Below are 57,671 nucleotides of genomic sequence, written 5' to 3'. Positions count from 1 at the left end.
CTTTAAAGCTTGGTTGCAATTGATATTGGTGAAGTTGGCTTATTTCACGAGTTAGATTCCCCAATGAATCATAATTTTGAATTAGCTTAGTGTATGAAAGCGATTTTTTGCTTTTCCAAGCGTCTAAACCACCTGCAAATGCAATTGCCTTGTTAACAATCAGATCTGCTTCAGAGTTTGTGAGACTTAGGGACGATTCAGACCCTACTCTATCATTTTCAACTTGAGAACCTGACTTTTCTTGCTCTTTACAAGAGCTAATCACAAATATGAGGAGCATACAAAAGGTGAACTTTATTTTCATAATTATTGGTCTGCTTCGTTTTTGTGAAAATCGTATAATTCTAGAAGGGTATGTATGGTGTAATCTTGTTTTAATCGATCTGCTAGGTCTGGATAACCACGTTCTATGATTTCCAAAATTCTAGCCAACGGTTCTCGATGCAATAAATCATAATATTTTAAGACATCGGCCGTATAGTCTCGAACGCCTTGATCGGGCAAATTATCTGCCTCCTTGACCAATTCTTTGACTTTGGTTACGATTTCTTTGAACTCGATATTATTAAAAAAAATTGGTTTCATGATCCTTTATTGACTCGCACAGTTATGAACGCAATTGTCTAATTTAACACCATCGGTTCCATAACAAAATTCACAGTCTGGACCGCATTCACCATGTCCCGCTTTTTGCATTCCATGAAATGCTTCGGCAAAATGTTTACCTCCTTCTTGTTTGCCTATATTTGAAAGACAATATTGTACACGTGTATCATGTTGGTCAGATTGCAAAAGCCCTTCTATTACAAGTTTATCTAAATGGTACCGCAAATTTTCTTCGGATGTGTTTAAAAAAGGTAACATTTGCATTAGTGTTACTTTAGAACCTATACCTTCACCATCCATCCAATATAAGACCTGTAGGATTTCATCCTTCCAAAACATAAGTTGAATGGGGGTGTTTTCAATGCCTTGAGTTTTCATAATTCATATCATTAAACATTTCATCGCCTTTAAGAACTAATACCTCCTCTTCCAATGAGATACCTTGAAGTGTGATGCGTTCTAAAGTGTATAGAATTTCTGGAATTTTACGCTCAACGGCTTCGGTCAAATATTCTCCTCCTTGCTCTGGACCAGGTTCTACATCTATTAAATATACGTCTTTTGGCCAAATTTTGAAAAATTCTCCTATAATTAATAAATTTTCAACCGAAATCACACCAGTGGCAGCATCTCCAATACAGGCTTGTATTTGAGTGCTGGTAGGCAATCCACCATTCCATTGAAAAATAGTTATATCACCAATCTCACGATTAGGGCGCTCAATCGCTACTAAAAAAATAACTCTATCAAATGAAATTTTTAAGGTTTGAAAGTATTGCACAATAGCTATTGGGCCCCAATTCATTTCTTCAATTTCAACTGAATCAGGCCAATTGACGCTTTGTATCTCTGGAAGTAAGATAGGTGCCACTGAATGATTACGGAGCATATGATAACCTACAGTCCCTATTAATGTGCGTTTATTCAATTCCACAAGCACAGGTTGTTACTTCTCGAGTTACCATATGGTCGCTATCTTTTGCCATAATATGCGTTGTGCATGGCATACAAGGATCAAAACTACGAATGGCTCTTAATATATCTATGCCCTTATAATCTTCTGGTTTATCAAATTTTTCAAGTACTGGTGTGTTTAAAACGGCTTCTTCATAAGGGCCCGGTTCGCCCCAAGGTGTTCTTGGTGCAGCATTTAGTGTTGAAGGGGTAATGATTTGATAATTTTTAATAAGCCCTTTTTCTATTAGCAAATGATGGGTTAAGAACCCTCTACCTGCACCCCAAGCTCCAAATCCCATGTAGGATCCTGTTTTTGGGATTTCAAATTTTGTGCTGACTTTGTTTTGACCATTTTTCAACAGATCCATGGCCAATAACCAATTATCCATAGCTACCATCGCCGAATAAGGAATACAATAGGCTCTTGCACGATTTCGTTCGAAGGCGTTCCAATGTTCAGGAATATGCCATTCCAAAGTTTTTCCAGGAAGTGTATGTTTAGGCACATGTATTTTCATACTGTGCCCTGTGTTTTCCAAAAATTTACTGTCTGGTGCTACTTTGGCTTTTGCTGTGAGATACATCCGTGTATAGGCTCCTGCTTCCATAGGCATTCTGTCCCAAGTTGGGCTTGTATCCCAACTATAACGGTCTCTCCAACTTTGTTTGCCTGGTTTTGGAATGGTTTCTTTATTCCATGGGTGATTGGGACTTAATGGCGTTCCTAATGGATCTTCTTTAAACTCATGTCCATCCCATTTTTCATAGAATGAATGTTCTACAAACTCTTCAATCCCTGCATTTAATTGTGTTAGTTTTGTAGTTACCACTTTACCATCTACCAAAACCCCTGGTGTTGACCAACGTGCCTCACCCCATTTGTCACAATTTTCAAAAGTCGCATCATAAGCATCTGGCCTATCCCACACACCTGTATCCATCATGGTTGCTGGACGCACACCACATTTGGCATATTCAGGATTGCTTTCTAAAAAGAAATCGAAAACATCATCCCAAATTCCTGTTGTTTTTTGTCCGTAATCAAAGAACTTGATCAATCGACTATAGACTTCATTTAAGGTTGAAATTGTAATCGTTACCGACAAGCCTCCAGGCACTACCGATTGTGGATGTGGATACTTACCGCCAATTAACACATAGGCTTCGCGCGCCACACGGGTCATACTTAATGCTTCAAGATATAATTTTCCCTTTAGGGGATTTAGATCTTTCATGATATCTAAAATGGTATCATAACCATGAACAGCTTTATTTTTTGCTTTGGTATGTGCGGCTTTTTCAATTAATTCTGGATTGGTTTCTTGCACTAATTCTTCAGAATAATCTGGACCTGCCAATAAAAATAAGTGTAAAGGGTGATCATAAAGATATTCGATCGCCAATAAAATATTACGCATCACTATACCTAGAGGTGGCGGTTTAATACCTAATGCCATTTCAATGGCTAATGCTGAACAGGTGGCATGAACACCACCACATACCCCACAAGCACGGCTACTTATATAGGCAGCATCTCTTGGATCTCTTCCTTTTAAAATAACTTCATAACCTCTAAAAAGCGTTGCCATAGAATTGGTGGACAGCACCTTTTTCTTCTTTAAATCTACAACGCTATGAAATGCCAATGCCCCAGCAACGCGCGTTACAGGATCGTAATCAACACTTCGGATAAAGCCATTCTTTTCCATAAGGCTTTTTAGCTTGTCTTGCTCTATGCCTAGATCTACTACTTTATGTTCATAGGGGTCATTAACGCCTTCTTTTAAGTAGGCATTCCCTCTTTCGTCAAATGCTATCGGTAAGTTTTTAAAACACATAAGCAGTTATTTATCTTTTATAATTTTAAATCAATTTTGATTTAGACTAGTTTCAACACTTTAGCGATGGCCACTAAATGACCATCTACAGAAGTTAGTCCTCCATGTAATTTAAGCAAAGCTCCGTTAATAATCGTTACTTTTTCTCCTAATGGATCAGTATCTGAAGCAATTTTTTGAAGTCCTCTGGCCAATTGCTCTAAATGCGTTCCCGCTCTTCTCAAGGCCACTATAATTAATATCAGGTATATGACCAGTACAAGTACTAACAATGCCACTATAATTAATGTTGCTATAAACAGAAAAGAAGTATCCATAGTTCTATTATTTTAATTTTTCGGCTCTGTTGGCCAATGTTGTTTTCAGGGTTTCGGAACGCTCATTAATTGATCCTGCAACACCTAATATTCCTGATGCCACACCAATAGTATCGTCTAGCGCTTTTATATATTCTGTATGGCCTGCAATACCAAATCCTGCCGTTTTCATTTCTAGGAAATACCGTTCAATAGAACGTGCTGCTTTCCATGTACGATGTAACAAATGAATTAAAAATGGCAATACCAATACGGTTACGATTAGGAGAATGAGCCATAATATATTTACTGTTCCTTCCATCTTATTGATCTTGTTTTAATGCCCCATTAATAGACTGCTCTAATTCATTATCAACCACTGTTAGTCCATTTGCAATATTGGTGAGTGTTTCGTTTAGTTGTGTTACTTGTGTAGGCAAATGCCCTGTTTCTGTTTCAATAGCACGCAATCCTAATCGGAGTTTCGCCAAATAACTTTTGCCATTCCCACCAATACTAGTAAGGGTATCAATGATGGCATTTAAATATTTTACAAGTACAAATACCAATAACAAAACAGCTAATATGGTTATGATCATTAATAGTACAGCCATGATATACTAGTTTTTATTGGGTTTTAAAATACATGCAGGACAGCCTGGGCAACCTTCAATATGTTGTGTAATAGCTTTTGAGCCACCCACGATGGCAACAGCCGTTTCTAAAATAGAAGACACTACCTTATTGGTCGTGGTCAAAAACAAAGGAATGTGAATGGTATTGTTTGCAACAAGTTTACCATGTGTCCAAATATCGGCGGCTACACCATCAATTTTGAACGCTGTAGTTTTTACCAGATGTAACAACAAGGCTACCACACCAATAACCACCAAACCAAGTACTAACGAAATAATCCATAATGTAATTCCTGTGCTCATTTTAATTCTATTTTGTTAATTTACCTCTTCTAGAGCCTTGGCCACTAGAGTTGCATGTTCTTTGATGGCAGTGGCTTCTGATTGAATGGACACTGCCACATTGTTTGTTTTTTCAAGCTCCCAAATACTGTTTGTATTTTCTCGAATCTCTTTAACAACAGTTAATGCAACGCCTGCCAATCGCAAGATTCGCTTGGCCGCCAATAGCACCAAAATTAAGAGTACTGCGGCGATGACTACTATAAGTCCAACTATTGCTAGACCAATTAACCATTCGTTATATAACTCAGTATTTTCCATCTCCTTTATTTATTAGATCCAGGTTTGGGACTTTCGCTAAATTGCATTTTTTCATAAACATAATGCACCACTTTTTTTAAAGGGCTTGGCTCTTCAACATGCCCCCATCCTGATGGCACATGACCGTTCTCATTCCATCGATGTGTTCTATTGAGAAAAGTCATAGACATGGCCCTTAAATTTCTGATCACCGATCCAGTTGCTCTAGACACATTAGAGGAAACCACCGTTCCTGGTGGTGTTTTATAAAATGGTGCAAAGGCATCTGGAAAGCCTGGCATGGTACAACCTATACATGGTGCACCCACATTCATACAGCCTCCAACATTATTGATCGCTCCTCGTTTATTGATATTACATTGCACGACTGGTCCCCAACATCCAACTTCAACCAAGCATTCTTTGTCACCATGCTCTTCGGCGAACAAGCCTTCTTCATAAAATCCAGCTCTGGTACAACCTCTGTGAACCGTTTCATCAAATAGCCATTGTGGTCTTCCTAATTCATCAAATTCTGGTAAAGGTGCAAGACCGTTTAAAAATAAAAGCACGCCTGCTATGGTCTCCGTAATGTTATCTCCTTGTGGAGCACAACCAGGAATATTTACAACGGGTAACCCCAAAGTGCTTCTATAATCCTCTCCTAAAAGATCCATCACACTGGCAGAATTTGTTGGGTTGTTTGCGGCTGCAGGGACGCCTCCCCAAGTAGCGCAAGTACCCACTGCAATTACGGCAGCGGCATGTTCAGACATGCGTGTCACCCAACTTGATGACGGAATAGGTTGTGGATCACCGTTTTCATCTTCATCAGCACCCAATCCTGACCAATAACCACCCGTTAATGCAGCTAATCCTTCGTCCATGATAGAGCCTTCACAGAGTACAACAAACGGTGCGCCTAATTCACCTTTAGCTGCAAGTCGAAATGGTTTAATAAATTCTTCGCCTGCATTAACAGCTAATACTGGATGGTGTAGCACTACTTTTGCAGCACCCGGGATGGTTCCGCTTATTAGGTTTTCTACAGAAGGACTTGTAGCACCAACGGCAGCAATGGAACAACCATCGCAACTTCCACCCGCAATCCAAAAGGCGTGAACTTCATCAAATACATTTGGCAACAAACCGTTAAACTCCATTTGTAAAAATAATTAATAATTTCACATAAATTTAAGAGATATATTATTAATTTGATAATATTCTAGCCATTTATAAATAGAAAATGTTTTCTAAAATGCCACTTACTACGATCCTTTACACGAACGAATACTTTTTTTAAATTAATACTGAATACCACAACTCGTTTTAAAAAACTAAAAAGTATCTTTAAATTATAAATTCATTGTTAATCACAATGAGAACTACTCAACACCAAATAATGCACAAGACATATAAAATAACTTTAAAAGGTCAAGTACAAGGTGTGGGGTTTCGACCCTTTGTGTTTAGTTTAGCCTTAAAACATGGGTTATTTGGTGAAGTGTATAACAATGCCGTTGGTGTTATCGTTCATTTAAACGCTTCCTCAAAACAGCTTCATGATTTTATCAATGAGTTACTCCTAAATCCTCCAATATCTTCTATTATCAAATCACATCAAATTGAAGTGATTGAGTTTAAAGTATTTTTAAACTTCAACATTATTACATCCAAAAAAGACACGCAACTCAATATCCCTTTAACGCCTGATTTTGCTACTTGTGCGGCATGTAAAACAGACCTTTTAAACGCAGAAAACAGAAGAATTCATTACCCTTTTACCACCTGTGTTAATTGTGGACCACGATATGCCATTACCACAAAATTTCCTTTTGAACGAGAACACACGTCGCTTTCAAACTTCAGCATGTGCAGTAATTGTCAATCTGAATATGAAAACCCAAAAAATAGGCGTTTTCATTCTCAAACCAATAGTTGTCCTGATTGTGGAGTACAGTTAACTTTAGTTGATACTTCTGGAAATCCTTATGAAAGTAGTCAACAACAACTCTTACAAAAGGTTTCCGATTTACTTAATAGAGGACATATTGTCGCCATCAAAAACACCAATGGCTATGTGTTGTGCTGTGATGCCAATCATGAAAAAGCAATTAAATCCTTAAGACATAAAAAAAAGCGACCAACAAAACCGTTTGCACTTTTATATCCGGATTTGAAGTGTATTAAATCACAATTCAACGTAACTGAACAAGAAGAAAACGCATTGACATCTTCAGTAGCTCCTATTGTTATTTTGCCAATTCAAAATGAAATTAACAATTTAAAAACAGAACTTGTCGCGCCAAATTTAAAGCATTTGGGAGTTATGCTACCGTCTTCTGCATTGTTGTGTTTATTAATGGACACTTATAAAAAACCAATCATTGCAACCAGTGGAAACACGCATGGTTCGGCCATTCATTTTGCTAATGATGAAGCAGCACGGGAGCTTAAGTCAATTGCTGATTATTTTTTGCATCATAATTTAGACATTCAATTTCCTCAAGACGATTCGGTACTAAAATTTTCAAGTGAGCAACAGATTATTATAAGGCGCTCTAGAGGCTTGGCTCCAAATTATTTAGATATCGAAATAAAGGATGCAGAGCCTATTCTAGCCATGGGAGCACATTTAAAAAGCACCTTTGCTTATGTTCCTAATCACTATATTTATGTAAGTCAGTACTTCGGTAATTTAGATAATTACGAGGTGTTAACCAGATTTCAATCAACAATTACTAAATATATTGATCTGTTTGATTGCATTCCCAAAACCCTATTAATTGACGCTCACCCACAGTACCAAAGTAGTCTGATAGGCAAAGAATTGTCTGAAAAATGGAATACAAAATTAACTCAAATTCAACATCATAAAGCGCACTTCGCAAGTGTATTAGGCGAGCATGATTTATTTGAAGCAGACGAAGCTGTTTTAGGGGTCATTTGGGATGGCACAGGTTTGGGTGATGACAGTAATATTTGGGGAGGCGAGTTTTTCAGCTATCATAACCATCAGATGAATCGCTTGACCCATTTCGACTATTTTGATTGGATTGCGGGCGATAAAATGGCAGAAGAGCCCCGACTTTCCTTATTAAGTCTTACTTCAGAGCTTCATAAACAGTCAATCCAACATAAGTTTTCAGACACAGAATGGACTATTTATAACAAACTATTGCAAAATAACACACTTAAAACCTCTTCAGTTGGCAGATTATTTGATGCTATGGCATCTTTATTAAACTTAATAGACCTATCAACTTATGAAGGTGAAGCCGCAATGCTACTAGAACAATGTGCATTGGATTATAAAGAAAAAAACTATATCGATTTTTTAGAATGTAACTCCTATAATAAAGTGCCTTCAAAAACAATAATTCAACAAGCCTTTAATGCTCTTCAAAATGGTACTACTAAAGAAAGAATAGCAGCGAGTTTTATACATACCATGGCGGCGGCAATTATTTGTATTGTAAATAAAAACCAGATCAAGGCAATAGCGTGTAGTGGTGGTGTATTTCAAAATGCTTTTTTATTAAGTCGCTTGAAAGCATTAACAAAAAACACAAGCCTGATGTTAAAATTTAATCGTAAATTGTCTCCTAATGATGAAAATATATCCTTTGGACAATTGATGTATTATACGCATATTAAAGTTTAGATATTATGAAATACATGTCAGAATACCGTGATCCGGTACTCGCAAAAAAATATTTAGACGAAATTAAAAATATCGTCTCCAGACCTTGGTCTATTATGGAGGTCTGTGGTGGCCAAACTCATAGTTTGGTAAAAAATGGCATTATTGAAATGCTACCCAAAGAAATCACCATGATTCACGGTCCCGGTTGTCCTGTTTGTGTAACCCCATTGCATCTCATCGACAAAGCCGTTTATTTAGCAATGGAGAAAGGCGTGATTTTATGCTCCTTTGGTGATATGTTACGAGTACCCGGCTCTAAAATGAGTTTATTAGAAGCAAAAGCAAAAGGCGCCGATGTACGTATTTTATATTCGCCTCTTGAAGCTGTAAAAATTGCCGAAGATGATCCCGATAAAGAGGTTGTGTTTTTTGCCGTTGGTTTTGAAACCACGGCTCCCGCAAATGCGCTTTCTGTAGTTCAAGCGCATAGTAAAGGCTTAAAAAATTACTCTATTTTAGCCTCACATGTCTTAGTACCACCAGCAATGAAAGCGGTTATTGATGATGAAGAAAGCAAAATTGATGGCTTTTTAGCGGCTGGTCATGTCTGTACAATTATGGGAAATTCTGAATACTATCCATTATCAGAACATTATAAAGTACCCATCGTTGTGACAGGATTTGAACCTTTAGATATTTTACAAGGTATTTTAATGGTTGTTCGGCAGCTCGAAGTAAGTCATTCAAAAGTTGAAAACCAGTATTCTCGTATCGTAAAAGAAGACGGTAATATTGAAGCGCAACAGATAATATTAGAAGTGTTTGAAGTACAAAACCAAATGTGGCGAGGCATTGGTGAAATTCCTGAAAGCGGTTTTAAAGTAAAAGAAAAATATGCAGCGTTTGATGCTACCAAAAAATACAATGTCACCATCGAAGAAGTACAGGAAAATGCAGAATGTATTTCGGGACAAATCATGAAAGGCATTAAAAAACCTTATGAGTGTCAACACTTTGGTAAAAAATGCAAACCAACCAATCCATTAGGTGCTCCAATGGTAAGTAGTGAAGGCGCTTGTGCTGCCTATTATCACTTTTCAGGCCTTGTAGAGGCTTGAAGAAAATCCCTATAAAGTGGGACTTTATTAATAATACCATATGATAGAAGCCAATAAACTTAAGATGCAATTAAAGTGCCCAATGCCCAAGTTAGATTTTGATGTCATTACATTGGGACATGGTAGCGGCGGGGTCCTAACCAATAAATTATTAGACAGTGGTGTATTTAAAATTTTAAGCAATCCCCTTTTAGATGAACGCCACGATGGCGCATTAATTAATTTAGAAGGAAAAACGGCTTTTTCTACCGATAGCTTTTTGGTCTCACCCATTTTTTTTCCTGGCGGGAATATCGGTGAATTAGCGGTGAACGGAACCGTTAACGATTTGGCCATGTGTGGTGCCATTCCGAAATATTTATCCTTAAGTTTTATTATTGAAGAAGGCTTGACCATGACCGAATTTTGGGAAATTTTGCTTTCTATTAAATGCGCATGTGAAAAGGCAGGTGTGACAGTGGTTACTGGCGATACTAAAGTGGTTGAAAAAGGTAAAGGTGATAAAATTTTTATTAACACTTCTGGCATTGGAAGTATTCACCCAAAAGCAAATATTAGTAGTAAGCGTATTAAAATAGGTGACAAAATTATTATCAGCGGCAATATTGCGTCACATGGGATGGCGATTATGTCGGTGAGAGAAGGGCTTCAATTTGAATCAGAAATATTAAGTGATACCACTAACTTAAACCACACCATTAGTGCTTTATTGGATACATTTGGTGACGGCATTCATTTATTAACTGACCCTACGCGTGGTGGCATAGCTACGGTGTTCAAGGAAATAGCACAACATAACGGGGTAGGTATAGATATTTTTCAATCAGAATTACCCATAGACAATCAAGTCTCCAATGCTTGTGAATTATTGGGATTAGACCCAATATATGTTGCCAATGAAGGTCTATTTATAAGTTTTGTAGATGAATCAATTGCAGATGACTTCTTAAAAACACTTCGAAATGACGACAACGGAACTCAAGCTAATATCATAGGTACAGTGGTGGAAACCCACCCAAAACAAGTGATTATGGAAAGTGTTATTGGAGGTAAACGTGTAGTTAATATGCTTCCTGGGGAACAACTACCGAGAATTTGTTAATACTATTGGTTTAAAAAGTAGTCAGGATGACAGGATTTAAATAATCCAACAAACCCTTATTGCAAATAAAGCTTTGCTTTATTTAAAAAAAAAAGCCTTAATTCTTTTAAGAAAGCAAGCTTTCTACAAGAACTAAAGCTTTTATTTAGTCGGGATGACAGGATTTGAACCTGCGACCACACGGCCCCCAGCCGTGTACGCTAACCGGACTGCGCCACATCCCGAATATTAATTCTTTACGAAGGAACCTTAAATTCCTCTTTTTTGTCTTTAATTTCAATCAGAACAACTTCTGATCGAGATTCCACATCACAAGTAGAGCCTACATAATACAGCCTCTTCGAATTACTTAAACATGATCTGCCATAATTCCATGCGACCATCCCGCCAAGAGCGGGATACGCTAACCGGACTGCGCCACATCCCGATCGTAATCTTCAATAAATTTTGTCTCTGTAGCCCAATCAGGAATCGAACCTGAATCTAAAGTTTAGGAAACTTTTGTTCTATCCGTTGAACTATAGAGCTTAAAACAAAAAAAGTCCAACATTCCTGCTGGACTCTTATTCGCTCCTCTTCTTGGGCTCGAACCAAGGACCCTCTGATTAACAGTCAGATGCTCTAACCAACTGAGCTAAAGAGGAAGGTTATCGCTTTTGCGAGTGCAAATATATGGTATTTTTTATTTTCTCCAAACCTTTTTTTTTAAATTATTTACTTAAAAATAGCTTTAAAAATGTCGTTCCCATTTGCAAAAAGTACTAATCCTATTAATATGAAGAATCCAACCATTTGAGCACGCTCCAAGAACTTTTCACTCGGCTTACGTCCAGAAATCATTTCATAAAATAAGAACATCACATGACCTCCATCTAAAGCCGGAATTGGTAACAGATTTAGAACCCCTAACATAATTGATAAAAAGGCTGTAATTCCCCAGAAAAACTCCCAACTCCATGAATCTGGAAACACATTATAGATAGCATAAAATCCTCCAACGCCCTGATAAGCGCCAGTACTTGGAGTAAAGATCAATTTTAATTGCTCTCCATACTTTTTAAACTGTTTTACAAATTTATTAGTTCCAACACCAAAACTTTCTACAAAACCATATTCTTTTTTTACTAAATCAACATAACCTAGTTGATCAAACAATTCTAAACTCCCTCCTCTAATAATACCCAACTTGGCGTCCTTATCAACTTTCAAGTTTACATTGACAGTTTGACCATCACGCAATACTTTAGCTGTAACTTCCTGATCTTTATATTCGCTCAAAGCATCAGGAAATTCATCAAAATATTTAAGTTCTTTAGAATTAATACCAACAATAACATCGCCTTTTTTAATGCCAGAATTAACATTTGGCATAGTGTCAACCACACGATCAACATAAAATGGTGTTCGTAAACTTAAAAGTGGAGCGCCATTTGAATTGGTCAATTTACCAGCGAAATCTTGAGGAAAATCAATCTTAATCTCTTGGCCGTTTCTTTCTATCACAGCGTTTTTCGCAGTTATGAAACTATAACTAAGGTCTGTTAAGTTTTCATACTTTTCGCCATTAACCGAAATAATATTGTCTCCTGTTTGTATTCCAGCGTCCTTAATCGCATTATTTTCAATTAAATAACCATCTTGTATACTATTAGTAGCTACTGTGGTATCCCCATAAAAGCCAGAAACAAAAATATAAATCACCCATGCCAAAATAAAATTTACAGTAACACCACCAAGCATAATTATTAGACGTTGCCAGCTAGGTTTAGAGCGAAATTCCCATGGTTGCGGTGGTTGTGCCATTTGTTCTTTATCCATACTCTCGTCTATCATTCCAGAGATTTTCACGTAACCTCCTAAAGGCAGCCAGCCAATTCCATAAACCGTTTCTCCTATTTTCTTTTTGAATAGTGAATATTTAATATCAAAAAATAAATAAAATTTTTCTACTCTGGTTTTAAAAAGTTTTGCTGGAATAAAATGGCCCAACTCATGTAGGATAATTAAAACTGAAAGGCTCAATAAAAATTGAGATATTTTTATAACAAATTCCATGTATATCTAGTCAAAAAAATTATAGGGCACAAAAGTAATGTTTTACCGCCATTTAGAAAACTATCTAGGTTCTATTCACTAATTTTTTAACAACGATTTATTAATTATGCCCTGATTGGTTTTAAATTGGGCAAATATCAAGCCTGTAGAAAACGAAGAAACGTCTATTTGAGAAGTCCATGAACTTTTGTAGAGTAACTGCCCCAGGATATTAAATAAACTAACCTCTTCAACCTCTAAGTTATCGGGTTTATATAACATGAAGAATTGATTTGATGGATTAGGATAAATCGTAATGCTTGTGTCGAATTCGGAACCGTTTAAACTTAATGTTACCGAATTGTTTTTTGAAATTATATCAGCTTCGGGGTCGAACTCTAAAGAAGCAATTGTGAAATTTACAGTATTAGAAAACGCCTGATTATTTGAAGTGTTATCGAGTATTATATCCAATTCTTCTCCCATTGTACCATGTACTTTAATAGGAAGTGCCACTTCAAAGAATGACACTGAAGCATCGCTTTGTGATTGAGAAACTAAAGTGTTTAATTGATTTCCTGATTGATTCCAGACAATGTTATATCTTGGATACCCTTGATTGTAAAGCCAATCATTAAAAAATTCGGTCAAGTTTTGGCCACTTGTGGTTTCCATTATTCCTATAAAATCTGCCGTTTTTGCATAATCATACGCATGATTGGGGTCACTTAAATAGTTTTTAAGCCCTTGGTAAAAATCGGTATCACCAATTTTCTTACGTAACATGTGCAAAACCATAGCACCTTTGTCATAACTCATTTCACGATCAAAAATTCTATAAACATTAGTCGTATCAGTATCTGTTAAATATACAGAACCGTTGGGTTGAGATGTAATTGAAGTAATGCGCTGTTGCTTCCATGTTTTAAAATCACCACTAATTACTAAATGCTCGCGGGCAAGACCAGAGAGGTAAGTGGCAAAACCTTCGTTTAACCAGATGTCTTTCCAGCTTCCGCAGGTAATTTTATTACCAAACCATTGATGCGCCAATTCGTGCGCAATTAAATTTTCACCAAAACTGCCCATAAATGAAACTGTTGTATGTTCCATACCTCCTCCCCAACCAAACTGGGCATGGCCATACTTTTCATTGGCAAATGGATATTCTTCAAATAAATTAGTAAATAAATTCATTATATCAACCGTAACAGGTGTACTCGCTTGTGCAGAAGCTAAATTTTCGGGATATACATAATTTACGATGTCGAAAGGATTACCATTGTTTGGAACATTATGAGTATACACCTCATAATTAGTTACTGCAATGGCAATGAGATATGCCGGGATAGGGTACTTGTGTTTAAAACGGGTTGTTTTATTCATTCCATTTATCACTTGACTTTGTTCCAAACCATTAGATACGGCAATATATTCTTCGTTTGAAGGATTAAATTGAGGTGCCGTGATAAATACATCAATAGAATCTATTTTGTCAATCAAATCTTGTTTACAAGGCCACCAGCCTTTAGCGCCATAAGGTTCCGATAGCGTCCAAAGTACAGGGTCACCGTTATGGGTATTAACTTCAAAAGAGCCAAATCCAGAACTGACAGGATTTCCTGAATAACTTATGGTCAAAGAGTCCAAAACACCTTGACTTTGGTTTGCTGGGAGTGTTATAACAAGTTCGTCATTGTTGTTTTGAGTATAAGTTAGTGGAACTCCACGCTGCAATACCTGTGATACGGTCATATTATCAGCCAAGTCAAAAGTAATTTCATTCATATTTTCTTTTGCCTCAAAATAGGTGGTAACATTCCCAGAAATTGTAGCTTGAGAAGGATCAACATTAAACTCCAAACGATGGTATTTTACATCATAATTGCCGGTGTTCATATTAGCCCTATAAAGCATCCTTTTTAGTGCCGATTTGGCTTCAGCTTCTCGAATACTCTTCATACTTTTTTCAAAATCTTGACCAATCAAGATTAAGGGCATTATAAAAAGAAAAAGGAATAGATAGTATTTCATTTTGGGCAAATTTTCTTCAATAGCAACTTAAAAATACCATTTTTATTAGTAATGTGTTGTATTTTTGCATTCAAATCTTCGGTTAAGATAAATTACAATTAGCATGTTATCCTTTTTTAAAGACTACAAATACTTTGGAATTGCACTCTTAATTCTTTCGATCATCATTATTTCCATTTTCTACAATATTTTGAAAGTTGATAAGGCGCTTCCTATTTATCAACCTGCCAACGTAAATTATGAATTGGTTGACAGTTCATTGATCGACAAGCGAAAATACCATACCATTTCTGATTTTAATCTCATTAACCAAAATGGTGAAATTATCACTGAAAAGAATTATGAAAATAAGATTTATGTGGCCGATTTCTTTTTCACAACCTGTCAAACTATTTGCCCGATCATGACCAACCATATGTATCAGATTCAAAATCAAACTCTAAATGATGATGAAGTTTTGTTATTATCATATACCGTCACTCCAGAAATTGATTCAGTACCCGTTCTAAAAAAATATGCCAAAGACAAAGGTGTTATTGACAAAAAGTGGAATTTGGTTACGGGTGATAAAAAGCAAATTTATGACCTCGCAAGAAAAAGTTATTTAGCCGTTAAGACAAGTGGTGCTGGTGATGCTTACGACATGATCCATACCGAAAATTTTATGCTGATTGACAAAAAACGTCAAATAAGGGGTTATTATGATGGCACCAAAACTGAAGACATTGAACGGTTATTGGAAGATATCAAAACCCTGAAAAAAGAATATCAATAGTTTTTTAGCTACAATTTTTTTACCCTGAAATTTTACTTTATTTTTGCTTCTTTAAAATCAATCTAAATAAGCTTGCAAACAACTTTAGCACAATTAAAACGAGGTGAAAGAGCCATTATTGTTGATGTTTCGTCAATATATGTGCCTTTAAAACTCCTAGAAATGGGATGTTTGCCTGGTAATTTTGTGGAGTTGTTACAGGTGGCTCCTTTTGCAGATCCAATGTATTTAAATATTAATGGCGCTCATTTGGCCATTAGAAAAGAGACTGCACTTCATATTATAATTGAAAAAACCAATGGGTAAGCAAATCAAGGTCGCTTTAATTGGAAACCCCAATACTGGTAAAACTTCTGTTTTTAATGCCTTAACTGGATTAAATCAAAAGGTTGGAAATTATCCAGGTATCACAGTTGAAAAAAAAGAAGGTGTTTGCAAACTGCCCCGTGGTGTAAAAGCACATATCTTAGATCTACCCGGCACTTATAGTTTAAATGCTTCATCGCTTGATGAAAATGTGGTCATTGAATTGCTTTTAAACAAGAATGATAAAGATTTCCCTGATGTTGCTATTGTTATTAGCGACGTTGAAAACCTTAAACGTAATCTTTTACTTTTTACCCAAATCAAAGATTTGGAAATCCCATGTATTCTGGTAATTAACATGGCCGACAGAATGAATTACAAGGGAATTACATTAGACATCCCCTATTTAGAAGAGCGATTAGAAACAAAAATTGCGCTCACCAGTACCAGAAAAAATAAGGGAATTGAGGAATTGAAGGAGCTTATTGCTAACTATAAAGAACTATCGGTTAAACCTTGTTTAAATGCATCAGAAATTGACAAACCTTACTTCGACAATCTTCAAAAAGCATTTCCAAATCAATTATTATATAAATTGTGGTTGGTCATCACTCAAGATGTAAACTTTGGTAAAACAGATAGAAATGAAATTGAAGCTGTAGCTAATTTTAAAACAAAATCTAAAGCAGACCTTAAGCGATTACAACAAAAAGAAACTATAAAACGCTATCAATTTATAAATGACACCCTAAAAAAAGGGCAATCCATAGACCTTGCCAATGCCAAAGATTTAAGGATTAAATTAGACAGAATTTTAACCCACAAAGTTTGGGGTTATGCTATTTTCTTTGTCATTTTATTGACCATTTTTCAAGCGATTTACGATTGGTCAAGCGTGCCAATGGATTTTATTGACAGCATTTTTGCCTCACTAAGTGAATGGGTAAAAAATTCAATGCCACAAGGTACATTTACAAGTCTTTTAGCCGAAGGAATTATTCCGGGATTAGGTGGAATCGTTATTTTCATCCCTCAAATTGCATTTTTATTTCTCTTTATTTCCGTACTTGAAGAAAGCGGTTATATGAGTAGGGTAGTGTTTTTGATGGATCGTGTGATGAGGCGTTTTGGTTTGAGCGGAAAAAGTGTTGTCCCTCTTATCTCTGGAACAGCCTGTGCGATTCCAGCCATTATGGCAACACGTAATATTGAAAGTTGGAAAGAACGTTTAATTACTATTTTAGTTACGCCCTTTACGACATGTTCGGCTAGACTTCCTGTATATTTAATCATTATCTCATTGGTTATTCCTGAAGGACGCATAATTGGATTGGGTTATCAAGCCCTTACACTCATGCTGTTATACTTGATTGGTTTTGGAGCCGCTATTTGTTCAGCATATATTTTAAATAAAGTACTTAAGATTAGAAGCAAAACCTTTTTTGTTGTTGAAATGCCTAATTACAAATTACCGCTATTTAAAAATGTGGCGCTCACTGTAATCGAAAAGACTAAATCGTTTGTATTTGGAGCCGGTAAAATTATTTTAGCCATTTCTATTATATTATGGTTTTTAGCATCATTTGGTCCTGGTGAAGACTTTAATAATGCTGAAGACATTGTAAAAACTGAATTTCAGCATCAAAATTTAAGCGATGAAGAATTACAGCAAAAAATAGCTTCTCATAAACTTGAACATTCTTTTATTGGATTAACTGGTCGTGCCATAGAACCTGTAATCAGTCCGTTAGGCTATGACTGGAAAATTGGTATCGCCATAGTGAGTTCATTTGCAGCAAGAGAAGTATTTGTTGGAACCCTCGCTACTATTTATAGTGTTGGAAGCGATCAAGAAGAAACCATAAAAAATAGAATGGCTGGTGAAATCAATCCTATTTTAGGAGGGCCATTATTTAATTTTGCTTCTGGTATTTCGTTAATGTTGTTTTATGCATTTGCCATGCAATGTATGAGTACACTTGCCATTGTTAAACGTGAAACCAATAGCTGGAAATGGCCTATTCTACAATTAACTATAATGAGTACCTTTGCATATATTGTAGCTTTAATTGCTTTTCAACTTTTAAAATAACAGAACACAGTATCTATGAATCCTTTTCTTCAAAACGTATTTGCCATAACCGCATTAATTCTAGCGCTTGGATTCATTGTGACTAAATTTATTTGGAATCCAAACAAAAAGAAAAATAAAAGTTGTGGTAATGACAACTGTGGGTGTCATTAATAATTACTTCTTATTATAGGTTTTAAACCATGCTAAAGTATGTGCCACTTTGCTGATTAAATTGCTGGGTTTGCTCGCAATGTTATGATAAGATCCAGGGATTTCTACCAAAACTGTTTCAATTTTTCTCAATTTCAATGCATGATATAATTGTTTAGCCTCGCTAGGTGGAGTTCTTAAATCGTTCATTCCAACCATAACCATAGTTGGTGTTTCAATATTCCCTACGAGAGAAATTGGTGAGAACTTCCAATAAGTTTCAAAATTTTCCCAAGGCTGACCAGGATATCGAGAATCAGCATAACCATAATAGTTATCGGCAACCAAGGTTTTGCTTATCCAATTCATCACAGGTTTAACTACAACAGCAGCTTTAAAACGGTTTGATTTACCAATCATCCAGGCGGTCATAATTCCTCCAGCACTTCCGCCAGTGACAAATAACCTATTGTTATCAGCAATCCCCTTTTCAACTAAATAATCAACACCATCCATGACATCATTATAATCTTGACCTGGATAATTATTGAACAATAAGTTTCCAAATTCTTCACCATAACTGGTACTCCCTCTCGGATTTGGATAAAACACAATATAACCTTCGGCAGCGTACAATTGGATCTCTGCCGTGAACCTGTCTCCATAATTTAAAATAGGTCCGCCATGATTTTCAACTAAAAGCGGATAAGATTTAGACGCGTCATAAAAAGGAGGTTTTACAATCCAGCCTTGAATATCCCTACCATCAAAAGAAGATTTATACCAAACTTCTTCGGTCTCTCCTAATTCTCGGTATTTTAGAACATCTTCATTTAATCGTGTTATTAGTTGGGACTGATTCTGCTTTGGAGGCAAAATCGCCAAATCTGAAGGATATTCTGGACGTGATTGTGTAAAAACTATTGTTCCATTATTAGAAACAGAAAACGATCCTGAAGCATATGGTCTTCCAATAGTGGTTCCTCCTACATCATTGGTAAGTTTATTGACAGTTCCATTTAAGTTGATGTGAGCAATTTTTGTGTTTCCTTTGTCATCATATAAAAAATAGAGGCCTTTCCCTGCAGCATCCCAAGTGATATCAGAAACATCACGATCTAAACTTGAAGAAATTACTTTGCGATTGCTACCATCAACATTCATAGTATATAACTTGGTAACTTGATAAGCTTGAACTTGATCAGGATATGATAAAAATGCAATCGTTTTACCATCGGGTGATACCTTTGGCTCATAATCTGGCCCAGATTGGGTAGTAAGAACACTAATTTCTTTTGAAATTATATTTACTTTATATATTTCACTATTTCTGAATTCATATTCCCAATTTTCATTTCTATTAGAAGAAAAATAAATCCCGTCACCGTTAGATGAAAATGATAAACTCCCGCTGTGGTTGAAACGACCAGATGTAAGTTGCCTAGGTGTTCCACCCTCGGCAGGAATGATAAAAATATGTGTAAATCCAGGCTCAATATAACCACTCCCGTCAGCTTCGTGTTTCAATCTATCTGTTATTCTAGCAGGTTCACTCCATTTAGCGCCTTCGGGCTTCTCAGGAAGTTTAACAATGACTGGCGCCTTTTCTGAAACAAACATAGTAAACGCTAAATAATGACCATTAGGTGACCAAGTCAACGCGCTTGGTGATTTTTCCAATTGTGATATTCTTGCGATTTGCCCCGTAGAAACCCAGTACATATAAATTTCTGAACCTTCATCGGTTGTACTTACAAAAGCAATTCTATCGCCATTTGGTGACCAACTAGCTTGTGATTCATTGACTTCTCTCGAAGTTAATTTTCGATGAGAAGAGCCATCTGCATTTATAATCCAAAGATTACCTTTTGAGTTATCTTTCATAATATCAAAACCCATACGACGGTAAACCACTTGGGTACCATCAGGAGAAATTTGTGGGTCTGATGCCCACTCTAATTGAAAAACATCTAAAGGTTGAAATGCTATTTTTTCATTTTGAGACCAAAGCATTTGTGTAGAAACACAAATTAATAGAACAGAGATAAATCGAATCATTGTCATGTTTTGAAATTAAAAGGTGAATTTACTAATTAATAAAATCTCTTCCTAAATTAAATTTTTTAGTTATATTTGAAAAATATTTAAGTAAGCTTAAAAATTAATTAAAGCAATTAAAAATGTCAGTAGCGATTGAAAACTTTGTAAAAGCCATTTACAAGAATGATAAACATGATATTAATGACACTAAACCCGGTAACATAGCTAAAAAACTGGGCATTTCAAATGCAGCAGCCACAGATATGGCTAAAAAATTAGCGACAAAGGATTTGTTATACTATGAAAAATATCAGGCCTTACAACTTACCGATAAGGGTACAAAAATGGCTCTCAATGTGGTAAGGAAACACCGCCTTTGGGAATCATTTTTATACAAACTGTTTGACATGTCCTTACATGAAATACATCGTGAGGCAGAGTCATTAGAACACGAAACGTCTGATTTTTTGGCAGATAAAATAAGTGAGTATTTAGGAAATCCAAAATTTGACCCACATGGTGATCCAATTCCAAATGCCCAAGGAGAAATTACCACCACAAACACAGCAATTCCGCTTTCAAATACACAAGAAAACAAATTGTATATCATAGCAAGATTAATGAGTGATGATAAAGAATTCTTTGATTTTTGTGCTCAAAACGGATTAAAGTTTGGCAACCAAATTTTGGTGTCCAAGCAATTCGCTAAAAATAAAATGACTCAAATTACAATAAACAATAACACTATTTTATTAAATGAAGATTTCACAAAAATTATTTATGTCGATGAAATTAACTAACACACTTAAAACATTATTCATACTTGCACTAGCAGTAAATTTAACAGTCAATGCCCAAGAAAGCACTCCTCTAGAACCTTTAATTACCGACCGGCCAGACGCCACTGAATCTCCAAGTGTTATGCCTAAAGGATTTATCCAAGTTGAAACTGGCGCTTTTTATGAAACTTATGAAGAAAATGGACTTAAATCTGAAAACTACACCTATAATACAACACTTGTTCGCATTGGAATATTAAACAACCTCGAACTTCGCGTTGGGTGGGATTTTGTTGAAGGCATTACCAAATTAAATGGCAACAAACTAGATAATGTTACCAGTGGTTTTAATCCGCTTTTATTGGGAGTCAAAACTAGTATCGCTTCTGAACAAGGATGTTTTCCTGAAATAGGACTTCTAGGACACTTGTATTTGCCATTTACGGCCAGCACAGATTATAGACCAGAAACTACTGGCGCCGATTTTCGATTTGCTTTTGCACATACATTGAGCGAAAACTCTAGCCTATCATATAATATTGGAGCTGCCTGGGGCGACGATTCACCAGAAATCGCTTATGTGTATACCATTGCTTTCGGACAAAGCATAACCAACAAGCTTGGAGCCTATGCAGAGCTATATGGTGATTTACCTGAAGATAATTCATCCAATCATTATTGGGATGCTGGGCTTACTTATTTAGTCTCCAACAATATTCAGCTCGATGCCACTGTGGGATCGAGTATTACCAAGGGACAAGACTTGCTTATAAGTGCTGGTTTAAGCTTTAGAATTCCAACAAAAACTAATTAATATCATGAAAAATTACCTCATAATAATCTGTATAACCACTATGCTTTTTAGTTGTAAAAATGCTTCTAAAAGTGAAAATGGCAAACTAAATATAGTTACAACAACTTCAATGATTACCGATTTGGTAACTAATATTGGTGGAGACCTCATAAACATTCAAGGACTTATGGGTAGTGGTGTTGATCCGCACCTATATAAAGCAAGCGAAGGTGATGTATCTAAACTGGCTAACGCCGATATTATTTTTTACAATGGTTTACATTTAGAAGGTAAATTGGTAGAAGTATTTGAAAAAATGGAACATCAAAACATTCATACAGTAGCTGTTTCTGATGCTCTAGATAAAAACACGCTTATTGGATCTGAATATTTTGCTTCAAATTATGATCCACATATTTGGTTTAATGTTGACTATTGGGTTTTGGCAGGAGAATATGTTACCGAAATTCTAAAAGAGGCTTTACCCGAACATACTCAAACTCTTGAAACTAATTGGAAGAGTTATCAAAGTGAGTTATATAATTTAAAGGAAGACCTTTTTAAAATTGTTGAAACACTTCCAAAAGATCAACGCATATTGGTTACCGCACATGATGCTTTTAATTACTTCGGAAAAGCCTTCGATTTTGAAGTAGTTGGTTTACAAGGTTTATCTACGGCCACAGAAGCCGGTGTTCAAGATGTACAAAGGCTTGCTGCTTTCATTATTGAAAAACAAGTAAAAGCCATTTTCATTGAAAGCTCTGTGCCAAGACGCACAATCGAAGCTTTACAAGCAGCTGTAAACTCAAAAGGCCATCAAGTAGAAATTGGCGGCACTTTGTATTCAGATGCGCTTGGAAATCCGGGAACTGTTGAAGGCGAATATATTGGCATGTTTAGATATAATGTAAACACCATTGTTAATGCATTGAAATAATGAGCGAAATTGCAGTAAAAGTTGATGATTTAACGGTAGCGTATAATTACAAACCCGTACTTTGGGATATCGATCTTGAAATCCCTGAAGGTGTGCTTATGGCCATTGTTGGTCCAAATGGCGCAGGAAAATCAACCCTTATAAAATCAATACTGGGGATTTTAAACCCCATTGCCGGAAGTATAAGCATCTACGGTAAATCATATGACAAACAGCGCTCATTAGTAGCTTATGTGCCACAAAAAGGAAGTGTAGATTGGGATTTTCCAACCACAGCTTTAGACGTAGTGATGATGGGAACCTATGGAAGTTTAGGGTGGATTAAACGACCAGGCCAAAAAGAAAAAAAAGCAGCCCTCGAAGCTTTAGAAAAAGTGGGCATGTTACCTTTCAAAAACCGCCAAATTAGTCAATTGTCTGGCGGGCAGCAACAGCGAATTTTTTTGGCTAGAGCATTAGTGCAAGATGCCTCTATTTATTTTATGGATGAACCTTTTCAAGGTGTTGATGCCACCACAGAGATTGCTATAATCAATATTTTAAAAGAATTACGCAAAGCAAAAAAAACGGTAGTTGTGGTGCATCATGATCTTCAAACGGTTCCAGAATATTTTGATTGGGTAACTTTTCTAAATGTGAAGAAAATCGCAACTGGTCCTGTTAAAGATATTTTTAATGACGATAATTTAACCAAAACCTACGGAATTAATTATAAAGTGAGCGTTCAGAAATAATGGATTTACAAGAGTATTTTTCTTTAGTTTTTTCAGATTACACCTTACGTACAATCACGCTTGGAACTGCGATATTAGGTGCGGTAACCGGTATGTTAGGTAGCTTTGCAGTTTTAAGAAAGCAAAGTCTGCTAGGTGATGCTATTTCTCATGCAGCCTTACCAGGTATAGCCATTGCATTTTTAATTACTGGGGCAAAAGAAAGCAATATTTTATTACTTGGCGCCTTAATTAGTGGTTTGATAGGAACGTTCTGGATTAGAGGAATAATTACCAAAACACACTTAAAATCTGACACTGCCTTAGGGTTAATTTTGTCTATTTTTTTCGGTTTTGGAATGCTTCTTTTAACATTTATTCAAAAACAACCCAATGCCAATCAGGCTGGGTTAGATAAATACCTATTTGGTCAGGCAGCTACATTGGTTGAAAGTGATGTATGGCTTATGACCATAGTCACCAGTATTTGTTTGGTTATCATGCTTTTGTTTTGGAAAGAATTTAAACTCCTTCTATTTGACGCAGACTACACTAAAACATTAGGTTTTAACACCAAGTTCATAGATATATTAATTACCAGCTTTATTGTATTAGCAATTGTTTTGGGATTACAAACCGTTGGTGTTGTATTGATGAGTGCTATGTTATTAGCACCAGCAGCAGCAGCTCGGCAATGGACAAACAAATTAAGTGTTATGGTGTTTTTAGCTGCATTATTTGGTGCCTTTTCTGGTGTTTTTGGAACAGCCATTAGTGCGAGTCAAAATAATTTATCTACCGGACCAGTTATTGTTTTGGTCGCAGGCGTATTTGTAATCGTGTCATTTATATTTTCACCAAGCCGCGGACTTTTGTTCAGACAAATTCGTGTGATTAAAAATAGACGTGATTTACAATTACATAAAACACTTTCATTTATGTACAGAATAGCCGAAACACATGACAATATCTCTCATCCACATACCATTAAAATCTTAAATAATTTTCAAGGTTTCACAAGAGGAACACTTCAAAAATTAGTGGATAAAAATTATGTCACCATTGATGGAACAATGTGGAGTTTAACTGAAGAAGGGTTTAAAACAGCAGCCAATTTATATAACCAATTGACCAAGAAAAATGAGTAACGCTCAAATAGAAATACAACTAATTGCAAGTTTGGTGGCAATTGCTTGCGCTATTCCCGGCACATTTTTGGTATTGCGCAAAATGGCCATGATTAGTGACGCCATAAGTCATTCTATTTTACCGGGAATTGTTATTGGGTTTTTTATAACACAAGATCTCAATTCACCACTCTTAATATTTTTAGCAGCATTAACTGGAATTATTACAGTAATTTTAGTTGAACAAATACAAAAAACAGGTCTTGTAAAAGAAGATACAGCTATAGGATTGGTCTTTCCTGCCTTATTTAGCATTGGTGTGATTTTAATTGCAAAAAATGCAAACGATGTTCATTTAGATGTAGACGCCGTATTGCTGGGAGAATTGGCATTCGCTCCATTTGACAGAATGTTTCTTTTTGGAGCCGATGTAGGACCAAAATCACTTTGGATTATTGGTGCAATTTTAATCATCACCTTGGTGCTCTTGTTTATGTTTTTCAAAGAACTAAAATTAAGCACTTTCGACAGCGGCCTAGCAGCTTCATTAGGATTTTCTCCAGTTGTAATTCATTATGGTTTAATGACAGTTTCATCGGTCACAACTGTTGGCGCTTTTGATGCTGTGGGTGCCATTTTAGTTGTAGCTTTAATGATTGCTCCTGCGGCAGCTGCATATTTACTAACAACAGACTTAAAAAAAATGCTCCTATTAGCTATTCTTTTTGGGATTTTTAGTGCCATTTCGGGTTATTGGGTGGCCCATTGGTTAGATGCATCCATTGCTGGATCTATGACCTCAATGCTGGGCTTACTGTTTTTAGTAGTGTATTTATTCGCCCCTAACAAAGGCCTAATTGCCGTAATTTATAGGGAAAAACAACAGCGTATAGAAGTCTCATTACTATCCTTTTTGTTGCATTTAAAGAATCATGTTGAATTAGAAGAGCGCCATGTTAATCACCTCAATGAACATATTAACTGGCAAAACTTACGATCTAAAACCGTTTTAGATCTGGCCTTAAAAAATAATATGATAGAAATCAATAATAAAATTGTTTCACTAACCGAAAAAGGCGATGTATTTACATCGCAAGCCATTGATTATATTATCACTAATGAGGATGCTCAAATTGAAGATATGAAAGCAGATTTCTTTTTGTTTAGAGGCTAATTAAATGAAGGTAAGTTTCTAAAATTAATTTAGTTAATTTTGGTAAAACCTATTCATTAAGCATGAAATATCTCATAATTGGTTGTTATGCCGTTTTATTTTGGTCCTGTGGTAGCTCAATAAAAATTGTTGAAAAACCTATTATTTTTGATCAAGCACGCACACAATTAACCCTAGAATATCTTTCAAGCCGATATGGATTAGAGCAAACATCTCCTACTATTACACCAACCATGATTGTTTTGCACTGGACGTTTATCCCCACATTCGAAAAATCTTATGAAGCCTTTTATAATTCCACATTACCCAATTGGCGACCTGAAATAAAAACTGTTAGTGGTCTTAATGTTTCTACGCATTTTCTTGTAGATACTGATGGTACCATTTATCGTTTAATGCCTGAAACAACAATGGCGCGCCATGTCATTGGCTTAAACCATACGGCCATAGGCATAGAAAATGTTGGTGGAACAGAAAATACCCCTTTAACTACAGATCAAATTAAGGCAAACATTAAATTAGTAAAATATTTAGCAAGTAAATATCCTATAGAATTCCTTATTGGTCATTACGAATACACCTATTTTGAAAATCATCCTTTATGGCTTGAAAAAGATATAGCTTATAGAACTCTAAAAGATGATCCAGGAGAAAATTTTCTCAATGCTGTTAAACAAGGTACGCGCCATTTAAAATTAAAATCTGCACCAAATGAAACTAATAATTAACATGAAATTTTATTATACGGTCGTCTTTGCGTTTCTACTTTTACCCGTATCTGCGCAAGTAAACGATATAACCTCTAATTTATATGAAACCTATGCAATGTTTAAAGAGACGAGCTTAAATGAACGTCGTATTAAACATAACGACATCCAACCTTTAATAGACCAGCTTAAAAAGGATTCAAAATACACCGTTAAGACGGTAGGTAATTCTATCAAAGGTAAAAGTATTAGTTTAATTAGCATAGGATCTGGCAAAACCAATGTATTGCTATGGTCGCAAATGCACGGTGATGAACCTACAGCAACTCAAAGTATTTTTGATATTTTCAATTTTTTAGATAGCAATCAATTTACTCAAGAAAAAAATAAATTATTGAGCGAAGTTACCCTTCATTTTATGCCCATGCTCAATCCTGATGGTGCAGAACTATTTACCAGACGAAACGCGCTAGGCATCGACATTAACCGAGACGCGTTACGATTACAGTCTCCTGAAGGTAAAATTTTAAAGCGTATTAGAGATAGTCTTCAAGCCGATTTTGGATTCAATTTACACGATCAAAGCACCTACTACAATGCAGAACGCACCGAAAAACCTGCAACCATTTCCTATTTAGCCCCAGCTTATAATTATGAAAAAGACATCAATGTAGTGAGAGGTAATGCCATGAAGGTGATTGTTTTTATGAATAGTATTATTCAAAAATATGCCCCTGGACAAGTAGGGCGTTATAATGATGATTTTGAACCTAGAGCATTTGGTGATAACATTCAAAAGTGGGGCACGAGTACTATTTTAATTGAATCTGGAGGCTATAAAAATGATGTTGAAAAACAAGAAATTAGAAAGTTAAATTATGTCTCTATATTATCAGCTTGCTTTACTATTGCTGATGGCTCATTTAAGGCAATCTCAATTGAAGACTATGAAAAAATTCCTCAAAACGATCGAAAATTATTTGATTTCAAAATACATGCGATCACGCATACACTGTTAGATAATCCTTACATTTTAGATTTAGGAATAAACTTCGAAGAAATTGATGACCAAAACCACCGTAACTTTTATAATGTCGGCCGAATTGTGGATCTAGGTGATTTATCAACCTATTATGGTTATGAAACTTTAGATGCTACAGACTATCACATTGTTGAAGGCAAAACCTATTCTAATCTTATTGAATCATTAGATGCTTTAAAACAAATGGATATCTACCAGCTTCTAAAATCAGGTTATACCTATGTAAGGGTTAAACAACTCCCGAAAGATAAAAGAGCAGTTACTATTCCTATAAATATTATAAGCGCAACATATAAAACACCTCAACTGAATATACAATTAGGTGTGAATCCATCATTTCTAATCCAAAAAGAGGGCGTAAATGTTTATGCTGTTATCAATGGGTTTCTTATTGATTTGGCTACGAAAAAAAGTCAGTTCAAAAATGCGCTAATATTAAAATAAGTAGATTAATAATGGTCTCGTAGCCATTCAAAAATGGATTGCATTCTTGCTTTAACTTCCGAAGTAGGCTTTGTATAGTGATTGTTCATAAAGCTGAAAATTAGCAGTTCTCCTGAATTAGTTAGCAAATAACCACTTAATGAATAATTATTTCCCACGGTACCAGATTTAGCATAAATATAAGGTCTAGCTTCTCCGGTATACCAGTTTTTTAAGGTCCCCGAAACCCCTCCAGAAGGGAAAAAATTGAATAATCGCTCCGTCGGTATTTCAGTATATAATTTTGAAAGCACCTGTACAAATGAAGCCGGTGTAAATAAGTTATAACGACTTAAGCCAGATCCATCCACCCAACGTGGTTTATGTTTTAAATCTTTTAAATGGTGATTAATAATGGAGTCACGTACTCTATCTACATCTAAAGTATCTGAAATCATTGAAGATGATAAAACCAACATTTGTTCAGCTAAAAAATTGTCACTTAAGTGCATCATTCGTTTATACAAACTATCTGATGGGACACTGTAAGCAATTTGGTCTAGTATTCTGGATGTCTTATGTATTAGTTTTATTTTGTTAGGTATTAGATCCTTCCACAATTCATCTATTAACATAGAATCCATAACCATAGGAATCTCTATTTTGTTTTTAGTCCCACTTTTATAATAAAACACGTTGGTATTGTAATCCCTTTGTGTGTTGGATTGTGTTAGATACGTTCGAGATCGCAATACGTCTGGTATGACTACTAAATTATTATCATGAGCAATTGTTACAACATTACCATACATTGGAAAACTGCTTCGTTCTGGGCTAAAATACCTGTCATAATCTTCCCATGCCCAACCCGGGCCAAATTTCTCATTTTTAAAATTATTAATGAGCAATTGTGCCTCTTTATAATTGTTGATGAATTTTAAGGCCGTACTATCATTAAAGTAAGGATGTAAAAAGGTTGGATCCCCCGTTCCTCTCATTACAATTGTATCTTCAGCCACCGCGTAAGTAAAAGCAGGTATGTATTCTGGTAAAAACTGTAATGCCGTAAACAAAGTAAAAATCTTTGTGTTACTTGCAGGTGTAAAATAACGATCGCCATTATAATTAAATACAGTGTCTTTAGTACGTGGATTATATACCATAAAACCCGTAAACTGATGGTCATAAAAATTAGCCTTCAATGATTTTGAAAGTGATTTTGAGATTTGGGCTGATTTACAACTAAACAACACAAAAATAGTTATAGAAAAAAGACCTAGACGAAATGCTTTGATGTATCCTTTCATATAATACCCTTAATATTTTCTATTATATTCATTAATTCGTGTAATGCAACAATTTAACAATTATTGTCCTATAAATTGCCTTTGTAAAAGTAAATTACGATTCCATTATTAGTCACAATCTCACAAAAAAGAGAATTAATTCTCAATTTCAAGGCACTTAACAAGAAGTGTTTAGTATCATTTTTAAATATTTTTCCTACATTTACTAGTCTATCAACCAAAACTTTTTAATTATGCAAAAAAAAACTACGCTTTCTTTGCTTGTTTTTTTTACTTCAGCTTGTTTCATATTATTTGCACAGAACACCACAGTAAGTGGTAAGGTTACTGATGCTTCTAATGTTCCAATGCTTGGGGTAAACATTCTAGTAAAGGGCACAACCAACGGTACAACTACCAATTTTGATGGTGATTATACCATCAACGCTTCAATCGGAGACGTTCTAATTTTTTCGTATGTAGGATTTAAAACTACCGAAAGAACCATTTCTGGAGCTGTCTTAAACCTTACATTAGAAGAAGACTCAAATTCTTTAAATGAGGTTGTAATTACAGCTTTTGGCATTAAGCGAGAGACCCGCGAATTAGGGTATTCTGTGACTCAAGTCAAAACTGATGATGTGGACCTCACAGGTCAAACTAATCCGCTTGCTGCTATTCAAGGTCGAGTAGCTGGAGTCCAAATTAGTCAAACTTCTGGTTCATCTGGAGGAGGAATTGACATCTTAATTAGGGGTATAACATCGGTGAACCCTAACAGGAGCAATCAACCGCTAATTATTATAGATGGTTTAGCATTAGATAACGACACCTTTTCAGGGAGTGTATTACCTAGTGCGGGATCTAATTCTCCAAGTAGTGCTGAGCAGTTTTCTTTTACTAACAGAGCTTCGGATATCAATCCAGAAGATATTGAAAGTTTTAACGTATTAAAAGGAGCGGCTGCAACAGCATTGTATGGGGTTAGAGCTTCTAATGGTGCTATTATTATTACTACAAAAAAAGGGAAAGTAGGAAAACCTAAAATTAATATCACAACCTCTATTACTTCTCGAAATATTAATACCACTCCTGAACTACAGAAAAAATATCGTGAAGGTTTTAATGGTGCTCCTCGTACTTTATATACTCCAGAAACAGACACTGGATTTACAAGACTTGGAGGTACATCATTTTATTCATGGGGTCCTGAATATAGTTTAGACAGCTATACATTAGGCAATGGCACTGTAGTAGACCTTTCAAATGACAGATTTTATGATCCATACGATTTGTTTAGAACAGGTGTAAATACACAAGTAGATTTTAATCTTAGCGGTGCAAGTGATAAAATGGATTATTACTTCTCTATTGGTAATGACAGTGAAAAGGGTGTTTTACCAAATACTGATTACGATAAAACAACCTTAAGGTTTAAAGCTGGATATAAGGTAACTGATAATTTTAATATCAATTCTTCTATTAGTTATACTAATGCCGGTGGAAAACGAGGAAATGGAGGAGACAAATCGGTGTTTAGTTCTTTATCCTATTTCTCAGGAACCTTTCCAATAAATGATTATTTAAATCCAGATGGCACACAGCGTAATTATTCATTTGGAATTATTGATAACCCTCGGTACTTGCTAGAAACAAGTCCATTAACTGACGATGTAAATCGATGGGTTGGGAATGTAACTTTAAATTGGGCACCTAAAGATTGGGTAAACGTAACCTATGCAGCACAAGTTGACAATTATTCTGATCTTAGAAATAGATTTGTAGCCCCAGACTTGGATACTGCGGCAGCTGTAGGTGGATTTATTGTAAACCAAAATGTTAACTTTTTGGGTCTTGAATCAAACTTACTAGTAACTTTTGAAAAAGATTGGTCTGAAGATTTTGGAACCTCATTAACTCTGGGTAATCAAATTTCAGACTCTAAACGAGATTACTCTCTCATTCGAGGTGAAACTTTAAATGTGCCTGGCATTAATGATATTGCGAATACTATAAATATTTATGCCGATAAAAACATCACTCAATTACGTAACGTTGGGGTCTTTGGTGAATTAAAGTTAGACTATAAAAACAAATTATTTATGACCATAACAGGTAGAAACGACTGGTCTTCTACCTTACCAAAAGCAAATAGGTCATTCTTTTACCCTTCTGTGAGTTTAGCATATGATTTTCATGATTTGATCGATAAAGACAGTGAGTTTTTTAATTTTGGAAAGTTAAGAGCCTCTTGGGCTGAAGTAGGTAAAGGCCCTCTGTTTGGTCAAGTTGGTCATTATTTTGTGTCAGATAGTAATTTTCCTTTTGGAGGTGCTGGAGGCTATAGAGCCGATATTACTTTAGGTGATCCTTTAATTGTCCCAGAAAAAAACAAATCGTTTGAATTAGGAGCCGATCTTCGTTTTTTCAAAAATAAATTGCGAATTGATTATGCCTATTACAAAACACGAATTAAGAACCAAATTTTTACAGTAGGTACAGCTTATTCAACCGGATTAGCAGGTATTGTAAGAAATGCTGGAGATTTTGAAACCTTTGGTCATGAACTAATGGTTTCAGTCGATATTTTAAATACTGAAGATTTCAAATGGGAGACCATCTTCAACTGGTCTACAAATGAAGGAAAAGTGCTGTCATTACCTGAAGATATTGATGCATTAATTTTTGCCGATTCTGGTTTTGCTGGAGTCACTTCAGAAATTAGAGATGGAGATAACATGGGTGACTTATACGGCTATACGTGGCGCTATGAGAATGGACAACTATATATTGGATCTGATGGTTTACCAAGAGTAAATCTCGATGAACGTGTAAAAGTTGGAAATGCTTTTCCAGACTTTATTTCCTCCATGAATAATATGTTTAAATATAAAAACATTCACTTTAATTTTCTACTCGAGTGGAAAAAAGGTGGCGATCTCTATGATGCAGGACGCCGAAATTCATTAAGAAACGGGATTTTAAAAGTAACCGAATTTAGAGATGAAACTATTGTTTTTGACGGAGTAATGGATGATGGGAATGGTGGTTTTGTCACCAATACGCAAGAAGGCCTTATAGATCAAAATTATTACAGAAGTTCAACGCGATATAACAGAGCTTCTGAAATTCTTGTACAAGATGCTTCTTGGGTGAAACTACGCAATATTGGACTTTCCTATAATGTTACAGGTGATATTCTTAAAAATTTGCATTTGGACAATTTAAGTGTTTCTCTAAGCGCTCATAATATATTGATATGGACACCTTATGATGGGTATGACCCAGAAGGGAACCAATATAGTGCTGGAAGTAATGTTTACGGATTTACAGGACTAGGAACACCTTTGAGTGAGAGTTATTCTTTTGGAGTTAAATTAGGATTTTAAAAAAATGAAGATGAAAAATATATTAAAAACAACAGTTATAACATTACTTTTCATGTGTTCAATCTCATGTAGTGATGAGTACTTTGACGTTAACACACCTTCCGGGACAGCACAAGAAGAACAGCTTAGAATTAGCGACCTTATGGCGCCAGTAATTTTTAGAACAATTCAAGGGCAATATTCAGCAGAATTGACTTTTGGAAATTATAGCCAAAACTTTGTAGGACAAGGTGGAACTGCAGCCGGTGAAACTTCGGCCGCTGGTTTATGGAACAATATTTATTTATATATACTTCCAAACATAAAAGTTATTAAAGCAAAAGCGGCAGCCGCTGGTGCAACACATTATGCAGCTGTAGCCGATATTTTAACCGCGATAAATATTGGTATTGCAGCTGATACTTGGGATAATATCCCCTATTCTGAAGCTGCACTCGGTGAAGGAAATTTGTTCCCTGCTTTTGATTCTCAACAATCAGTTTACACATCAATATTTACTTTATTAGATAGCGCTATTGCAGCCTTGCAAGCTGAAGATAATTCTGATATTTCATTGGGAAGTGAGGACTTAATTTATGGGGGTAATACAGACCGTTGGTTAAGAGCCGCATATACTGTAAAAGCTCGTTATCAATTGCATTTGGTTAATAAAGGCGTTGTTACGGCTAATGAAGTTTTAACAACCATTGCCAATGGCTTTAGCTCCAATGCCGATGATTTTCAAATGTCTTACGATGATAGAACTATCAACCCATGGTATGCGCAAGAAATTGTGGCACGAAGTACAGGGAACTTTCATAACGACCTAGCTAGCCAACTCATTAGCTCTATGAATGGGGATTATTACCCTTTTCAGAGTGGTCTTTTAAATATAGACCCTAGGTTGCCTCGTTTTGGGACCAATAATGGTGCTACAGAATGGAAAGGCTTTGTGAGTGGTGGCGGAGGTGATAGTCCAGATGGGACACCTGGTAATACCTTTTTTGTTGAAGGTGGCTATTACACTAGTATCGACTCTCCCATCATGATTATCAGCTATGCCGAAGCCATGTTTATTAAAGCTGAAGCAGCATTTTTAGCTAATGGCGGTACAACGACTAGTGTTGGCTCTACCACAACAGCATATGAAGCTTATATGCAAGGCATTGCAGCTAGTATGGCTAAATATGGCGTAGATGGATCTGATTATATGGCGGACGGAGCAATTGCCGTAGGAGCTGGCGGATTAATGCTTAACCATATTATGAAAGAAAAGTACATCCATAACTTCTTAAACCCAGAGTCATTTGTTGACTTCAGACGCTATAATTTTTCTGATGATGTCTTTATAGGGCTTACAATTCGAGAAGAAGCAGATTCGAGTGGTGAATATGCAGGACAATGGTTTAGAAGAGCAAGTTACCCGTCTACAGAGTTAAATAGAAATAGGGCTAATGTTGAAGCGAATCAACAAACCCCGGTAACTCCTGTTTGGTGGGAAACACCATAAAAATAGAAATCTGTTTAGGGGTAGAATTACAGTATAGTAAATTGTAGTTCTGCCCTTTAACAGTTTCTAATATCTAAACGACCTCATTTTGAAATTCTAATAAGGCCTTTTTTAAAGCTTCTAAATCTTCTTCAGTATGGTTTGTTGTTACTACAATCCTATTCATTACCACATCATAATTAGGGTATTTAAAGTTTGTTATTAGGATGTTTTTACTTTTTAAATAATCAAATATTCCAGCATGATTGCAGTAAATTACAGGGTATGATTGATTATATTTAAATAAATCACTCAGCTTTAAATCTTCAAACAAAAAGTCTAAATTCTGTTTTAATTGTTCTTGTTGTTGTTTTATAATCTCTTGAGAATGAAAGAAGGCATACAAATACATAGGACTCATCCCCGATGATGAAATAAAGACATCATCCTTTTTTATCGCATCAATAACGATTTTATCGCCAGCAATGAGCCCGCCAGCGCAGCCCATGGCTTTAGTAAGAGATGAAATCATTATTTTATGCTTTATTTTGGGATGAGACAGCTGATTAAAAATGCCAAAGCCATTATTGCCAAAAACCCCAAAGCTATGAGACTCATCAATGAGTAAAATTATGCTCTTAGTTGAAGAAATTGCCTCTAAAAAATCAAACGACGTGATTGTAACTTCATTGGATAATATAGCGTCAACACTAATTACTACCGTTTCTTTTTTTGAATTTTGTAAGTCTGGATGAAGCATCCCATCTAAAAATAAAGCCACACTATTATTTTTAAGAATTGCTGGATGCGTCTTTGGATAATGATAAAAAGTTACCTCAAATTTATCTAAATAATCTAACATAAGCTTTCCAGCCAAAGTCCCTGATGACACAGTAACACACTCATCTGAACCTATAAGATGGCTCAATAAATCCTCTGCCTTATCATAAATTGCTAACTTAACATTTGAGTTTCTTGAACTACCATAAGCAGATCCCCATTTCTTAATTCCTTTAAAAAGACTGTCTTGAAATTGCGGATGTGTGGCCAAACCTAAATATGAAGTGCCTCCAAAATAAAGGTAATCTTTTTGATTAATTGTAATTACTCTGTCGGGAAATTGCTCAACAACCATTTTATTTATGCCTTTAAAACAACACCTGAACCATTTAACTGGCTGTAACTAACGACGCCTTGATCAATAGTTACTCCAGTTGCGATATCATTTGACAATAGCAAGGCTCCGTCCATATCTACATAATCTAACAAAGGTAAAACATGTGCAATAGCCGAAATTCCAACAGATGATTCTGTCATGCAACCTACCATAGTTTTCATCCCTAATTTCTTCGCGCTATTAAGCATTCGTTTTGCTGAAGTTAAACCTCCACATTTTACCAATTTAACATTAACGCCATGAAAATATTGATGACATTTTTCAACATCACTTTCTACTTGACAACTTTCATCTGCAATAATGGGCAATACTGACTCTTGAAAGACTTTTTTGTGGCCTTCCCAATCATCGGCTTTTAAAGGTTGTTCTATAAACTCGACGCCCAATTTTTTTAACTCTATGGCATTTTTAATGGTCTCGTCCGGGGTCCAACCACAATTGGCATCCACCCTAAATATGGCATTTGAATGTTTGCGTAATTCTTTGACAATTTCTATATCTTGATGAGAGCCCAATTTGATCTTATAAATTGGCCAAGGGGTCTCTTTCATCTTATAAATCATTTTGTCAATAGTATCTATTCCTATGGTATAATTTGTAAGCGGATTTCTTTTTATATCTAAATCCCAAAGCTGATATAACTTTTTACCTTGTTGACGCGCGTAGAGATCATTATATGCCAAATCTAAAGCGCACAAGGCAAACATATTATGTTCTAAAAGCGGGTACATGGTTGCCCAAAATGCTTCAGGTTTTAGGTGTGATGATTCTATGATGGTCTTCTCAAGACGCATGATATCTTCAATCATATCAGAAACTTTTATTTTGTAATACGGATTTGAAGTTGCTTCTCCAAAACCAGAATACCCATTCTGTCTTAACTCCACAATTAATGACGGCTGCTCATTATGGGATTCTCTTGAAATTGTAAAGGTGTGTTTTAGTTTTAACGTAAATTCTTTTAAAATTAGCTGCATAGTTTAGTTAATGTGCGTTAAAATGGCTGATTCAATTTAAAATGCTCCAATTTATAAGTAATAACTTACTAAGTTAATAAATTTTAATAGCAGATGACATAAACTCTCAAGTAATTCATCTGGCACATTGTACGCACAAAAAACTTTCAGGGCGGATTAAAATCCGGCCTAAAGGTATTGGATGCTTACATTTTAAACAGATACCAAATTCAGGTTCATCAAGCCTTGAAAGTGCGCGCTGTAAATTGGCCAATTTAATTTCAGCTTGGCGTAAGGAAGCCTCATTTATGCTTCTATTATTGATGGCATCCATTCTGCTTACTCGCCCAATGGCATCATTAGGTGAAATAGGTTGCGTTAATTCCTTATAATCTGAAATTGATTTTTCAGTTTTTAAAATTTCGCTTAATAAGGTTGATTTAATGATGGACTTATCCATATTTAAAAATTACGTTCTTTTTGTAATTGTTCATAGGCTTCTTGAACTTGACGGAATTTTTCTTCAGCCCCTTTTTGGTGCTCCGCACCCAAATGGATTACTTTATCTGGATGATACTTTTTGGCCATTTTTCTATAAGCAGCTTTAATTTCGTCATTCGAGGCATCTTTGGTAATTTCAAGTATTTTATATGCGTTATCTGTTCCGTTATAGAACATCGCTTTAATGCTTTCAAAGTCAAGTTGGCTTATTCCTAAATAATTTGAAATGGTATGAATTGAAGTTACTTCAGTTTCTACAACCATTCCATCGGCTTTGGCAATTCCAAATAAAAAATGAATCAATTGTAAGCGAGACGCCTGGTTCATCATTTGCCTAATCTGCAAACAAACATCGCGTAGAGGAATCTCTTGTTTACTTATGTTTTTAAACAATTTAAATGCATTATTTGCCCGTTCTTTACCATACATGCCTACAAATTGTTGACGCACAAAATCTAACTCTCGTTGATCTTGCTTACCATCTGCTTTTATAACTACCGAAGCTAAAACCAATAAACTCACCTCAAAATCTCCCGATTGTGTTTGACCTCTACTGTAAGTGCGTTGATATGCTCTTCGTTCGTCATTAGACATAGCATCAACCATACTGCCTAAAGCTACTCCAATGATGGCACCAATAGGCCCACCAAACGACCATCCCAAAGCTCCGCCAATCCATTTTGAAAATCCCATTTATTCTATTTTTTTAGGTTGCAAAGATACTATAGTTAGTTGGGTTTTTCCTGCGTTTGTTACATTGAAATGGTTTGTTGTGTAGCTACTTGATGTGAAGTTATGCTTGTTTTCAAATTAAAAATAGTTAAGGCTTGTAATATATAACTGTTAACAGCGACTGCTTACTGAAGACTATTTTATATCTTTGCAGTCAAATTATTAATCTTATAAATTTTAAAATACATGTATCCAGCAGAATTAGTAAAACCAATGCGTGAAGATTTAACCAAAGTTGGTTTTGAAGAATTATATACTGCCGAAGCTGTTGATGCTGCTTTAGCAAAAGAAGGAACGACCTTGGTTGTTGTCAATTCAGTTTGTGGTTGTGCTGCTGCTAATGCGCGACCAGGTGCTAGAATGAGCTTACAAAATGTTAAACGTCCAGATCACATTGTTACTGTGTTTGCAGGCGTTGATAGAGAGGCTGTTGACCGTGCAAGGCAACATATGATTCCTTTCCCACCAAGCTCACCTAGTATGGCCTTGTTTAAAAATGGCGAGTTAGTACATATGTTGGAGCGTCATCATATTGAAGGTCGTCCAGCAGAATTGATAGCCGAAAATTTAGTTGATGCTTATAACGAATACTGCTAATTACTAGCATAAAAAATGAATACAAAACCACGATTATTGTCGTGGTTTTTTTGTGCATCCTTTTCATTAATTTACTTTTGCTTTATGAGAAAGTTATTGGCTTATCCTTTGACCGTTCTATATTTAATTTGTTTTGGATTGATTTTATTGATATTTCATCCTATTCAATGGCTATGTCTAAAATTATTTGGTTATCAAGCTCATAAAATTAGTGTTGATGTACTACAATGGTGTTTAGTACGCTGTTTACATATTTTAGGAACACGTTTCACCTTTTCGAACCCACATCAAATTTCCACCAACCAACCACTTATTATAGTTGCCAACCACCAGAGCATGTATGATATCTCCCCAATCATGTGGTTTATGAGAAAACATCATGTTAAGTTTATCAGTAAAAAGGAACTAGGCAAAGGTATTCCTAGTGTGTCTTTTAACTTAAGGCATGGCGGTTCGGTTTTAATTGACAGAAAAAACCCAAGACAGGCCTTACCGGCCATTATGCAATTTGGAGAATATATAGAACGCACAAAGCGAGCTGCCGTTATTTTTCCTGAAGGCACCCGAAGTAAAGATGGCTACCCTAAAAAATTTCAAACTAAAGGATTAGAAATCCTCATAAAAAAAGTGCCATCTGCGGTAATAGTTCCTATAAGCATAAATAATTCCTGGAAAATGCTGCGTTATGGTAAATTCCCCATGGGAATTGGCAATCATATTATTTTTACAGTTCATAAGCCTATTAAAATTGCTACCTTTACAAACAAAGAAGCGCTGATTCCCTTAATTGAAAGCACTATTACGGAAGCCATTCGCCCATAAATCTTATAATTATGTCCTTAAAAAATGTAAGATTGGAAGTCATGCAGTTTTTGGAAAAAGACGTTGACTCCCTTATAGAAAAGTACCTCATCCCTGTAGAAAATATTTGGCAACCTACTGATTTTTTGCCCAATTCAGAAAGTAATTCCTTCTTTGATGAAGTCGAAGAAATTCGTGAACTCGCTAAAGAATTACCCTATGATTTTTGGGTTGTGTTGGTTGGAGATATGATTACTGAAGAAGCCTTACCAACCTATGAATCTTGGCTCATGGATGTTGAAGGAGTTGGTCAAGTAGAACGAAACCCTTGGTCAAAATGGGTTAGGCATTGGACCTCTGAAGAAAATAGACATGGCGACGTGTTGAATAAATATTTGTACCTCTCTGGACGGGTAAATATGCGAGAAATTGAAAAAACAACACAATACCTTATTGCAGATGGCTTTGATATAGGAACCGATAGAGATCCCTACAAAAATTTCGTGTACACTAGTTTTCAAGAGTTAGCTACTTATATTTCCCATAATCGCGTGGCGAAATTCGCTAAAGAGAAAAGCAATAAGCAATTGAGCAAAATGTGCAAAATTATTTCAGGTGATGAAATGCGGCACCATCATGCCTATTCAGAATTTGTAGAACGTATTTTTGCAGTCGATCCGAACCAAATGATGTTGGCATTTCAATATATGATGAAACAAAAAATCACAATGCCGGCCCACTTTTTAAGGGAATCTGGTGATAAAATAAGTTCAGCATTTGAAGAGTTTTCTAACACGGCGCAACGTATAGGTGTTTATACGTCAAAAGACTATATAGATATTTTAGAAAAATTAATTGCCCGTTGGGATATAGCCAATATCACTAACTTAAATGAAGAAGCAGAAAAAGCTCGTGATTACTTAATGAAACTCCCGTCGCGAATGCTGCGTTTGGCCGATAGAATGACCATTCCTCAAAATTCATTTCAGTTTAAGTGGGTTGAACCTGCAGTTATAAAATAAAGTCAATTTTTTTAAGCAGTAATTTTGAATTCCGAACAGTTAATTTCAATCACAAAAACATTTGTAAAAGTACAACTTAAAGGTGCTGAAGGCGGCCATGATTGGTTTCATACCTTAAGAGTTTACAATAATGCAATATTGATCTCCAAAACTGAAAATGTTGATTTATTAGTAGTGCAACTTGGAGCATTATTGCATGATATAGCCGATAGCAAATTTCATAATGGAGATGAGACAATTGGTCCAAAATTAGCTCGCGAATTTCTATTTAAGCATAACGTAGATTCTTTAGTGATTGAACATGTTGTAAATATTATCAAACACATTTCTTTTAAAGGCGGCAATGAAAAACAGAGTTTTAAGTCAGCCGAACTGGACGTAGTACAAGATGCCGACCGTTTGGATGCCATTGGAGCAATAGGTATTGCACGTTGCTTTAATTATGGTGGCTTTAAAAACAGAGCCTTGTTTGACCCAAGTATCAAACCCAATTTAAATATGACTAAAGCGGAATATAAAAACTCTACTGCACCAACAATTAATCATTTCTACGAAAAATTGCTGCTATTAAAAGATAGAATGAATACTAAAACCGGAAAACAGATTGCAGAAAAACGCCATCAGTTTATGCTGCTTTATCTCGAACAATTTTATGCCGAATGGGACGGTATTAAATAAGCCTTATTGAACAATTTGTTTCAGCTTGTTTCTATATGCAGAGGCGCTACTACCAGTAACCTCATGAAACTGCTTATTAAAGTGCGAAAAATTATTGAATCCACATTCAAAGCATATATCGGTTATTGACATTTGACTTTCAGATAATAATTTAGTGGCGTGCACTACACGATATTCATTAACTAATTTGGTAAAAGTTTTACCAGTTGCCTTTTTAAAATACCTGCAAAAGGCAGGCACAGTCATACTTACTTTGTCTGCTATTTCGTCTAAACTAATATGAGTTTTAAAGTTATTGTTAATGTGTTTGTAAATCATATCAATTTTTGAACTGTCCTGAAGTTTTGTTTCAAAAGCATAGCCATCGGCATTTAGTAAACTATAATCTTGGGCTATTGACAAATCATTCAAAATGTCTAAAAGTTTAATCACACGCTCAACTCCTTCAAAATTAATCAGACTTTCAATTTTAGGGCCAACAATTTTTTTTGTTTCTGGCTTATAAAGTATACCCTTTTTACCCCTTTCAAACAATTGCGCTATGTTTTGTAATTCAGGTGTTTTAAAAAAACTTTCCCCTAAAAAATCTGGTTTGAATTGTATTAAAGTTTCAGTTCCATTACTCGTTAATCGATCAGTAAACCCATTATGAGGTAAGTTAGAACCTAATAGAATTAGCTGACTATTATTAAAGTAGGACAAATGATTTCCTATATGTCGCTTTCCTTGTCCCTTATTAACATAAACTAATTCAATCTCTGGATGAAAATGCCAGAATGCCTTTTTTTGTTTTCTGTTTTTAGTGTGCTGCTTAATTAATATAGAGCTCCCAAAATTCGGACTTATTTTTTCTAACGTAGGTTTTATATTGGACATCTTATGGAGTTTACTACAAAGTTACTTGAATGAGACCTAAGAAACCTATGCAAATTTATCAATTTACTATACTATTTTACCACCTATGCTATTGATCTTCTTTTAAGTGGTTAATTATGTACATAAATTAGCCAAACTAGATGTTTTTCACCTGAATGTTCAGCCATACATTTGTACCGTAACAATTAAATATCTCAAATCATGAAAAAAGAAATTAAAAAAGGAATATTATTAGTGACCATTATGGGAACTATGTTGAGCTACGCTTCAAAACCTTCTGCTTTTGAAGTAAATAATGAGATTAAAAAAACAATGGTAGTTATAAACTACGTTAAAGAAGGTCAAGTTCTAGTCATTAAAGACTACTTTGGTGTTGTACTGTACAAAGAATATATTGAAAAAACAGGTGCCTATACAAAAGGATTCGATTTAACAGCCTTACCAGATGGGAACTACTTTTTCGAACTTGATAAAGATCTAGAAATTCAAGTGATCCCATTCAACGTTAAAGCTAATAAAGTGGAATTTCATAAAGAGAATGAATCAAAATTCTTTAAGCCTACTATTAGAATTAATGACAACAAAATTCTGTTTTCAAGACTTTCTTTAGATTATAAGCCTCTTGAGCTTAAAATTTATTATGATAATGATATGAGTTCTAGCAACCCTGAATTGATTTATACTGATAAGTTTAAAGACACTAAAATAATTGAAAGGATTTATGCGCTGGATAAAGAAAAAAAAGGAACCTACAGAATTGTAGTAGAAACTGAAGGGCATGAATTCAGTAAAACGATGACACTTTAAGATAGTTTTTTATATAATGTTAGTGTAATTTTAGTTAGTGTAAGAGAAGGCGTAAAGCCTTCTCTTTTTTTATTAGAATAATTTTAGTTGTCCGTCCTTACAAGGCTCATGCAATGTTGTATTTAACTTTGGCATCGCTTTGCCTTTAAAATATTTCTGTCTGGCAAGTTTAACGAGATTGTTAATCTGTTTTGCTATTTCGCCATCTCCCCGCATTCGAATTCCAAATCTACTGTCATTCAAACTACCTCCATGGCAACTTTCAATTTGATGCAACACTTTATCTGCTCTATCTGGCATGGTTTTTTTAATCCAATCGCTAAAAATTTCACCTATGGCACCGTTTAGCCTCACTATAGTGTGGGCGATACTCAAAGCTCCAGCTTCAGACACAGCTTTAGCCATGGGCAAAATTTCATGACTATTAATTGAAGGTATTATTGGTGCTAACATGACGTTTACGGGAATTCCATGTTCAGTCAAAACACGAATAGTTTCTAAACGTTTTTTAATGGATGCGGTTCTCGGCTCCAATATTCGCCGGGTTTCTTCAGATAATGTCGTGATTGATACATTAACGCCTACTAATTGATGCTGCGCAAGTTCCTTTAAAATATCCAAATCTCGTAATATCAAAGCATTTTTGGTGATGATACCAACAGGATGTTTATACTTCAAAAACACTTCTAAACATTGTCTAGTAATTTTAAATTGTTGTTCAGCAGGTTGATAACAATCTGTATTTCCCGACATCACAATAGTGTTGGCCTTCCAACTTTTTTTCTTTAATAGTGCTTCTAATAATTTAGGAGCATCTTTTTTCACTAAAATTCGTCGTTCAAAATCGAGTCCCGCACTATAACCCCAAAATTCATGACTGTTACGTGCATAGCAATAAACACAACCATGTTCACAACCTTGGTACATATTCATAGAATACATCATGCCAACATCAGGGCTTTCCACCTTATTGACAATAGTTTTAGGGAAAACCTCCAGATAAAGCGTCTTGTTTTTATCGAAGTCCTCATCTTCCTTTTGACAATATTCGAGAAAATCATCACGCAATTCATGGCTCAATTGAAAAAATCGATTAGGAACATTTAGTTGCGCCCCACGACCCTTTATGATGGTTTTTGAATTCATAACACTAAAGATTTGGAAAGTTGTCTTCTAAATTACGCATTAATTAAAGTCTTAATTGTTAAATAAAATACAGGTTATCAACATCCCTAAAAGTTTTGAAGCCAGTAATAAATTTTGTTTGATTTTTTGTAATTTGATGCCTTAAACAATCATCAAAATGAAAAGACGCCAATTTATAAAGAATACTGCAGCCGCATCTGCGGCATTTTCAATTGTACCTAGCTATGTTTTAGGAGGAAACCATATCCCTCCAAGTGACACACTTTACGTAGCTTCAATTGGTGTTGGAGGTAGAGGCGGTGGAGTGGTACGAGAACTAGATGCAACAAAAAAGGTGAAGTTCGTGGCATTTTGCGATGTTGACGACCGTTCAGCCAAAGGCACCTATCAAGCATTTCCAAAAGTTACTCGCTATAAAGATTACAGAAAACTCTATGACAACCATATTAATGATATAGATGCATTTTCTGTTGGGACACCCGATCATACACATGCCATTATTTCGTTGCCATTTATGAGAGCAAAAAAACATGCTTATGTTGAAAAACCCTTGACACATAATATCTATGAAGCACGATTAATGGCAAAAGTTGCTGCCGAAAACAGCATTGTAACCCAAATGGGAAATCAAGGTAGTTCATCAGACGGCATACGAAAAGCACAAGAATGGATTGAAGCAGGTTTGATTGGACAAGTGAGTAAAGTGGATTGTTGGACTAACAGACCCGTATGGCCTCAAGGATTAAGAAACATCACCGAAGGTGAGCCTGTCCCTAAAGAATTAGATTGGGATTTATGGTTAGGTCCTGCTCAAGAACGCCCATACCATTCGGCCTATTTACCATTCAAATGGCGTGGTTGGTGGGATTTTGGTACTGGAGGTTTAGGAGATATGGGATGCCACATCATGGAAACCCCCTTTAAGACTTTAAATCTTGGTTCTCCCTATGAGGCAGAAGCAAGTTGTACTACGGTTTGGGCTGGAGATTTTGTTGAAGCCAATTACAATACGGCATGCCCGCCATCATCTATTGTTCGACTCAAGTTTAAAAACGAAGCTCATGGCGAAGTTGGTCTAAATTGGTATGACGGTGGAATTATGCCCGATTTACCAGACGAATTGAAAGATGGTGAAATGATTGGCGATTGGAGCGGCGGAAGCGTATTCTATGGCTCGAAAGGGATTCTTGTTACTGATTGCTACAGTGGTAATCCTAGATTATTACCATCAGAACGAATGAAAGAATTTATAGAGCCAGAAGCCAGGATTCCAAGAATAAAAGATGGTCATGCCAATAATTGGGTTGAAGGTTGTTTAAACGGAACTCCTACTTCGTCACCATTTAGTTACGCTGGTCCATTAACTGAATCTGTTTTGATGGGTAATCTCGCCATAAAGGCTTTCCAATATAAAGTATTACAAGATGGTAAAACAGCTAATGATTGGGCACCATTTGACTATCCTGGTAGACGTAAATTATTTTGGGACGGACCAAATATGCGCGTAACCAATTACGAAAAAGCTAATGATTGGGTAACGCGAGAGTATCGTAAAGGATGGGAAGTTAAATAATTATTCCCCCGGAAAGTTAGCCTTTCGTTTTTCAAGAAAAGCTGAAGTTCCTTCCTTAAAATCGTCTGTACCGAAGCATTTTCCAAATTGTTCGACCTCAACATTATATCCATTAACGCCTTCTTCATAGTTGGCGTTTATGGCTTTTATAGCAGCTTTAATAGCCACAGATGAATTGCGCATGATTTTGTTTGCAATACTTTCTGCCAACGGCAATAATTCTTCCTGTGTGGTAACATGATTTACTAGTCCGTAATTTAATGCCGTATTAGCATCAATCATTCCAGCGGTCATAATGAGTTCCATAGCACGTCCTTTTCCAACTAATTGTGGTAAGCGTTGTGTGCCTCCATAACCTGGTATCACCCCAAGAGAAACTTCTGGAAGCCCCATTTTAGCATTATCACTAGCAATCCTAAAATGGCAAGCCATTGCTAGCTCCAAACCACCACCTAGTGCAAAACCATTAACTGCGGCAATTACAGGAGTCGATAAATTTTCGATAAAATTAAATAGCAATTCTTGACCTAAAGCGGCAAGTTTCTGTCCATTATTAACATCAAAATGTGCAAATTCACTAATATCGGCACCAGCAACGAATGCCTTCTCCCCACTTCCGGTAATGATAATAGCCTTAACATTTTTGTCATAATCTGCGGCTTCTAGCGCGTCATGCAGTTCACTAATAGTCGCTTTGTTTAGCGCATTGAGTTTAGTTGGTCTGTTGATTGTGATAGTTGTTAGACCATTATTGGTTTGTGATAGGATGTTTTCGAAATTCATGCTTAAAAATTGAAACTCCCGTTATAGCGGGATAGCGATTATTATTTAGGAAAAATAACGGTAAACGTTGTGCCTAATCCTCTTTCGGATGTAAAGGTAATACTTCCATCATAAGTTTCCACAATATTTTTAACCATAGCCAAGCCAAGCCCCATACCACTTGACTTCGTTGTAAATTTAGGTTCAAAAACCTTGGCCTTATTTTCGTCTGAAATACCTACACCATTATCAGCAATGGTTATTTTAACATTCCCATTCTCTGATGTTACACTAACTACAATTCTGGGATTTTCAGCTTCATTTGGAATGGCTTGAATACCATTTTTCACCAAATTGGTAACCACTCTAATCAGCTGCGTACGGTCAAATTTTGCAATAACCTCTTCCTCTTCGGCTATAAAAGTGATATAATCTTCATTAAAAATATCTAAAGCTAGTTTTACAATTTTAACCACATTTAAGGTTTCATTCTGCTGCGCAGGCATTTTAGCGAAATTGGAAAAGGCTGAAGCAATAGAACTCATGGTATCAATCTGCTGAATAAGTGTTTTACTGTATTCATCTACCTTTTGAATAATATTTGGATCTGTTGGGTCAAATTTTCGCTGAAAACTTTGAACACTTAATCGCATTGGTGTTAATGGGTTTTTAATCTCGTGTGCTACTTGTTTCGCCATCTCACGCCATGCTTGCTCGCGTTCGCTTGTTGCTAGTTTTACGGCGCTTTCCTCAAGTTCATCAATCATACTGTTGTATGAATTTACTAAAGTTGAAATCTCCTCCGTTGATGACTTAATGTGAATTTTTTCATTTCGCTTTTCTAGTCGTGTTTCTTTTATTTTATCGCTAATCGTTTTTAATGTTTTGGTGATATATTTAGATAAAAGCAACCCGAGAATCACCGCGAGTATGAGCATAAAAAAATAGGCGTAACCCAATCGTTCTAAAAATTCATTTAATTCTTTGTTTAAAAAATCGTCATTTTCTAAATAAGGTAAATTCAAAATGGCCAAAGGCTTGAATCTTTCATCTGTTATGTAGGTATACGAAGACAAGAACGTCTCTCCATTTTCGGTATTTTTCACTACGTGCCTGCGTTCAACGTTGTTAGATAACGCATTTAAAACTTCGGCGTCAATACATTTGGCAATGGTGTCGTTAGAAATTGTGGCTCTCGAGGTTTTTAAAAGACTGCCTTCTAAATCGTACAGATTTATTTGAAGCTCATGAATTGCAGCAATTTCATAAATTTTTTCCTTAAAAATTAATGGAATGTTTTCGGTTTTAACCTCGTAGGTGTTTTGACGTCCTCGCAAAACAAAGTCGATGTGCTCATGTATTGCGGCTTCTTTACGATCTAATCGATCTGCATGATAATCTTGAGCTTCTTCATTATATTGATGTATCGTGACTATTGCAATCAATACAGACGCAATGAGCACCAATAATAACATGGCAATAAATATGCGAACTCTTAACGATAATTTTCCGAATACCATTTATTAAATTGTAGATTTCTAAATATAACAATAATCAAACCAAACTCACTTAATTTTATAAGGTTTAGTGTTTGGCTTCAAGCATTAGGATTGTTTTCTCTGAAACGCTTATAAAGCCTAAATCCAAGCATTAAAAGAATTCCTAAAACAAAAATTCCAATAACACCAAAAATCCAATTAAGTGCATTTTTAAGAATAACCAAGAACACTATTGCAAATAAAATAAAGGTTGCACCCTCATTCCATAAACGCATAAAATTGGAAGATTTTTTAACCTCATCGCGTTGCAATTGTTTATAAAAATGATGAGTTTTTAAATGATATACTATTAGAAGAACTACAAATGCCAACTTAACATGCATCCAAGGTTGCTCAAGCCAATACGGCTGTAAAATCAATAACCAAATTGCGAAAATCGTGGCCAAAATTGCAGATGGCCAAGTGATGATGTTCCAAAGTCGTTTTGCCATGATTTTTAACTGTTCTCCTAAAATTTCTTTTTCAGGCGAAGGTTTTGCAAATGCTTCTATTTGATAAACAAACAATCTAGGAATGTAAAAAAGCCCAGCAAACCATGTTATCACAAAAATGAGATGCAGGGCTTTTATATAGTTGTAGTATTCCATTATTTAATGTGACTTAATAACTACTTTTCTTCAACAAATAAATAGTTTAAACTTTTCTCATTAAAGGCCTTATTGAAGGCGCTTATTTCGTCACTTACTAATTTGTTGAACGCCTCTAATTGCACATTAATTTGTTGCGTTAATTCATTTTTAACCGCTATATCCTGATCTGTTGGTGCGAAATCACCCATTCCAACAAGTGAGTTTAAATGGCCTAGTTTATTAGTCAATCGAATCGGGAAATTTAAGGGGTCCTGTCCACTTCGATTTTTAGTTTGGTACAAGGCCTCTTCAATGGCTGTAAATTCTTCTTTAAGTTTTTTAGATTTTTCAAGTAAGTCTTTTACACTTTCATTGCCTTTATATTGAGTTTCAAATGCCGACAATTGTTCTTTGATATTTCTGATTTTTTTAATGGATTTATGAGCGTCGTCCATTGTTTTGTTCACATCTTTTATAAATTCGAACTGCTTTTGCATATCAGCCAAGGAGCTCTCGGCTCTTGGGTCAGATACAATGTTAAAAGGCTGCGACACTACTTCATCATTAACTTTTAAAGATACTTTATAAGTGCCAGGAATAGCTTGAGGGCCATCTAAACTTGCCCACCAAAGAATCATGCCGTCTAAAAGTTCAGCACCATCATAACTCATGTCCCAAACAAACTGGTTCATTCCTTTTTTCACTTCAAGTTTATCTTTCTTTTTGTTTTTTGTACTAAACGTTTTAATAGTGTCGCCTTTGGTATCAAAATAGGTTAAAGCAACTTCGTCATCTTTGGTATAATCCTTTAAATTGAAATAGGTTATCACACCATTAGGATGATTTGTCCCAGCCGTTTTACTACTACGACCACCACGCCCATCCATACGATATGTGTCTTTTGGCTTAAATAATTTGTTTCCTTGAGCACTTGAGCCATAAAGTTGGTGCAGAACAGTGAGGTCATCAATAATCCATAAGCTTCTTCCTTGAGTAGCAACAATTAAATTATTATCTTTTATAGCTAAATCTGTAATAGGTACAATTGGTAAATTCAACTGAAATGGCTTCCAGTTTATTCCATCGTTGAATGAAATATACATTCCTGTTTCTGTCCCGGCGTAGAGTAAGCCTTTTTGTTTTGGATCTTCACGAAGTACACGAGTAAAATGCTCGGGATTGATGCCATTGGTTATTTTTGTCCAACTTTTGCCGAAATCTGTCGTTTTGTACAAATAAGGTTCAAAATCGCCGGTTTTGTATTTTGTTCCAGCTACATAGCACGTTCCTGCATCAAAAGCACTTGGCTCAATACTATTAATCATCATCCATTCTGGCATTCCTTTAGGTGTTACATTTTCCCATGATTGTCCTCCGTTTTGCGAAACATGAATTAAACCATCATCACTTCCTACCCATAATAAGCCTTCTTTTAAAGGCGACTCATTTGCGGCGAAAATGGTGCAATAATATTCTACCGAAGTATTATCTTGGGTGATTGGCCCACCAGAAGATTTCAATTTTTCAGGATCATTACGCGTTAAATCTGGACTTATAATTTTCCATGATTGTCCTTCATTTTCGGTCACATGTACATGCTGTGAAAAAGTATATAGCTTATTTGGATTATGTCTTGAAAAAATAATAGGGAAATTCCATTGAAAACGATATTTCATGCCTTCAGCACCATGACCCATAGGGTTGTCTGGCCAAACATTAATGGCTCTAACCGTTCCAGTTTTATGATTCACTCTTGTTAAGAATCCATCATAGCTTCCACCGTAGACAATATCGTCATTTTCTGGATCTACAGCAATATGGGCAGATTCGCCACCTGCAGTACTTTCCCAGTCATCTTCAGAAATTGACCAACCATCTGTTCTATGAGAAATTCTCACCGTAGAATTGTCTTGCTGTGCAGCATAAATGCGGTAAGGAAAATGATTATCGGTTGTCACTCGATAGAATTGTGATGTAGGTTGATTATGATAGGTACTCCAAGTTTCACCTCCATCATAAGTGACTTGTGCTCCACCGTCATCTCCAATAATCATTCGATTTGAATCTTCGGGAGAGATCCACAAATCATGGTGATCACCATGTGGCGCATTGTAAGTACCGAAAGTTTTTCCACCATCTGTACTTTTATGGTATCGCACATTAAGGACGTAAACCACATTTACATCTTTAGTGTCAGCATAAACACGGGTATAATACCAAGCCCGCTGACGTAAATTCCTATCGCTATTCACCAAAATCCACGTGTCTCCACCATCATCACTTCTATAGAGTCCGCCTTTATCTTTATTTTCAACTATAGCCCAAACACGTTGGTTATTCACTGGAGAGACTGTAATTCCTATTATCCCTAAAGTATCATCAGGGAATCCTTTATTTGTAGAAACCTCTGTCCAGGTTTCACCACTATCGGTACTTTTCCAAAGTGCCGATCCATCTCCTCCCGAACTTAAACTATAGGGCGTTCGTTGCACTCTCCAAGTTGAAGCATATAAAATTCTTGGGTTTGTAGGGTCAATTAACAAATCTACAACACCCGCATGCTCATTTGCAAAGAGTGTTTTCTTCCACGTTTTACCACCATCTGTACTTTTATAAACCCCTCGGTCTTGAGTTGGTTTATATATATTTCCTAAAACTCCCGCATAAACAATGTTATGGTTAGTTGGATCTATAGCAATTCTGGGAATATGTCGGGAATTTTTAAGGCCGGATTCAGTCCAAGTTTTACCAGCGTCTACACTTTTCCATACACCATAGCCTGATGACACATTGCCACGAACTGTTTTTTCTCCACCACCAACATAAATAACATTTGGGTCGTTTTTAGCTACTGAAATGGCGCCAATACTTCCTCCAAAAAATCCGTCAGAGATATTTTCCCATGATCGGCCTCCGTCTAATGTTTTCCAAATACCTCCTCCGGTAGAACCAAAATAAAATAGATTAGGCTTATTAGGAACACCTGTTACTGCAGCACTCCTTCCGCCTCTAAAAGGCCCTATAAGCCTATATTCTAAAGCACTATATTGGTCTTCATTAAAATTTTGAGCATCAGTTTGAAAGATAATTCCCGAACAAAGGAACAAAGCACTAAAAAGAAATTTAAATCGCATGTTGTTATGGTTTAGTTAAGAGGTCTAAAAATAAGAATAATTAATTATTATCCTTTGTTTAAACTTAATTTTAGTGCCACTTCGCGTCTTAAAAAAAAGCCCGTAACCAAAGTTGAAAGTACATCAGAAATAGGGAATGCCATCCACACCCCTAACTCACCATAAAATTTAGGTAAAATCAAGATAAGTGGTATAAAGAAAAATCCTTGTCTCGTTAGGGTGAGTAATAATGCTGGAATTGCTTTACCTACAGCCTGAAAATATGCAGCACCAATAAGTTGAATAGCAATAATTGGTGTTGCGGCAAATACCCAACGCATAGCACTTGGTGTTTGACGAATCACCTCTTGATCAGTAGTAAACATTTTTGTAATTGGTTCAGGAAACAACATTAAAACTACAAACACTAAAGTGGCTAAAAGCGACGCATATTTAATTGCTGTATTTATACTTTCTCTTACGCGTTGATAATTATGTGCCCCATAGTTGAATCCAGCTATTGGTAAAAATCCTTGTGTAATTCCCAATACAGGAAACATGGCAAACATCAGCATTCTTGCTACTATTGCGTAAGCAGTAACCGAAGTTTCTCCCCCTAAATCAAATAGAATATTATTCATGAATAAATAGGTGATACTTACTACAGCTTGTCTTGCCAAAGTAACAAAGCCTAAAGAGCCTATTTCCTTCACAATAGAAAGGTTTAGTTTGAAATGAGGTAACTTGATTTTTAATTCTGAATGTTTAGAAAGGAAAAACCAAAGGATATAGCTAAAGCAAATAAAATAAGAAATGGTTGTAGCCCAAGCCGCCCCATGCATTCCAAAATCCAAAACATTGATAAAAATATAATCCAACAATAAGTTGCTTACTGATGGAATCATCATGGCGTACATTGCAAATTTTGGTTTGCCTTCAGCTCTAATTACCGTGTTCCCCATCATACACAGTGCTAAAAACGGAACTCCGTAAAGCACAATGGTATAGTAAATTTTTGCTGGCTCAAAAATGGCCCCTTTGCCCCCAAATGAAACTATAATACTGTCCGCAAAAACAAGTCCTAAAACCGCCATTGAAACCGTTAAAAGCAGGGTTAGCATTAATTGGTTTCCAAAGGTGCTTAAAGCCTTTTTATATCGTGTCGCCCCAAGTGCTCTAGAAATAATAGACGAACCGCCAATACCAATAGACATCCCTAAAGCCGCAATAAAAAAAGACACTGGAAGTACTACATTAATAGCGGCAATTGCTACCGAGCCTATCCATTGGCCAACAAATATGGTGTCTACTAAAATATTAAGTGACATCACTAAGATTCCTATTGAGGCTGGAACGGCTTGCTTAATCAGTAATTTACCTATAGGCTGAGACCCTAAATCCTTTGAAGAGACTTTTGCCATTATACTGTTTCCGGTTTAGAATGGGCCCAAGTATTGATCCACTTTGCCAGCAAGTTAACCCATTCATCATCATCATTTAAGCAAGGCACCGTAGTGAATTCACTACCACCCATTTCATGGAATATTTCTTCGCCTTCCATTGCTATTTCTTCAAGTGTTTCCAAACAATCACTTACGAAAGCCGGCGTCACGATGGCCATGGATTTTAGGCCTTCTTTCCCTAAACGTTCAATGGTTCTATCTGTATAGGGTTGTAACCATGGGTCAAAACCAAGTCGTGATTGAAAAGACGTGGAGTAACTACCTTCTTTTAGATTTAGTTTCTCTGCAACCAATCGCGTTACTTCTAGGCATTGATGTCTGTAGCAAAATTCATGCGCTTTAGAAGGGGTTTTACAACATATCCCATTTATTTGGCAATGGGATTTGGTGATGTCCCTTTTACGTATATGACGCTCAGGCACTCCATGATAGGAAAACAATACATGTTCATAAGTCTTCCCTTTTAGATGGTTTTCTATACTATTAGAAAGGACGTCAATATAATTTTGGTTATTGTAAAAGGCTGGTAAATCTTCAATTTTTAAATTAGGAAAATGTTCATTCCTAATATTTTCTGCTAAAACAAGGATGGTTTCAGTGGTGGCCATCGCAAATTGAGGATATAAGGGAATCAAAAATACCTTTTCAACGCCTTGATTAACTAATTGCTGAAGCCCTTTTTTAATCGTCATGCTTCCATAACGCATAGCCAAAGCGACTGGCAAAGTTGTTTGTTTTTGAATTTTATGTTGCAAGCGTTCAGAAATAACAATCAATGGAGACCCTTCATCCCACCATATTTTTTTGTATGCCGCAGCTGAAGCCTTTGGCCGTGTATTTAAGATAATTCCTTTTACTATTAGGGTTCTTGCCCATAATGGCACATCAATAACCCGTTCGTCCATTAAAAATTCACCTAAATACTTTTTTACGTCTTTAGGTTCTGGACTATCTGGAGAACCAAGATTAACGAGTAAAACTCCTTTTTTCATTCTTTTTTATTTGTTTTTAGACAAGGTCTCCAATGTGTCACTTCGGTTTGCCTTAATTTGTTTTATATACTTCTTTTGTCTTAAAATCTTAATGGTTTTCAACAACTTTAATTTAACGATTGAATATATTTTTTAGGCGTTGTACCATATTTCTTTTTAAATGCTGCAATAAAATGGCTGGAAGTACTGTAACCTACTTTAAGTCCTACTTCATTAACATTATCATTGCCAGCCTCTAAAAGTTTACGGGCAAATTCCATTTTATAATCGAATAAAAAGCTAAACACCGAATCTCCATAAATTTGTTTAAATCCTTCTTTAAGTTTTTTCAAACTCAAACCTATTTCATCGGCCAACTCTTGCAATGATGGTGGCTCGGCCATGCGGTTAATGATAATATCCTTTGCTTTTCTAATCTTTATAACATTAGTCTCATCAACCAGAAATGGGCACTGTTCAATATTGGCATCCTCACTTCTGTTAAAATAAAGGCTTAACAACTCAAGCGCTTTACCTTTAAAATATAGATTGCGAATAGATTGGTTTAAATTGTAATTGATTAGTTGGTTTAAAACAATTGCCATTGAAGGTGAAATATGTCCGTCCTTGTAATACTTTTTGTCTTTATTGTCATCACTTAAAAAAGTGATATAATCGGCTTCTTGTGAAAATAAGCCGTGAAATTTCTTAATGGAAATTAGAACAGTGACCAACCACGAATTAGGATTAACTTCTAAATGAATGGGCAAATCGCGCTGTGGATTGTAAAGCAACAACGAATTTTCGTCTTCAATGGTCAATCTATAATTCCCATTATTAAAAATAAATTGACTTGAGCCTTTCAAACAAAAATGAAACTGAATAAAACTGCTATCTATATCACGCTCAAGAACTTGAACAACATCCTTTTCATTTTGAAAAGTTAGTATTAAAAACCCATCTTCAACTTTAGTTTCTTCAAACGACCCTTTAGCGATATTTTTAAACTCTTCCAAATTTTAAATTTTTAATATGTTATTTAGATTGATTCTAAACTAATAGCTCCAAAAGCCCTGTTGTTACTGCAAAAGTATGACTTTTGTCATATTATTTTAAAAAAAATCTATAAAAACCCACTAACGATACTTTAAGTTCTTTTAGCGTTGTTTTTTTTGATAACACATCTATATTTTTGTTCTCGATATTCCAAATCAGGTCATGGAGCAATATAAAATTTCAAAAGGCACAACATTTTACGCCATTGGTTTAAGTTATAAAAAAGCCGACGCGGATATTCGTGGGCATTTTAGTTTAGATGAAGATGCAAAAAAATCTTTATTGTCTCAAGCCAAAGCTAATGGTATTGAGAGCGTAATTGCCACCTCAACCTGTAACCGTACCGAACTTTATGGGTTTGCCGAACACCCCTATCAACTCATACAATTGTTATGTGATAATACAAAGGGAACTGTTGAGGAGTTTCAAAATGTAGCTTACATTTATAAAAATAGAGATGCTATATCGCACATGTTTAAGGTTGGATCTGGGCTGGATAGTCAAATTCTAGGTGATTTTGAGATTATTAGTCAGCTTAAAACTAGTGCGCGGCTTTCTAAAAAACATCAATTACTCAATCCTTTTTTAGAGCGCTTAATCAACGCCGTGATTCAAGCTAGTAAGCGTATAAAAACTGAAACAGAGATTTCATCAGGCGCGACATCAGTTTCCTTTGCCTCTGTTCAGTATATTTTGAAAAACATTGAACACGTTTCTGAAAAGAATATTCTACTATTTGGCACAGGTAAAATAGGGCGAAATACATGCGAAAATTTAGTTAAGCATACTAAAAATGAGCACATAACATTAATAAATCGCACCAAAACCAAAGCCGAAGCAATAGCTGGTAAATTCAACCTTATTGTAAAGGATTATGCCAATTTGCAAGAAGAAATTAACACTTCAGATATTTTAATTGTGGCGACGGGAGCTCAAAATCCTACTTTAGATAAATATTGCATCCAAACACACAAACCATTACTGATTTTAGATTTATCTATTCCGAAAAACGTGAATGACAATGTTAGAGAATTAAACAATGTCACCTTAATTCATTTGGATGATCTGTCACAAATTACGGATGAGACATTAGAAAACAGAAAAGCGCACATCCCTTTGGCTGAATCAATTATAGAAGATGTTAAAGGAGAATTCAATGCCTGGCTCGAAACCCGAAAATTCGCTCCAACCATTAAGGCGCTGAAACATAAGCTAACCGATTTTGCTACTGCCGAACTTGATACACAACGTAAAAAATTATCTGACTTTAACGAAGCACAGGCAGAATTAATTAGTCAAAATATCATTCAGAAAATCACAAATCATTTTGCACATCACCTCAAAAATGATGACATCTCTACAGATGAAAGCCTCGAACTCATAAAAAAAGTATTTCAATTAGAACTCTCAAAAAATGCCTAAAACAATCCGTATTGGAACTCGCGATAGTGAACTAGCATTATGGCAAGCCAAAACCGTACAGAAACAACTAGAACATTTAGGCCACAAAACCACATTAGTTCCAGTTAAGGCTACTGGTGATTTGGTGTTGGACAAACCCATTTATGAACTTGGCATTACAGGAGTTTTCACGAGAACTTTAGATATTGCAATGCTTAACGGCGACATAGATATTGCTGTGCATTCACTAAAAGATGTTCCAACAGTATTACCAAAAGGTATAGTTCAGGCAGCCGTTTTAAAACGAGGTAATGTAAAAGACTGTTTGGTGTTTAAAAACAATGAAGAATTTTTATCACAAAAAGATGCCATTATTGCGACAGGAAGTTTACGCCGTAGAGCCCAGTGGCTCAACCGTTATCCTACGCACACAGTTGTAGATTTAAGAGGAAATGTCAATACTCGATTAGAAAAACTTTCAGAACATAACTGGAACGGAGCAATATTTGCTGCAGCCGGGTTAGGACGAATTGGACTAAAACCAGAAACTTCTTTTAACCTGGACTGGATGATTCCTGCTCCTGCCCAAGGCGCCATAATGATTTCTGCTCTAGAAGAAGATGACGAAACAAGATCAATCTGTGCCGAAATTAATCATGAAGAAACCGAAATATGCACTACAATTGAGCGCCAGTTTTTAAATCGTTTGGAAGGTGGTTGCTCTGCGCCTATAGGGGCATTGGCTTATATTAAAAATGAAGAAATCCATTTTCAGGGTGTGCTTTTAAGTCTAGATGGCAGCAAAAAAATAGAAGTTACCCGAACCGAAAAACTAGGATCACACCCGAAATTGGCAGAATTCTGTGCTAATTATATTATCGAACGGGGCGGTAACCGTTTGATGGATGATCTCAAAAAACCAAAAAATACAATTAACGTCTTTTCGACTAAAACGTTAACCAATTCTCAAAAACAATTGTTCCATAACGATGTGGTGGTTGAGAGTAGTGATTTTATTCAAATTAGTTTGAACAGAATGACACCAAGCGTTTTAAAACCAAAACCTGACAATGTTATTATTACTAGTCAAAATGCGGTTGAAGCGTTGCTGAATAATTTTTCTCAAGAAGATTTACGTTTTAAAAATATCTATTGTGTAGGTAGGCGTACCAAAAAACGTATTGAACAAAAAATAGGAGTCGTTAAACACACTGAAAATAACGCTAAAAAATTAGCAGACTATTTAGTTGAGTTTATGGATGGTACAAAAGTCACCTATTTTTGTAGTGATTTGCGACTAGATGATTTACCTACAATATTAAGTGACAACAATATTGAAGTGAACGAAATTATTGCCTATCAAACCAAATACGCCCCAATTAAACTTGAGGGTTCAGTTGAAGGTGTCATGTTTTATAGCCCTTCCACCGTTGAGAGTTATATTAAAGCTAATAAAACTAATAAAATAGCTTTTTGTATTGGAGAGACAACTGCTAAAGAGGCTCAAAAATATTTTGAAGATGTACGTGTGGCTAAAGTGCCAACAGTAGAAAGTGTAATTGAATTAGTAAACGAACACTACGTTTAAAATGATAAAAAACGATTTATTCTTAAGAGCATTAAAAGGTGAAACTGTTAATCGCCCTCCGGTTTGGATGATGCGTCAAGCAGGACGTTATTTACCAGAATTTCAAGAAATAAAGGCTAAATACGATTTTTTCACACGCTGTCAAACACCTGAATTGGCAAGTGAAATAACAGTACAGCCTATTAGACGGTTTGGCATGGATGCCGCAATATTATTCAGTGATATATTGGTAATCCCACAAGCCATGAATATTGAGGTGCAAATGAAACCTAATTTTGGTCCATATTTA

The 57,671-nt window shown here is 35.7% G+C and carries 53 protein-coding genes and 3 tRNA genes (2 of these 56 only partly in view); 25 read left to right on the top strand and 31 right to left on the bottom strand.

The genetic code is table 11. From position 1 onward, the window contains the following. The 11 genes in view from ACFO5O_RS11810 to ACFO5O_RS11760 are tightly spaced (at most 41 nt apart) and all read right to left on the bottom strand, a layout consistent with a single transcriptional unit that may run on beyond the window. Positions 1 to 304, bottom strand: the beginning of a protein-coding gene (locus ACFO5O_RS11810) for a DUF6503 family protein (RefSeq protein WP_387964015.1). The gene continues 524 nt to the left of window position 1, outside the view; the window shows 304 of its 828 coding nt (coding positions 1–304); its start codon is at positions 302 to 304; its stop codon lies beyond the left edge, outside the window. 2 nt (positions 305 to 306) lie between these two features. Further along, on the bottom strand, positions 307 to 585 hold the full coding sequence (locus tag ACFO5O_RS11805) for a hypothetical protein (RefSeq protein WP_387964013.1): 279 nt from the start codon (positions 583 to 585) through the stop codon (positions 307 to 309). Between the two features lie 6 nt (positions 586 to 591). Then, a complete protein-coding gene (locus ACFO5O_RS11800) occupies positions 592 to 984 on the bottom strand; it encodes a hypothetical protein (protein WP_387964011.1) in 393 nt (130 codons plus the stop codon). Then, positions 965 to 1,534: a hypothetical protein gene (locus ACFO5O_RS11795; protein ID WP_387964009.1), complete on the bottom strand. Its 570-nt coding sequence runs from the start codon at positions 1,532 to 1,534 to the stop codon at positions 965 to 967. Before ACFO5O_RS11795 ends, ACFO5O_RS11800 begins: the two co-directional genes overlap by 20 nt. Beyond that, positions 1,527 to 3,401 (bottom strand): nickel-dependent hydrogenase large subunit, encoded by a 1,875-nt coding sequence (locus ACFO5O_RS11790; RefSeq protein ID WP_387964007.1) that lies wholly within the window; start codon positions 3,399 to 3,401, stop codon positions 1,527 to 1,529. The genes ACFO5O_RS11795 and ACFO5O_RS11790 overlap by 8 nt, the downstream gene beginning before the upstream one ends. A 41-nt stretch (positions 3,402 to 3,442) precedes the next feature. Beyond that, complete coding sequence (locus ACFO5O_RS11785; RefSeq protein ID WP_387964005.1) at positions 3,443 to 3,718, bottom strand: hypothetical protein; 276 nt, start codon at positions 3,716 to 3,718, stop codon at positions 3,443 to 3,445. A 7-nt stretch (positions 3,719 to 3,725) separates the two neighbouring features. Further along, positions 3,726 to 4,019 carry a hypothetical protein gene (locus ACFO5O_RS11780; RefSeq protein WP_387964003.1) on the bottom strand — a complete coding sequence of 98 codons (294 nt, stop codon included), beginning with the start codon at positions 4,017 to 4,019 and terminating at the stop codon, positions 3,726 to 3,728. Position 4,020: 1 nt separating this feature from the next. Continuing rightward, positions 4,021 to 4,311 (bottom strand): hypothetical protein, encoded by a 291-nt coding sequence (locus tag ACFO5O_RS11775; RefSeq protein ID WP_387964001.1) that lies wholly within the window; start codon positions 4,309 to 4,311, stop codon positions 4,021 to 4,023. A gap of 6 nt (positions 4,312 to 4,317) precedes the next feature. Beyond that, positions 4,318 to 4,635: a hypothetical protein gene (locus ACFO5O_RS11770; protein ID WP_387963999.1), complete on the bottom strand. Its 318-nt coding sequence runs from the start codon at positions 4,633 to 4,635 to the stop codon at positions 4,318 to 4,320. A 15-nt stretch (positions 4,636 to 4,650) separates the two neighbouring features. Beyond that, the gene (locus tag ACFO5O_RS11765; protein ID WP_387963998.1) at positions 4,651 to 4,935 is read right to left on the bottom strand and encodes a hypothetical protein; all 285 of its coding nucleotides are present in this window, start codon (positions 4,933 to 4,935) and stop codon (positions 4,651 to 4,653) included. Positions 4,936 to 4,940: 5 nt separating this feature from the next. After that, complete coding sequence (locus ACFO5O_RS11760; RefSeq protein WP_387963997.1) at positions 4,941 to 6,077, bottom strand: NADH-quinone oxidoreductase subunit B family protein; 1,137 nt, start codon at positions 6,075 to 6,077, stop codon at positions 4,941 to 4,943. A gap of 239 nt (positions 6,078 to 6,316) precedes the next feature. On the opposite strand from ACFO5O_RS11760, the gene hypF reads away from it, so the two are divergent. Genes hypF through hypE form a run of 3 tightly spaced genes read left to right on the top strand, consistent with a single transcriptional unit; the run spans position 6,317 to position 10,780 of the window. Continuing rightward, entirely contained in the window at positions 6,317 to 8,578 is a 2,262-nt protein-coding gene (gene hypF, locus ACFO5O_RS11755; RefSeq protein ID WP_387963995.1) for a carbamoyltransferase HypF, read from the top strand. 5 nt (positions 8,579 to 8,583) lie between these two features. Then, positions 8,584 to 9,678: a hydrogenase formation protein HypD gene (hypD, locus tag ACFO5O_RS11750; RefSeq protein ID WP_387963993.1), complete on the top strand. Its 1,095-nt coding sequence runs from the start codon at positions 8,584 to 8,586 to the stop codon at positions 9,676 to 9,678. A 40-nt stretch (positions 9,679 to 9,718) separates the two neighbouring features. Beyond that, positions 9,719 to 10,780, top strand: a complete 1,062-nt coding sequence (gene hypE / locus ACFO5O_RS11745; RefSeq protein WP_387963991.1) for a hydrogenase expression/formation protein HypE — start codon at positions 9,719 to 9,721, stop codon at positions 10,778 to 10,780. Between the two features lie 149 nt (positions 10,781 to 10,929). Here the strand turns inward: hypE and ACFO5O_RS11740 are convergent. The 5 genes from ACFO5O_RS11740 to ACFO5O_RS11720 form a co-directional block, all read right to left on the bottom strand. Further along, positions 10,930 to 11,004 (bottom strand) — tRNA-Pro (locus ACFO5O_RS11740). 232 nt (positions 11,005 to 11,236) lie between these two features. Then, positions 11,237 to 11,308, bottom strand: a tRNA-Arg gene (locus ACFO5O_RS11735). 42 nt (positions 11,309 to 11,350) lie between these two features. Beyond that, positions 11,351 to 11,424, bottom strand: a tRNA-Asn gene (locus ACFO5O_RS11730). A gap of 70 nt (positions 11,425 to 11,494) precedes the next feature. After that, positions 11,495 to 12,835: an RIP metalloprotease RseP gene (gene rseP, locus ACFO5O_RS11725; RefSeq protein WP_387963989.1), complete on the bottom strand. Its 1,341-nt coding sequence runs from the start codon at positions 12,833 to 12,835 to the stop codon at positions 11,495 to 11,497. A gap of 78 nt (positions 12,836 to 12,913) precedes the next feature. Continuing rightward, complete coding sequence (locus tag ACFO5O_RS11720; protein WP_387963988.1) at positions 12,914 to 14,848, bottom strand: M1 family metallopeptidase; 1,935 nt, start codon at positions 14,846 to 14,848, stop codon at positions 12,914 to 12,916. Between the two features lie 103 nt (positions 14,849 to 14,951). On the opposite strand from ACFO5O_RS11720, the gene ACFO5O_RS11715 reads away from it, so the two are divergent. From ACFO5O_RS11715 to feoB, 3 genes are all read left to right on the top strand, one after another. Further along, positions 14,952 to 15,623: an SCO family protein gene (locus ACFO5O_RS11715; protein ID WP_387963987.1), complete on the top strand. Its 672-nt coding sequence runs from the start codon at positions 14,952 to 14,954 to the stop codon at positions 15,621 to 15,623. A 72-nt stretch (positions 15,624 to 15,695) separates the two neighbouring features. Beyond that, the gene (locus tag ACFO5O_RS11710; RefSeq protein ID WP_119027639.1) at positions 15,696 to 15,929 is read left to right on the top strand and encodes a FeoA family protein; all 234 of its coding nucleotides are present in this window, start codon (positions 15,696 to 15,698) and stop codon (positions 15,927 to 15,929) included. After that, complete coding sequence (gene feoB / locus ACFO5O_RS11705) at positions 15,922 to 18,021, top strand: ferrous iron transport protein B (RefSeq protein ID WP_387963984.1); 2,100 nt, start codon at positions 15,922 to 15,924, stop codon at positions 18,019 to 18,021. Before ACFO5O_RS11710 ends, feoB begins: the two co-directional genes overlap by 8 nt. 156 nt (positions 18,022 to 18,177) lie before the next feature. Here the strand turns inward: feoB and ACFO5O_RS11700 are convergent, their stop codons facing one another. Continuing rightward, complete coding sequence (locus ACFO5O_RS11700; RefSeq protein ID WP_387963982.1) at positions 18,178 to 20,211, bottom strand: S9 family peptidase; 2,034 nt, start codon at positions 20,209 to 20,211, stop codon at positions 18,178 to 18,180. 122 nt (positions 20,212 to 20,333) lie between these two features. Between ACFO5O_RS11700 and ACFO5O_RS11695 the strand changes: the two genes are divergently transcribed. The 8 genes from ACFO5O_RS11695 to ACFO5O_RS11660 all read left to right on the top strand — a co-directional run bounded on the left by ACFO5O_RS11695 (position 20,334) and on the right by ACFO5O_RS11660 (position 27,912). Continuing rightward, entirely contained in the window at positions 20,334 to 20,993 is a 660-nt protein-coding gene (locus tag ACFO5O_RS11695; RefSeq protein WP_387963980.1) for a metal-dependent transcriptional regulator, read from the top strand. Next, positions 20,980 to 21,786 carry a transporter gene (locus tag ACFO5O_RS11690; protein WP_387963978.1) on the top strand — a complete coding sequence of 269 codons (807 nt, stop codon included), beginning with the start codon at positions 20,980 to 20,982 and terminating at the stop codon, positions 21,784 to 21,786. The genes ACFO5O_RS11695 and ACFO5O_RS11690 overlap by 14 nt, the downstream gene beginning before the upstream one ends. A gap of 4 nt (positions 21,787 to 21,790) precedes the next feature. After that, complete coding sequence (locus ACFO5O_RS11685) at positions 21,791 to 22,705, top strand: metal ABC transporter solute-binding protein, Zn/Mn family (RefSeq protein WP_387963976.1); 915 nt, start codon at positions 21,791 to 21,793, stop codon at positions 22,703 to 22,705. Continuing rightward, the gene (locus ACFO5O_RS11680) at positions 22,705 to 23,439 is read left to right on the top strand and encodes a metal ABC transporter ATP-binding protein (protein ID WP_387963974.1); all 735 of its coding nucleotides are present in this window, start codon (positions 22,705 to 22,707) and stop codon (positions 23,437 to 23,439) included. Before ACFO5O_RS11685 ends, ACFO5O_RS11680 begins: the two co-directional genes overlap by 1 nt. Further along, positions 23,439 to 24,566 carry a metal ABC transporter permease gene (locus tag ACFO5O_RS11675; protein ID WP_387963972.1) on the top strand — a complete coding sequence of 376 codons (1,128 nt, stop codon included), beginning with the start codon at positions 23,439 to 23,441 and terminating at the stop codon, positions 24,564 to 24,566. The genes ACFO5O_RS11680 and ACFO5O_RS11675 overlap by 1 nt, the downstream gene beginning before the upstream one ends. Next, on the top strand, positions 24,559 to 25,719 hold the full coding sequence (locus ACFO5O_RS11670; RefSeq protein WP_387963970.1) for a metal ABC transporter permease: 1,161 nt from the start codon (positions 24,559 to 24,561) through the stop codon (positions 25,717 to 25,719). Before ACFO5O_RS11675 ends, ACFO5O_RS11670 begins: the two co-directional genes overlap by 8 nt. Before the next feature lie 62 nt (positions 25,720 to 25,781). Then, positions 25,782 to 26,447, top strand: a complete 666-nt coding sequence (locus ACFO5O_RS11665) for a peptidoglycan recognition protein family protein (protein WP_387963968.1) — start codon at positions 25,782 to 25,784, stop codon at positions 26,445 to 26,447. Continuing rightward, positions 26,431 to 27,912: a M14 family metallopeptidase gene (locus ACFO5O_RS11660; RefSeq protein ID WP_387963965.1), complete on the top strand. Its 1,482-nt coding sequence runs from the start codon at positions 26,431 to 26,433 to the stop codon at positions 27,910 to 27,912. The genes ACFO5O_RS11665 and ACFO5O_RS11660 overlap by 17 nt, the downstream gene beginning before the upstream one ends. Before the next feature lie 5 nt (positions 27,913 to 27,917). Here the strand turns inward: ACFO5O_RS11660 and ACFO5O_RS11655 are convergent, their stop codons facing one another. Continuing rightward, positions 27,918 to 29,198, bottom strand: coding sequence for a D-alanyl-D-alanine carboxypeptidase/D-alanyl-D-alanine-endopeptidase (locus ACFO5O_RS11655; protein ID WP_387963963.1), 1,281 nt, complete (start codon positions 29,196 to 29,198; stop codon positions 27,918 to 27,920). A gap of 233 nt (positions 29,199 to 29,431) precedes the next feature. Between ACFO5O_RS11655 and ACFO5O_RS11650 the strand changes: the two genes are divergently transcribed. Both ACFO5O_RS11650 and ACFO5O_RS11645 read left to right on the top strand, forming a co-directional pair. Continuing rightward, a complete protein-coding gene (locus ACFO5O_RS11650) occupies positions 29,432 to 32,566 on the top strand; it encodes a SusC/RagA family TonB-linked outer membrane protein (RefSeq protein ID WP_387963961.1) in 3,135 nt (1,044 codons plus the stop codon). Positions 32,567 to 32,576: 10 nt separating this feature from the next. Continuing rightward, complete coding sequence (locus ACFO5O_RS11645; RefSeq protein WP_387963959.1) at positions 32,577 to 34,055, top strand: SusD/RagB family nutrient-binding outer membrane lipoprotein; 1,479 nt, start codon at positions 32,577 to 32,579, stop codon at positions 34,053 to 34,055. A gap of 73 nt (positions 34,056 to 34,128) precedes the next feature. On the opposite strand, the gene ACFO5O_RS11640 is transcribed toward ACFO5O_RS11645, so the two are convergent. From ACFO5O_RS11640 to ACFO5O_RS11625, 4 genes are all read right to left on the bottom strand, one after another. Then, positions 34,129 to 35,169, bottom strand: a complete 1,041-nt coding sequence (locus tag ACFO5O_RS11640; RefSeq protein WP_387963957.1) for an aminotransferase class I/II-fold pyridoxal phosphate-dependent enzyme — start codon at positions 35,167 to 35,169, stop codon at positions 34,129 to 34,131. 5 nt (positions 35,170 to 35,174) lie between these two features. Then, positions 35,175 to 36,188 carry a dipeptide epimerase gene (locus ACFO5O_RS11635; RefSeq protein ID WP_387963955.1) on the bottom strand — a complete coding sequence of 338 codons (1,014 nt, stop codon included), beginning with the start codon at positions 36,186 to 36,188 and terminating at the stop codon, positions 35,175 to 35,177. A gap of 115 nt (positions 36,189 to 36,303) precedes the next feature. Next, the gene (locus ACFO5O_RS11630) at positions 36,304 to 36,627 is read right to left on the bottom strand and encodes a TraR/DksA family transcriptional regulator (protein WP_387963953.1); all 324 of its coding nucleotides are present in this window, start codon (positions 36,625 to 36,627) and stop codon (positions 36,304 to 36,306) included. 2 nt (positions 36,628 to 36,629) lie between these two features. Then, complete coding sequence (locus ACFO5O_RS11625; RefSeq protein WP_387963951.1) at positions 36,630 to 37,361, bottom strand: TerB family tellurite resistance protein; 732 nt, start codon at positions 37,359 to 37,361, stop codon at positions 36,630 to 36,632. Positions 37,362 to 37,586: 225 nt separating this feature from the next. Here ACFO5O_RS11625 and ACFO5O_RS11620 point away from each other — a divergent pair, with 225 nt between their 5' ends. The 4 genes from ACFO5O_RS11620 (at position 37,587) to ACFO5O_RS11605 (ending at position 40,498) form a co-directional block, all read left to right on the top strand. Then, positions 37,587 to 37,997, top strand: a complete 411-nt coding sequence (locus ACFO5O_RS11620; RefSeq protein ID WP_387963949.1) for a BrxA/BrxB family bacilliredoxin — start codon at positions 37,587 to 37,589, stop codon at positions 37,995 to 37,997. Positions 37,998 to 38,081: 84 nt separating this feature from the next. Further along, positions 38,082 to 38,819, top strand: a complete 738-nt coding sequence (locus ACFO5O_RS11615) for a lysophospholipid acyltransferase family protein (protein ID WP_387963947.1) — start codon at positions 38,082 to 38,084, stop codon at positions 38,817 to 38,819. An 11-nt stretch (positions 38,820 to 38,830) separates the two neighbouring features. Next, a complete protein-coding gene (locus ACFO5O_RS11610; RefSeq protein WP_387963945.1) occupies positions 38,831 to 39,820 on the top strand; it encodes an acyl-ACP desaturase in 990 nt (329 codons plus the stop codon). Between the two features lie 24 nt (positions 39,821 to 39,844). Further along, positions 39,845 to 40,498, top strand: coding sequence for an HD domain-containing protein (locus ACFO5O_RS11605; protein WP_387963943.1), 654 nt, complete (start codon positions 39,845 to 39,847; stop codon positions 40,496 to 40,498). A gap of 3 nt (positions 40,499 to 40,501) precedes the next feature. Here ACFO5O_RS11605 and ACFO5O_RS11600 read toward each other — a convergent pair whose 3' ends face one another. Then, the gene (locus ACFO5O_RS11600; RefSeq protein ID WP_387963940.1) at positions 40,502 to 41,374 is read right to left on the bottom strand and encodes an AraC family transcriptional regulator; all 873 of its coding nucleotides are present in this window, start codon (positions 41,372 to 41,374) and stop codon (positions 40,502 to 40,504) included. A 201-nt stretch (positions 41,375 to 41,575) separates the two neighbouring features. On the opposite strand from ACFO5O_RS11600, the gene ACFO5O_RS11595 reads away from it, so the two are divergent. After that, positions 41,576 to 42,181, top strand: coding sequence for a hypothetical protein (locus ACFO5O_RS11595; protein WP_387963938.1), 606 nt, complete (start codon positions 41,576 to 41,578; stop codon positions 42,179 to 42,181). Positions 42,182 to 42,253: 72 nt separating this feature from the next. On the opposite strand, the gene ACFO5O_RS11590 is transcribed toward ACFO5O_RS11595, so the two are convergent. Next, the gene (locus tag ACFO5O_RS11590) at positions 42,254 to 43,327 is read right to left on the bottom strand and encodes a PA0069 family radical SAM protein (protein WP_387963936.1); all 1,074 of its coding nucleotides are present in this window, start codon (positions 43,325 to 43,327) and stop codon (positions 42,254 to 42,256) included. Positions 43,328 to 43,484: 157 nt separating this feature from the next. Here ACFO5O_RS11590 and ACFO5O_RS11585 point away from each other — a divergent pair, with 157 nt between their 5' ends. Then, positions 43,485 to 44,900 (top strand): Gfo/Idh/MocA family protein, encoded by a 1,416-nt coding sequence (locus tag ACFO5O_RS11585; RefSeq protein ID WP_387963934.1) that lies wholly within the window; start codon positions 43,485 to 43,487, stop codon positions 44,898 to 44,900. Here ACFO5O_RS11585 and ACFO5O_RS11580 read toward each other — a convergent pair whose 3' ends face one another. From ACFO5O_RS11580 to ACFO5O_RS11550, 7 genes are all read right to left on the bottom strand, one after another. Next, positions 44,901 to 45,683 (bottom strand): enoyl-CoA hydratase/isomerase family protein, encoded by a 783-nt coding sequence (locus ACFO5O_RS11580; RefSeq protein ID WP_387963933.1) that lies wholly within the window; start codon positions 45,681 to 45,683, stop codon positions 44,901 to 44,903. A gap of 41 nt (positions 45,684 to 45,724) precedes the next feature. After that, complete coding sequence (locus ACFO5O_RS11575; protein WP_387963930.1) at positions 45,725 to 47,182, bottom strand: sensor histidine kinase; 1,458 nt, start codon at positions 47,180 to 47,182, stop codon at positions 45,725 to 45,727. A 77-nt stretch (positions 47,183 to 47,259) separates the two neighbouring features. Beyond that, positions 47,260 to 47,808 carry a CopD family protein gene (locus ACFO5O_RS11570; RefSeq protein WP_387963928.1) on the bottom strand — a complete coding sequence of 183 codons (549 nt, stop codon included), beginning with the start codon at positions 47,806 to 47,808 and terminating at the stop codon, positions 47,260 to 47,262. Between the two features lie 20 nt (positions 47,809 to 47,828). Further along, complete coding sequence (locus tag ACFO5O_RS11565) at positions 47,829 to 50,924, bottom strand: WD40/YVTN/BNR-like repeat-containing protein (protein WP_387963926.1); 3,096 nt, start codon at positions 50,922 to 50,924, stop codon at positions 47,829 to 47,831. A gap of 47 nt (positions 50,925 to 50,971) precedes the next feature. Next, positions 50,972 to 52,324, bottom strand: coding sequence for an MATE family efflux transporter (locus tag ACFO5O_RS11560; protein ID WP_387963924.1), 1,353 nt, complete (start codon positions 52,322 to 52,324; stop codon positions 50,972 to 50,974). Next, positions 52,324 to 53,358, bottom strand: coding sequence for a ferrochelatase (gene hemH, locus ACFO5O_RS11555; RefSeq protein WP_387963922.1), 1,035 nt, complete (start codon positions 53,356 to 53,358; stop codon positions 52,324 to 52,326). Before hemH ends, ACFO5O_RS11560 begins: the two co-directional genes overlap by 1 nt. Before the next feature lie 107 nt (positions 53,359 to 53,465). After that, on the bottom strand, positions 53,466 to 54,353 hold the full coding sequence (locus ACFO5O_RS11550; protein ID WP_387963921.1) for an AraC family transcriptional regulator: 888 nt from the start codon (positions 54,351 to 54,353) through the stop codon (positions 53,466 to 53,468). A gap of 202 nt (positions 54,354 to 54,555) precedes the next feature. Between ACFO5O_RS11550 and hemA the strand changes: the two genes are divergently transcribed. The 3 genes in view from hemA to hemE are tightly spaced (at most 1 nt apart) and all read left to right on the top strand, a layout consistent with a single transcriptional unit that may run on beyond the window. Next, complete coding sequence (gene hemA, locus ACFO5O_RS11545; protein ID WP_387963919.1) at positions 54,556 to 55,815, top strand: glutamyl-tRNA reductase; 1,260 nt, start codon at positions 54,556 to 54,558, stop codon at positions 55,813 to 55,815. Beyond that, positions 55,808 to 57,382, top strand: coding sequence for a hydroxymethylbilane synthase (gene hemC, locus ACFO5O_RS11540; RefSeq protein ID WP_387963917.1), 1,575 nt, complete (start codon positions 55,808 to 55,810; stop codon positions 57,380 to 57,382). The genes hemA and hemC overlap by 8 nt, the downstream gene beginning before the upstream one ends. Before the next feature lies 1 nt (position 57,383). Then, on the top strand, positions 57,384 to 57,671 hold the 5' end (the start) of the coding sequence (gene hemE, locus ACFO5O_RS11535; protein ID WP_387963915.1) for a uroporphyrinogen decarboxylase. It continues 738 nt past the right edge of the window; only the first 288 of its 1,026 coding nucleotides appear in the window; its start codon is at positions 57,384 to 57,386; its stop codon lies beyond the right edge, outside the window.

This window comes from Geojedonia litorea (assembly GCF_042654525.1).
Taxonomy (GTDB): domain Bacteria; phylum Bacteroidota; class Bacteroidia; order Flavobacteriales; family Flavobacteriaceae; genus Geojedonia; species Geojedonia litorea.
This window is presented reverse-complemented; position numbering and strand designations above follow the sequence as displayed.

Bases quoted from the DNA above. Each gene is read 5' to 3' on its own strand.
- ACFO5O_RS11670 (WP_387963970.1), top strand. From the start codon at position 24,559: ATGAGTAACGCTCAAATAGAAATACAACTAATTGCAAGTTTGGTGGCA.
- ACFO5O_RS11690 (WP_387963978.1), top strand. From the start codon at position 20,980: ATGAAATTAACTAACACACTTAAAACATTATTCATACTTGCACTAGCA.
- ACFO5O_RS11685 (WP_387963976.1), top strand. From the start codon at position 21,791: ATGAAAAATTACCTCATAATAATCTGTATAACCACTATGCTTTTTAGT.
- ACFO5O_RS11655 (WP_387963963.1), bottom strand. From the start codon at position 29,198: ATGAAAGGATACATCAAAGCATTTCGTCTAGGTCTTTTTTCTATAACT.
- ACFO5O_RS11715 (WP_387963987.1), top strand. From the start codon at position 14,952: ATGTTATCCTTTTTTAAAGACTACAAATACTTTGGAATTGCACTCTTA.
- ACFO5O_RS11790 (WP_387964007.1), bottom strand. From the start codon at position 3,401: ATGTGTTTTAAAAACTTACCGATAGCATTTGACGAAAGAGGGAATGCC.
- feoB (WP_387963984.1), top strand. From the start codon at position 15,922: ATGGGTAAGCAAATCAAGGTCGCTTTAATTGGAAACCCCAATACTGGT.
- ACFO5O_RS11615 (WP_387963947.1), top strand. From the start codon at position 38,082: ATGAGAAAGTTATTGGCTTATCCTTTGACCGTTCTATATTTAATTTGT.
- ACFO5O_RS11700 (WP_387963982.1), bottom strand. From the start codon at position 20,211: ATGATTCGATTTATCTCTGTTCTATTAATTTGTGTTTCTACACAAATG.
- hemA (WP_387963919.1), top strand. From the start codon at position 54,556: ATGGAGCAATATAAAATTTCAAAAGGCACAACATTTTACGCCATTGGT.
- ACFO5O_RS11800 (WP_387964011.1), bottom strand. From the start codon at position 984: ATGAAAACTCAAGGCATTGAAAACACCCCCATTCAACTTATGTTTTGG.
- ACFO5O_RS11650 (WP_387963961.1), top strand. From the start codon at position 29,432: ATGCAAAAAAAAACTACGCTTTCTTTGCTTGTTTTTTTTACTTCAGCT.
- ACFO5O_RS11585 (WP_387963934.1), top strand. From the start codon at position 43,485: ATGAAAAGACGCCAATTTATAAAGAATACTGCAGCCGCATCTGCGGCA.
- ACFO5O_RS11570 (WP_387963928.1), bottom strand. From the start codon at position 47,808: ATGGAATACTACAACTATATAAAAGCCCTGCATCTCATTTTTGTGATA.
- ACFO5O_RS11695 (WP_387963980.1), top strand. From the start codon at position 20,334: ATGTCAGTAGCGATTGAAAACTTTGTAAAAGCCATTTACAAGAATGAT.
- ACFO5O_RS11680 (WP_387963974.1), top strand. From the start codon at position 22,705: ATGAGCGAAATTGCAGTAAAAGTTGATGATTTAACGGTAGCGTATAAT.
- hypD (WP_387963993.1), top strand. From the start codon at position 8,584: ATGAAATACATGTCAGAATACCGTGATCCGGTACTCGCAAAAAAATAT.
- ACFO5O_RS11590 (WP_387963936.1), bottom strand. From the start codon at position 43,327: ATGAATTCAAAAACCATCATAAAGGGTCGTGGGGCGCAACTAAATGTT.
- ACFO5O_RS11775 (WP_387964001.1), bottom strand. From the start codon at position 4,311: ATGGCTGTACTATTAATGATCATAACCATATTAGCTGTTTTGTTATTG.
- ACFO5O_RS11785 (WP_387964005.1), bottom strand. From the start codon at position 3,718: ATGGATACTTCTTTTCTGTTTATAGCAACATTAATTATAGTGGCATTG.
- ACFO5O_RS11720 (WP_387963988.1), bottom strand. From the start codon at position 14,848: ATGAAATACTATCTATTCCTTTTTCTTTTTATAATGCCCTTAATCTTG.
- ACFO5O_RS11645 (WP_387963959.1), top strand. From the start codon at position 32,577: ATGAAAAATATATTAAAAACAACAGTTATAACATTACTTTTCATGTGT.
- hemH (WP_387963922.1), bottom strand. From the start codon at position 53,358: ATGAAAAAAGGAGTTTTACTCGTTAATCTTGGTTCTCCAGATAGTCCA.
- ACFO5O_RS11805 (WP_387964013.1), bottom strand. From the start codon at position 585: ATGAAACCAATTTTTTTTAATAATATCGAGTTCAAAGAAATCGTAACC.
- ACFO5O_RS11660 (WP_387963965.1), top strand. From the start codon at position 26,431: ATGAAACTAATAATTAACATGAAATTTTATTATACGGTCGTCTTTGCG.
- ACFO5O_RS11575 (WP_387963930.1), bottom strand. From the start codon at position 47,182: ATGGTATTCGGAAAATTATCGTTAAGAGTTCGCATATTTATTGCCATG.
- hypE (WP_387963991.1), top strand. From the start codon at position 9,719: ATGATAGAAGCCAATAAACTTAAGATGCAATTAAAGTGCCCAATGCCC.
- ACFO5O_RS11665 (WP_387963968.1), top strand. From the start codon at position 25,782: ATGAAATATCTCATAATTGGTTGTTATGCCGTTTTATTTTGGTCCTGT.
- ACFO5O_RS11600 (WP_387963940.1), bottom strand. From the start codon at position 41,374: ATGTCCAATATAAAACCTACGTTAGAAAAAATAAGTCCGAATTTTGGG.
- ACFO5O_RS11580 (WP_387963933.1), bottom strand. From the start codon at position 45,683: ATGAATTTCGAAAACATCCTATCACAAACCAATAATGGTCTAACAACT.
- ACFO5O_RS11620 (WP_387963949.1), top strand. From the start codon at position 37,587: ATGTATCCAGCAGAATTAGTAAAACCAATGCGTGAAGATTTAACCAAA.
- ACFO5O_RS11595 (WP_387963938.1), top strand. From the start codon at position 41,576: ATGAAAAAAGAAATTAAAAAAGGAATATTATTAGTGACCATTATGGGA.
- hemC (WP_387963917.1), top strand. From the start codon at position 55,808: ATGCCTAAAACAATCCGTATTGGAACTCGCGATAGTGAACTAGCATTA.
- ACFO5O_RS11635 (WP_387963955.1), bottom strand. From the start codon at position 36,188: ATGCAGCTAATTTTAAAAGAATTTACGTTAAAACTAAAACACACCTTT.
- ACFO5O_RS11565 (WP_387963926.1), bottom strand. From the start codon at position 50,924: ATGCGATTTAAATTTCTTTTTAGTGCTTTGTTCCTTTGTTCGGGAATT.
- ACFO5O_RS11675 (WP_387963972.1), top strand. From the start codon at position 23,439: ATGGATTTACAAGAGTATTTTTCTTTAGTTTTTTCAGATTACACCTTA.
- ACFO5O_RS11760 (WP_387963997.1), bottom strand. From the start codon at position 6,077: ATGGAGTTTAACGGTTTGTTGCCAAATGTATTTGATGAAGTTCACGCC.
- rseP (WP_387963989.1), bottom strand. From the start codon at position 12,835: ATGGAATTTGTTATAAAAATATCTCAATTTTTATTGAGCCTTTCAGTT.
- ACFO5O_RS11630 (WP_387963953.1), bottom strand. From the start codon at position 36,627: ATGGATAAGTCCATCATTAAATCAACCTTATTAAGCGAAATTTTAAAA.
- ACFO5O_RS11770 (WP_387963999.1), bottom strand. From the start codon at position 4,635: ATGAGCACAGGAATTACATTATGGATTATTTCGTTAGTACTTGGTTTG.
- ACFO5O_RS11610 (WP_387963945.1), top strand. From the start codon at position 38,831: ATGTCCTTAAAAAATGTAAGATTGGAAGTCATGCAGTTTTTGGAAAAA.
- ACFO5O_RS11625 (WP_387963951.1), bottom strand. From the start codon at position 37,361: ATGGGATTTTCAAAATGGATTGGCGGAGCTTTGGGATGGTCGTTTGGT.
- ACFO5O_RS11560 (WP_387963924.1), bottom strand. From the start codon at position 52,324: ATGGCAAAAGTCTCTTCAAAGGATTTAGGGTCTCAGCCTATAGGTAAA.
- hypF (WP_387963995.1), top strand. From the start codon at position 6,317: ATGCACAAGACATATAAAATAACTTTAAAAGGTCAAGTACAAGGTGTG.
- ACFO5O_RS11780 (WP_387964003.1), bottom strand. From the start codon at position 4,019: ATGGAAGGAACAGTAAATATATTATGGCTCATTCTCCTAATCGTAACC.
- ACFO5O_RS11765 (WP_387963998.1), bottom strand. From the start codon at position 4,935: ATGGAAAATACTGAGTTATATAACGAATGGTTAATTGGTCTAGCAATA.
- ACFO5O_RS11640 (WP_387963957.1), bottom strand. From the start codon at position 35,169: ATGGTTGTTGAGCAATTTCCCGACAGAGTAATTACAATTAATCAAAAA.